The sequence below is a fragment of the Pseudomonas sp. HP_12 genome, from assembly GCF_055283955.1.
This window is the reverse complement of sequence record NZ_JBTOQG010000004.1, coordinates 114,477-171,212: the sequence shown is the minus strand read 5'-3', so window position 1 is coordinate 171,212 and position 56,736 is coordinate 114,477. Positions and strand designations below refer to the sequence as shown.

Below are 56,736 nucleotides of genomic sequence, written 5' to 3'. Positions count from 1 at the left end.
GGTCGGTCTTGGTGTCGAAGATCGGCAGGTGCAGCATGACGTAGGCCACCAGCAGCGTGCCGCACAGGTTACCTACCAGCACCACGGTCCACAGCCGCAACAGGCGGACGACGTTTTTCAGCGTCGGCTTGCTCATCACCGGCAGCACGGCGGTCAGGGTGTTTTCGGTGAACAGTTGCTGACGGGCGAGGATCACCGCCAGAAAGCCTGCGCAGTAGCCGAAGCTGGCGATGACTTTGAAGCCTTCGGCATCGGGCAGGCGAGAGTTCAACAGCCCCATCGCCATCAGCGACAGGCCCATGGTCAGCCCGGCCGCGAGGGCCGACCAGAACAGCGCCGCGACGTTGCGCTCCAGCTCCTGATCGCCCTGCATGCGGATCGTTTCGTGGAGGACGGCGGCGCGGGGCGGCTGGTTTTCATCGATGTCGCGTTCTTCTTCCGCCGTGAGGCCGGGGGTCTTGCCGTCTGGTTCGTGTTCCATGGCGATCCTTTGGATGATTCAGTGCTCTTGGGCAGAGCATTCTGCTTTCGATGTTCGAGGGAGGCGGCGGCTGGCGTGCACGTGCTTGCTGCGCGGCGCTGCTGCTTGAGACACAATCCGTCACCCGTCGTTCGCCAACGGCGCCAGCCTTTTCACTGACCCGGGAGCCCCCCCTTTGAGCCTTCACATCCGCGATGCCACCCGTGACGACGCCGCCGTCATCCTGGGCTTCATCACCGAGCTTGCGATCTACGAAAAAGCCGAGCACGAGGTCAAGGCCAGCGTCGCTGACATTGAGCAAAGTCTGTTCGACGAAGCTTCGCCGGCCAAGGCGCTGATCTGCCTGCTGGACGGCCAGCCCATTGGTTTCGCAGTGTACTTCCTGAGCTATTCCACCTGGCTGGGCCGCAAGGGCCTGTACCTTGAGGATCTGTACGTGTCCGCTGCGCATCGGGGCGCCGGTGCCGGCAAGAAACTGCTGCGCCATCTGGCCCGGATCGCCCATGACAGCGGCTGCGGTCGTCTTGAATGGAGCGTGCTGGACTGGAACCAGCCGGCGATCGACTTCTACAAATCAATCGGCGCCGAGCCCCAGGACGAGTGGGTGCGCTACCGGATGGAGGGGGAAGGGTTGAAACGCTTTGCGTTGGGGCAGGATTGAGGCCTATTGCTGTAGGAGCTGCCTGCGGATGCGGACACCCACAGGTCCTACGAACTGGCCGAAATATAGAGTCAGTCCACTATCCCGTGGGAGTGACCGGGGTGGCGCTCCACCTTGCTCGCGAAGACTGACTTTCAGCCGCCGGAGAAAGTGGCTGAATGTCCCGGCCTCTTCGCGAGCAAGCTCACTCCCACAAGTCCTGCAGCAACCTGAGATTCCGAGGCGCACCACCATCCCGTGGGAGTCGAGCTTGCTCGCGAAGACTGACTTTCAGCCGCCGGAGAAACTGGCTGACCGTCCCGGCCTCTCCGCGAGCAAGCTCACTCCCACAAGTCCTGCAGCAACCTGAGATTCCGAGGCGCACCACTATCCTGTGGGAGTCGAGCTTGCTCGCGAAGACTGACTTTCAGCCGCCAGAGAAAGTGGCTGAATGTCCCGGCCTCTTCGAGAACAACCTCACTCCCACAGGGGGCTGTGTGTTTATTCAGTGAGCTCTGCACTGTCGATCCGGTTGACGCCCGCCAGGGCCATGTCTTTCCAGGCCTGGTCCAGCGAGCCGTTCAGGTCGATGGCCTTGCACGCGTCGGCGATCACCCAGGTGTTGAAACCCGCCGCCCGGGCGTCCAGCGCGGTCCAGGCCACGCAGAAATCCAGGGCCAGACCGACCACGAACACGCTGTCGATACCACGCTCGCTCAGATACCCGGCCAGCCCGGTGCGCGTCGTGCGGTCGGCTTCGACGAACGCGGAATAGCTGTCGATCCCGGCGTTGCAGCCCTTGCGCAGGATCAACTGCGCGTGGGTGATATTCAGGTCCGCGTGCAATGCAGCGCCGTGGCTGCCTTGCACGCAGTGATCGGGCCACAGCGTCTGCGCGCCGTAGGGCAGGGTGATGCTGTCGAACGGCGCCCGCCCGGCATGGCTGGACGCAAACGACACATGCCCGTGCGGGTGCCAGTCCTGGGCCATGACCACATTGCGAAACTGCGCGCCGAGGCGGTTGATCAGCGGCACCAGCGCATCGCCTTCGGCCACGGCCAGCGCGCCGCCGGGCATGAAGTCGTATTGCATGTCGATCACCAGCAACGCGGCGCGGGAGTCGGAGGGCAAGCGGGAAAGCGGCGTGGTCATCATCTGAGCCCTTGATGCAGTGCGTCTTGAGGCTGGGTCTTGAGGCAATGAGTGAAAATCGCGGTCAGGCAAACACGCGGATCGGCGCGCCGGCGTGCCAGGCCTGAATGTCTTCGATCATCTGGCTGAAGAACATCCGGTAGTTGTTCTCGGTCACGTAACCCACGTGAGGCGTGGCGAGCACGTTGGGCAGCGTGCGGAACGGATGATCGGCCGGCAACGGCTCGACGCTGTAAACGTCCAGCGCGGCGCCGGCGATTTTCTTCTGCCTGAGCACCTCAATCAGCGCTTCTTCGTCGACGATCGGCCCGCGCGCGGTATTTACCAGATAGGCCGTTGACTTCATGCGCTTCAGCGAATCGGCATCGACCAGCCCGCGACTGCGCTCGCTGAGCACCAGATTCACCGACACCACGTCCGCTTGCTCGAACAGTGCCTGTTTGCTGACGTACGTCACGCCATGCTCGGCGGCGCGTTCGGCTGTGAGGTTCTCGCTCCAGGCAATGACCTTCATGTCGAAGGCCTTGCCGTAGCGGGCGATCTTCTGGCCGATGCTGCCCAGGCCGACGATGCCCAGGGTCTTGCCGTACAGGTCGCTGCCGATGCCGATCTGCCAGTCGCCCGCGCGCAGGGAATTGGCTTCGTCCACCAGGTTGCGGGTCACGCCCATGATCAGCGCCCAGGTCAGTTCCGGCGCCGCGTACTTGTAGCTGTCGGTGCCGACCACAGTGATGCCCAGGCGTGCGGCGGCCTTCAGGTCCAGCGCCGCGTTGCGCATGCCGCCGGTGACCAGCAGTTTCAGGTGCGGCAGTTGACTGAGCAGGGCGTCATCGAAAATCGTGCGCTCGCGCATCACGCAGAGGATCTGGAAGTCTTTGAGGCGGGCGACCATGGCGTCAGTTTCGGCCGGGTAGTCATGCAGAAAACTGACCTCGCCGATCGGCTTCAATACGGTCCAGTCCACAACGTTTTCAGCGACCGATTGCCAGTCGTCGAGTACGGCAATCTTCAACCCGGAATCCTGAGTCATTGAGCGAGACCTCGTTCAGCAGCGATGTTGGATTTTGTGGCGCTCACAGTACGCCTGCCTGCACGGCTCTGGAAGCCCGAAACCGCTTGGAATGGGCTTCTTTGTGGGAGCGAGCTTGCTCGCGAAGATGCCAGTACCTGCGCTAAATGTCAGTTAAACAACCCGGCCGCGATGTTGATCGAGAAACCCAGAATCGAGGTGTTGAATACAAAGCCGATCAGCGACTGCGCCAGTACCACTTTGCGCAGACCGCGGGTGGCGACGCCGACGTCGGAAGTCTGCACGGCGACGCTCAAGGTGAAGGAGAAATACAGAAAGTCCCAGTAGTCCGGGTTCTCCTCGCCATCGGCAAAGCGCAGCGCCGGCTTGTCGCCCCGCCAGGTGTAGAACACCCGGGCGTAGTGCAGGCTGAAGACCACGCCGATCAGCAGCCATGAGCCAAGGATGGTGAAGCCGGTGAAGGCGTAATGCAGCGCTTTGTCGGCGTCCTTCATGTCCTGAATGCCGGCCAGCTCCAGGATGATCGCCGCCAGGCTGGCAATCGCCGCCACGCAGACGACGAACAGGACCACGCCGGCGTTCTCGTCCTCGATTTCCGCGACCCGGCGCACGTCATCCGCGCTGGATTTGAAAGTGCGGCGCATGATCATCGCCATGTACAGCCAGCCGGCGACGTTCCAGCCGATCAGGCATTTGCTGATCACTGAAATATCCGGGGCGACGAACACGCTGGCGATACCGGCGGCGACGCCGACGAGGGTGGCAATGGTCAGGCGAGGGTGGGTCTTGGCAAGGCGGGACATGGAGGACTTCACGGCAGTGAGATGCGCGAACAGTAGCACGCAGCCGCTATGGGAGATGATGAAGAAAAACGGCGCGCAAGGGGTTACGCGCCGGTCGCCATTTGGCAATTTAGGTGATTCTGTCCGGTCGCCGCTGTTCAGCCGCAGTGGGACCGGCTCGGGTCAGTCGATCAGCGCACCAGACACGGCTGCTTGTTGTTGAACGTCCAGTTCGGCACCAGGAATTGCATCGCGACGCTGTCATCCCGCGCGCCGAGGCCCATGCCTTTGTAGAGCTCGTGGGCCTTGGCGACCTGATCCATGTCGATCTCAACACCCAGTCCCGGCTTCTTCGGCACCTGCACATTGCCGCCGATGATCTGCAGCGGTGCCTTGGTCAGGCGCTGGCCGTCCTGCCAGATCCAGTGGGTGTCGATGGCGGTGATGTTGCCCGGCGCAGCGGCGGCGGCGTGGGTGAACATCGCCAGGGAAATATCGAAGTGGTTATTGGAGTGCGAACCCCAGGTCAGGCCCCACTCGTTGCACATCTGCGCGACGCGCACCGAACCCTGCATGGTCCAGAAATGCGGGTCGGCCAGGGGGATGTCCACCGATTGAAGCTGGATGGCATGACCCATTTCGCGCCAGTCGGTGGCGATCATGTTGGTGGCGGTGCGCAGGCCGGTGGCGCGACGGAATTCAGCCATGACTTCGCGGCCCGAGTAACCGTTCTCGGCGCCACAGGGGTCTTCGGCATAGGCCAGCACCTTGTGCTGATCGCGGCACAGACGCACCGCTTCTTTCAGCGACCAGGCGCCGTTCGGGTCGAGGGTAATGCGCGCTTTCGGGAAGCGTTCGGCCAGTGCCGTGACGGCTTCGATTTCCGCATCGCCGCTGAGCACGCCGCCCTTGAGCTTGAAGTCCTCGAAACCGTATTGCGCATACGCCGCCTCGGCCAGACGCACGACTGCTTCCGGGGTCAGTGCTTCTTCGTGACGAACGCGAAACCACTCGTTGTCCGCGTCGGCTTCGGTGCGATAGGGCAGGTTGGTTTTCGTCTGGTCGCCGACGTAAAACAGGTAGCCCAGCATCTTCACTTCATCACGCTGCTGTCCTTCGCCGAGCAGTGCGGCGACCGGCACTTCAAGGTGCTGACCGAGCAAATCCAGCACCGCCGCTTCGATGCCGGTCACCGCGTGGATGGTGATGCGCAGGTCGAAGGTCTGCAGGCCGCGACCGCCGGCATCGCGCTCGGCAAAGGTGCGGCGCACGTCGTTGAGGATCTTCTGGTAGTTGCCGATGCTGCTGCCGACCACCAGGGACCGGGCGTCTTCGAGGGTCTGGCGGATTTTCTCGCCGCCGGGGATTTCACCCACGCCAGTGTGGCCGGCGTTGTCCTTGAGGATAACGATGTTGCGGGTGAAATACGGGCCGTGGGCGCCGCTGAGGTTGAGCAGCATGTCATCGTGGCCAGCCACCGGAATGACCTGCATGTCGGTGATGACGGGGGTGCTGCCGGAAGTCTGTGTGTTCATCGCTAAATCCTTGGTAATACCGGGCGCGTCGTGGCGCTTTCTTTAAAGGGTTCAGAACGTCGAGTTCAGCGCTTGGAGCGCCTGGCTCAGGTGTGGCTGGGCGTCACGTCGACCTTGGCCACCGGCACCGCGCCGGGCTTGGGCGTCGTGCGCACGGTGAACACCAGAATCGCGGCGATGATCGAGGTGACGGTCAGGCCATACAGGCCGCCCTGGATCGAACCGGTCTGCTGTTCGAGGATGCCGAAGGTGGTCGGTGCAACGAAACCGCCCAGGTTGCCCACGGAGTTGATCAGCGCGATGACCCCCGCGGCGATCCGTGCATCCAGATAGCCCTGGGGGATAGGCCAGAACAGCGATGACGCCGATTTGAAGCCCATCGCCGCGAAGCAGATCGCAACAAAGGCAAACACCGGACCGCCCGTGGTCGACATGAACATCCCCGCTGCCGCGATCAACAACGCGACGGCCACCCACGCTTGCTGGTGCTTCCACTTGGCCGACAGCGAGGCGAAGCCGTACATGCAGACGATGGCGATAAACCACGGGATCGAGTTGAACAGGCCAACCTGGAAGTCAGTGAGGTCGCCCATCTTCTTGATGATGCTCGGCAGCCAGAACGTCGCCGCGTAGATGGTCAGCTGGATGAAGAAGTACATCAGGCAGAACAGGATGATCTGCGGGTCCTTGAGCAGCTTGCCGATGGACAGCTTGACCGGGTTGGCCGCTTCGCGAGCCTTCTGTTCAGCGTCGATGGTGTTGACCAGCGCGTCCTTCTCGGCCTCGGTCAGCCATTTGGCGTCGTGGGGTTTGGAGTCGAGCCAGAACCAGACGAAGAAGCACAGGCCGACGGAGAACATGCCTTCGATGAAGTACATCCACTGCCAGCCGTGGTAGCCCAGCGCGTCGATCTGCAGCAACAGGCCGGAGAGCGGGCCGGAGATCACCGACGCGAAGGCCGAGCCGCTGAGGAAGATGGCGATGGCCTTGCCACGCTCGACGCCGGGCAACCAGCGGGTGAAGTAGTAGATCACGCCCGGGAAGAACCCGGCTTCGGCCACGCCCAGCAGGAAGCGCAGGATGTAGAAGTGGGTTTCGGTCTGAATGAACGCCATGCAGGCGGCGACGATGCCCCAGGTCAGCATGATGCGGGTCAGCCAGATGCGCGCGCCGACTTTCTGCAGGAGGATGTTGGAGGGGACTTCGAACATCGCATACGCGATGAAGAACAGGCCGGCACCGAAGCCGTAGGCCGCCGCGCCGATACCCAGGTCATGTTCCATGTGACTACGCACGAAGCCGATGTTGACCCGGTCGATGTAGTTGACGATGAACATGATGACGAACAGCGGCAGGATGTGTCGTTTGACTTTCGAGACCGCCGATTGCAGGACGGAATCGGAGGCGTCATCCGCCCGTGTTGAGGATGTGTTCACTCTGGTAACTCCCACTGATTATTTTTATGCGGGTGGTCAAGCACGTTGTGTGTGACAAGGTGTGTAAGCCCTGTTGCCAGTCATCATACAAGTAATGATGACCTTGGCAACCGGATTTACGGGGGTTGCGAGAAGTATTTCGTCGGGCTAGGCTCGCCTGTCTGACAAGTGGAATGAGTTGCTGGGCGCTGCTGTTTGGCTCTGTTTTCAAGGGTCCTGACCGTGTCGCGATGAGTTTCCGGCGAGTGGTTGAGTGCGTGCAACGAGCGCGGGTGGTCAGGAAAATACAAGTGGATGGCAGGCCTCGGCGGCTGCCGTTCTTTTCAGTACTTATAGGACGACTTCTTTGAACAGCCCCGGACCCTTGTCACCCAAGCGTCGCCAACACAGCCTGGCGACGGACCTGGTCACCGACCTGAGTCAGCGGATCCTGATGGGCACCATTGCGCCGGGTGCGAAGTTGCCGTCGGAGAGCGAGATCGTCCGCGAGCATGGCGTGAGCCGCACCGTCGTGCGCGAAGCGATTTCCAAATTGCAGGCGTCCGGGCTGGTCGAGACCCATCAGGGCAAAGGCACTTACGTGCTGGCACGTTCGGAGCAGAGCGGGCTGCACCTGAAGGTGGAAACCGCGTTCAGCGTGCGGCACATCATCGAACTGCGCATGGGCCTGGAAACCCAGGCCGTCGCCCTGGCCGCGCAACGCCGCAGTCAATCACAGCTAACGGCGATGCGCGCCGCGCTGGATGATTATCAGGACCTGCTGGCGAAGGAAGACAGTTGCGTCGAAGCGGACCGACGCTTTCATCTGCTGATTGCCGAGGCCACCGGCAATCCGTATTTCGTGGAGATCCTGCAGAACCTCGGCATCGCCGTTATCCCGCGCAGCCGCATCGCCACCAGCGAACGGGCCGGGGCGAGCCTCACCCACAGTGCGTATCTGGCCAACCTCGAACACGAAGCCATCCTCGCCGCCATCCGCCGCCAGGACCCCGACGCCGCCCGCGCCGCGATGTGGACTCACCTGAGCAATAGTCGCGAGCGGCTGGCGCCGGTTGAGTGATGGCGCGCGGTTGATGGGGATGCAGTAAGTGAGAGTGACTGCGGCCAATAGTGGGACCGGCTTTAGCCGGGAAGGCGTCGGGCGTCACACCGCGAAATGTGTGTTGCTCTCACGGGCCTCTTCCCGGCTGAAGCCGGTCCCACTATTTGAACGCGGTCTTCTTGTAGGACTGGTTTTAGCCGGGAAGGCGTCGGGTGTCACACCGCGAAATGTGTGTTGCTCTCACTGGCCTCTTCCCGGCTGAAGCCGGTCCCACTATGGGGACGCCAGAACCTCCATCATCACCCCCGACTGCCACTCGAAATACGGATTGAACGTCAGCCGCGCGAAGGCTTTGCCCGGTTCACGATGGCCCCAATCCGAATACCACACCGGCTCGCCGTTCAGGCATTTCTGCATGTCGGCGGATGACTGACCGTTCCAGCAGATCCGCTGACGGCCATTCACCCCGTACAACGGGTTTGCGGGGGAGAACATCAGCCCCATGTGCGAGAACTGGGCGATGCGGTATTCCGGCAAGAGATCGCTGCGCACCAGCACCTTCGGGTTTTTCTGCGCCGCGGCCGGGTCGTTGCCGTACCAGATCAGTCGGCTGAGCGGGTGGGTGAAGCGCGCGTTGAAGGTGTCCAGCACGTAACCGGTATCGAGCACCGAATCGTGCTCGGTGATGGCGACGAACACCGGCTTGTCGTAGGACCCTTTGTCGAGGTGCTTCTGGGCCAACAGCGCGCTGCGGTAGAACTGGGCGAAACCGTTGGTGGGCACGTTCAGGTAGCGGACCGGCGTCTGCATCGGGCGCACGCCATCATCCGGTTTCGCCAGCCAGGGGCGAAACCATCCGATGTATTGGGTGACCCAGGCGTAGGTGTTCGCCGGTTTGAAGGCCGGCGAAAACAGCACCAGACCGGCGATATTCGGGTGCTCGTACGCGTAATCCAGCACCAGGTTCGCACCGGTCGAAAACCCGCCCAGATACACCGTCGGCACCTCCCGCTCAAGAAGCTGCGTCTGCTCGCGCACCACCTGCTGCCACTGACTGAGCGTCACATCCAGCATGTCCGCCGGCTTGCTGCCATGCCCCGGCAGCAACACCGTGCGCACCAGAAACCCCTGCGCCGCGAGCGCCTCGCCGACGTCATTGAACGACCACGGCGAGTCGCCGAGGCCATGGACCAACAAAATCCCCCGCGTGGCTGGCGCTTTGGGCCGCCATTCCCGAGGTGCATTCCACTCGATCTCGGTAGGGTGATCAGGCGTCTGAAAGGTCCGGTTCTGCTCCATCCAGGCGATGGTCTGCTGGCGATATTCGGCAAAACTCACCTGCCCCAGAGGCACCTCGGTGGAGGCGCAGGCCTGAAGGGTCAGGGCGGAGAGGAGGAGGGTGAGGCGGTGTAGCTTTTTGACGGCGGTTCTCAACATAAGTAGACATTGCTCGAGATGGCCATAAAGGTATGGTCGCACTCTGCCATGGCCTGCCTCTGCTGGATATCAACGCAGCGGGTCTGGCGCGAGAAGTCTTGGGAAAATTCAGGCAGACTCCCACCACCCACAAAAACAAGACCTGATGTGTATGAACCCTCATTCCCTTCGCTGCGCAGACACCCCTCATGTTCGCCCTTGACCACGCCCTGGCCCAGGACATCGTCGACCGGGCGATGGCGATTTTGCCGTGCAACGTCAACGTCATGGATTACCTGGGCATCATTATTGGCAGCGGTGAGGCGGAGCGGTTGTACACCCGGCATGAAGGGGCGCAGCTGGTCCTCGCCAATAGCCGCGTGGTGGAGATCGATTCGCACACCGCCCGACAGCTCGACGGCGTGCGCCCGGGGGTGAATCTGCCGCTCATGCTGGATCAGAAACTGATCGGCGTGCTCGGCATCACCGGCGAGCCCGATGACGTGCGGGTCTACGCGGAGCTGGTGAAAATGACCGCCGAGATGCTCATGGAGCATCGACGCCAGCAGGCCGATCAGCAATGGCGGCATCAGCGCAGTGAAGATTTGCTGTCGCGGATATTGCTCGGCGACAGCGCTGCCCATCTGGTCGCCGAAGCTGAACAGCTGGGTTTGCAGCCGCAGTTGCCGCGCCAGGCCGTGTTGCTCGAACTGCCTGAAGGCGCGACCTATGCCGGTGCGATGAGTGCGTGGCTGATGGGGCGTTACGCCAACAGTTGGTGCCTGCCGTGCGAGCCAGGTTTGATCTACTGGTGCCGCGCGGTGGGCAAGGACCGCGACGACGCCTTGCTGCTGGAGCTTTTCAACGAACAGGGCTGGCCCGTGCAACGCATGGCGACCGTCGAACCCTCGGCGGACCTGGCCTCCCTGCGCGCCGCCTGCACCGCCGCCCGCGACCTGCTCGATTACGCGCGCCACTTGCGGCCGACCGTCAAACTGCTGCGGCTGGCCAGCCATCGCGTCGCGCTGCTGTTCTGGCGCAACCGCCACGACTGGTTGGCCCAAGGCATCGCCGAGCCGATCAAACGCCTGCTCGATAACCCGCAATTGCTCGACACCCTGCGCGCCTGGTTCGACTACAGCGGCGAGAGCCAGGCCTGCGCTGACGCACTGGGCATCCATCGCAACAGCCTGCGCTACCGCCTTGAAAAAATCACCGAACTGACCGGCTGCGATCCCTACCGGACCGAAGACCTGCTGCGCCTGTACCTCGGCGCGCAGATGGTGGTCAGGTAAAGCGCTGTCGCAGCGTTGTTCGTATGAACAACCGAGCGAGCCGCCTGTTGTGCAAGCGTAAGGCGGTAAAGTCGCTTCAGGGTGCGAAGATCGGCCATCAGACAAGGAGAACAACATGAAAATCGTCATCGCCCCGGACTCGTTCAAAGACAGCCTCAGCGCCCAAAGTGTCGCCCACGCCATGGCTGCCGGGCTCATCGACGTCTGGCCTGACGCCGAACTGGTCGAGTGCCCGATGGCTGATGGCGGCGAGGGCACCATCGAAGCGGTCTTGGCGGCGTGCGACGGTGAGTGGATGAGCAATCAGGTCAGCGGACCGCTTGCGCAGCCCGTGCAGGCGCAGTGGGGCTGGCTGGCGGACACGCGTACGGCGATCATCGAAATGGCCATGGCCAGCGGTCTGCAACTGTTAAGCCTGGACCAGCGCGACGCGACCATCACCAGCACGTTTGGCACTGGCGAACTGATCAAGGCCGCGCTGGATGCCGGCGCCGAGCGGGTAATCCTGGCCATCGGCGGCAGCGCGACCAATGATGCCGGCACCGGCATGCTGTCGGCGCTGGGTGCGCGCTTTCTCGATCACGACGATAAACCCCTCGCTCCCGGCGGCCTGGCCCTCGCGCACCTGGCGCGTATCGACCTGACCGGGCTCGACCCGCGCTTGAATAGCGTGCAGTTCGAAGTCGCCGCTGACGTCAACAATCCCCTGTGCGGGGTGCAAGGCGCGTCGCACATCTTCGGCCCGCAGAAGGGCGCCTCCCCTGAGCAGGTACTGGCGCTGGACGCAGCCCTCGGGCATTTCGCCAAGCACTCGGTTCAGGCACTGGGTCGCGACGACAGCGAATACCCCGGCAGCGGTGCGGCAGGTGGCATGGGCTTCGCGGCCAAGGCCTATTTGAACGCGTCGTTCCGCCCCGGTGTGGAGGTGGTCGCCGACCTGACCGGACTGGCCGACGCACTGGATGGCGCCGACCTGGTGATCACCGGCGAAGGCCGTTTCGACGCCCAGACCCTGCGCGGCAAAACCCCCTTCGGCGTCGCCCGGATGGCTCAGCGCAACAACGTGCCGGTCATCGTGCTGGCCGGGACATTAGGGGAAGGCTACGCCGACCTGTATGCCCACGGCATCAGCGCCGCCTTCGCCGTGACCAGCGGGCCGATGACGCTGGAGTTCGCCTGCGCCAACGCGGCGACGTTGCTCCATGACCGCGCGCGGGATATCGCCCGGGTGTGGGCCCTCGCGGCCCGCTAAAGATTCACTGAGCGGTCGCCTCGATCAGGCGGTCTTCAGGTGCATCAGCGGAATGGGCCTGCGCATTAAGGTGCCCACCAGCACCGCGGCCAACAGGGCGATCAAGCCCGCAACCCACAACACCGAGCCGAAGCCCGAGACAAAGGCGTCCCGGGCCAGCGGCTGAATCATTCCCCGCGCGCTGGCGTCGACGGTTTGCAGCGCAGCGTCCATGTCGCCGGCCACCACCCGTGAGGCGATGTGCTCGGCCTGATCGAGAAGGTGGGGCGCGACGGTCGCCAGTGTGTTCTTCAGCGATCCGAGCGTATGGCTGGCGAGCAGCGCGCCATAGACGCCGATCGCCAGCATGATCGCGCTGAACCGCATGGTCGTGCTCATCCCCGACGCCATGCCGGTGCGTTCGCGGGGTACGCAGGCCATGATGTTTTTCTGCGTGTCACCATTGAGCAAGCCCGCGCCCGCACCGGTCACCGCCATCGCTGCGGCGAACGCCGGGTAGCCGCCAATCCCGGTGGCCCAGGCGCACAGCAGGTTGCCGACGCCCACGAGGGTCAGGCCCAGCGCCATCATGGCGGCCGGCGACAGGTGCCGTGACAGCGTCGGCCCGAAGCGCGGCAACAGCAGCATGGTGATCGCGAACGGCAGCATCCCCAGCCCCGAATCAATGGCGCTGAAGCCCAGGCCGTTCTGCAGGTAAAACGGCAGCAACGTCATCATCACCTGGGCGCAGCCGGCGTAGGCGAACATGCCGAGCAGGGCGCCGATGAAGCGCGGGTAGTTGAACAGCTGCAAATCGACCATCGGCCGGCGTTGCAGGCGCTCGGCGATGACGAACAGCACGAGCAGCACCGCCCCCGCTGCCAGGCGCATGGACGTGAGCGGATGGTCCCAGCCGATTCGGTTGGCTTCTATCAGGCCCCAGATCAGGCTCAGCAGGCTGGTGCTGAAAAACAGACTGCCCCAGGGATCGAGACGCGCCGACTGCTCGTTGCGTGACTCTTGGATGTTCCGCATGACCATCAACAATAGCCCAAGACCCACGGGCAGGTTGAGGTAGAAAATCCAGCGCCAGCCGATCAGCTCGGCAATCAACCCGCCGATCGTGGGGGCGGCGGTCATGGCCACACCCATGCACGCGCCCCAGAACGCCCAGGCCTTGGCGCGCTCGGCTTCGTCGTGGAAAACGTGGCCGATGGTCGCCAGCGCCGAGGTCAGCAGCAAAGCCGCGCCGACGCCTTTGATCGCCCGGGCAATGTCAAGGAAAAGAATGTCCGGCGCCGCGCCACAACCCAGCGATGCCAGGATGAACAGCACCAGCCCGGTGATCAGCATGCGCTTGCGCCCAAAGCGATCGGCCAGGCTGCCCGCTGGCAGCAACAGCGCGGCGAAGGCCAGCATGTAGGCGCTGACCACCCACTCGATGTCGGCAAAACCGACGCCCAGATCACGCGCGATGCTCGGCAGGGTCACGGCGACAATGTTGGTGTCGAGCACAATCAGCGCGCACACGCCGCAGGCTGTGAGCAGGGTCATGCGGGGGCTGGGTCGAGACATTTGCGGGGCTCCGGACGCTGTTAGGTGCTGACTAACGCAGGTCGCTATTAAAGGGTTCGTCGCCTGAACAGAGTAAGGGGATATGCCTTATGCTCTGTTACCCGCTCCCCGCTTTTTCATTACCTCTCAGGTAACGCTCCATGGAAATTCGTCACTTTCGCTACTTTCTGGCCGTTGCCCGCCATCGGCATTTCACCCGCGCCGCCGAGCAACTGGGCATCGCGCCGCCCACGCTCACACGGCAGATTCAGGACCTGGAGAACGCGCTGGGCACCCGACTGTTTCTGCGCGAGCAGCGGGAGGTGAGGCTGACGGAAGCGGGGCGCGCGCTGCAGATCGAGGCCGAACTGGCGGTGCGTCAGTTTGAAACCGCGCAGTACAACGTCCAGCGCGCCGGCCGTGGCGAGGCCGGCAGGATCGAGTTGGGCTACGTCGCCTCAGCGGTGTTTTCCGGGGTATTGCAGCGCCACGTCTGCCAGTTTCGTGAGCGCCACGCTGACGTCGAATTCAGCATCAACGAGCACCTGATGCCGACACTGCCGCGGCTCATAGAGGAGGGGCGGCTGGACGTGGGTTTCATCCGCTCTCCCATGCAGTTGCCCGATTCCTTGAGCGCCGTGCAGTTGCTGACGGAGGGTTTTGCCCTGGCGCTGCCGGACAGTTCGTGGCTGTGCAAGCTGAAGGTCATCCATGGGGTGAACCTGCAGAACGAGACGTTCATCCTGCCTGAGCAGATTTCCGGCACCCTGGAGGTGGCCGCCCATGGCGGTTTCGCGCCGACCCTGGGTCCGCAGCCGGGCGGGCTGGTGTCGGTGATTGCGCTGGTGAGTCTCGGTCAGGGTGTGGCGGTGGTGCCGGAGTCGGTGGTGGATCACATTCGTCTGCCGAATGTGGTGTATCGGCGGATTGAGGATTGCCAGCCGAGCTCGTCGTTGTCGCTGATCCACCGACGCCACGAAAAGGCCCCGGCGGTGATCAGGTTTGTTGAGTACGTCAAAGCTGCCGGCGCGTCGTAAAGTCAATCTCGCCCGATTGCGCGGTGCTGCTTAGAGAAGATCAAGGGCGTCTGCCTGGGGGCAGACTGTTTCGCCTTCGGCGAGTTACTTGGAAAAGCACCCCAAGTAACCAAGGGTGCTTGCTCCTGGTTAGGCCCTTCCTTCGTCAGGGTTCCTTCACTCCGGTCTCGCTCCGTGGGCCCGCCGCCATCCGCCATCCATGGCGGGGGGCGGCTCTCGCGGCATCCATGCCGCTCGGCCCACGCAGCGAGACCTGCGTTCAGCCTGCACCCAAGTCGCGGATTGTGTCGTCTGAACTATCTGCGCAAGAAGATCAAAAGCAAAATCGAGGGCAAAAGCAAAGGCTTCCCGGCTGAAGCCGGTCCTACAGTCGAGGTCGCCGCCGCTGTTTCTGATCGTTCCCACGCTCCGCGTGGTAACGACGCGCCGGACGCTCTGCGTCCCTTAGAGGACGTGCATTCGGGCCTGGGGAAATGACGCGGAGCGTCACGGGATGCATTCCCACGCGGAGCGTGGGAACGATCAAACGGCGGGTACTCGTAGGACCGGCTTTAGCCGGGAAGCTCTTGATCTGCTTCTGATCTGCTTCTGATCTGCTTCTGATCTGCTTCTGATCTGCTTCTGATCTGCTTCTGATCTGCTCTTGCTCTTCATACGCAAAAGCCCAGACACCACAAATCGCGACTTGGGTGCAGGCTGAACGCAGGTCTCGTGGAGTGGGCCGAGCGGCATGGATGCCGCGAGAGCCGCCCCCCGCCATGGATGGCGGATGGCGGCGGGCCCACGGAGCGAGGCCGGAGTGAAGGAACCCCGAGGAACGAGGGGCCAAACCAGGAGCAAGCACCCTTGGTTACTTGGGGTGCTTTTCCAAGTAACTCGGCGAAGCCGAAACAGTCTGCCCCTAGGCAGACGCTCTTGATTTTGACCTTCGTACGCAACACCGGGGGTCTAGCGGTGGACCTGCGAAACGCCTAAATCTTGGCTGCTTCAGGCACCCGCCCATACACATCCGTAAACCGCACGATATCGTCCTCTCCCAAATACTCCCCGCTCTGCACCTCGATCATCACCAGATCAATCACCCCCGGATTGACCAGCCGATGAGTGTGCCCGGGCTGGATGAAGGTCGATTCATTGGTGTCAAGCATGAACTCCTTCTCCCCATTGGTAACCCTCGCCATGCCGCTGACCACAATCCAGTGCTCGCTGCGGTGGTGATGCATCTGCAACGACAACGACGCCTGCGGCTTGACCACAATGCGCTTGATCTTGAAACGCTTGCCTTCCTCCAGCACCGTGTAAGTCCCCCACGGCCGGGTCACGGTGTTGTGCAGCAAGTACGCCGGATGCCCCTGACGCTTGAGCGCCTGCGCGATAACCTTGACCTCCTGACTGCGATCGGCGTCGGCAATCAGCAACGCATCCGGCGTGTCGATGATGATCAGGTTATCCAGACCCACCGCACCCACCAGCCGCTTCTTCGAGTCGATGTAGCAGTTGGTCACGTCGTGCAGCACCACCTCGCCGTTGCATCGGTTGCCATGTTCATCGGCCGGACTCAGCTCGCGAATGGCCTGCCACGAACCGATGTCGCTCCAGCCCATCTCGCACGGCACCACCGCCACCTTCTGCGAATGCTCCATCAATGCGTAATCGATGGAAATGTCCGGCGCCAGGGCGAAGGTCGTGCTGTCCAGCTCGATCTGCAACTCGTTGCGGCCTTCCTTGCTGTTGCACTGCGCCAGGCAATGGCGCACGGCGGTCAGCACGTCGGGCGAGTGAACTTCCAGCTCTGCGAGCAGCACATCGACGCGCATGCAGAACATCCCGGCGTTCCACAAATGCAGACCGCCCGCGAGATAGTCCTCGGCGGTCACGGCATCGGGTTTCTCGACGAAGCGCGCGACCTGATAAGCCTCGCTGCTGAGGGCCTGGCCTTTCTCGATGTAGCCAAAACCGGTTTCGGCGCGGGAGGGGATCAGACCGAACGTCACCAGCCAGCCCTCGTCGGCCAGTTTGCGTGCGCTCTGCACGGCGGCCTCGAACGCGGCAACGTCAGTGATCAACTGGTCCGCCGGCAGAATCAACAGCTGCGCGTCGTCGCCATAGCGCTCCTGAACGTGCAGCGCCGCGGCGGCGATGGCCGGTGCGGTGTTGCGGCCGAACGGCTCGAGCAGAAACTCGAGCGCCAACTGGTGCTTGTTCAGCAGCCGGTAGTCATCGACGGTGCGGAAATACACTTCCCGATTGGTGACGGTGAGGACGCTTTCGACGCCGTCCAGCTGGCTAGCGCGATTGAAGGTCTTCTGCAGCAGGCTTTCGCCGTCCGGCAGGCGCATGAAGGGTTTGGGCATTGCCTCCCGTGAAACAGGCCACAGCCGGGTGCCGGCGCCGCCAGCGATAATGCAGGGAATCAGTTGCATGGGGTTCTCGCCTCTTCGATCCATGAATCAATGACTGGGGCTGCACTCCCGATCATTCCGAAGAAAGTCAATTTAATGACTTTATCGTAGCATTCGGGCGAATTAGCCAATTATTTGTCGATTAGGCGCTTTCCGCCCGCGCATTTCAAGGGGTTGTAACGCGGAATTAACGCCTCTCGTCCCCTATTTACGGGGCGTAAACCCCCGGCAACTCGGCGTTGCCCGTAGGTGAACCCAGAGCGGTGGCAAGGCCGGCGCGCGTAAGTCTCTGCCATTTAAGGCTTTTTGCCATCACTGAGCGGGCTGGCATCCAACTTCAGCCGTGTCCGGATGAATGCCAAAGCGTTTCCTGTCGAGGACGCCGGGTTAAAAGATTTTTCATCCACCGGGCTTTTTTTGCAGCACGCGCGGTCAACACATCACGCATCAACTCGAACACGCAAAAGGAAGGGACATGGCAGCGCGCAGGGCATTACTGATTCTTCACGGCAAGCAGGCGCTCAATGAGGATGTCCGCGAGGCGGTGGCGCGCAAGCGCAAACACGGCTGGGACCTGGACGTGCGCGTGACCTGGGAAGCGGGCGATGCCCAGCGCCTGGTACGTGAGGGTCTGGAGGCCGGTCATCGGCAGATCATCGCCGGTGGCGGCGATGGCACATTGCGCGACGTGGCGGAGGCGCTGGCGCTGTCTGAAGTCGACGCCAGTCTGGTGATCATGCCCCTGGGCACGGCCAATGATTTCGCCCGTTCGGCGGGTGTGCCGCTGGAACCCGACCAGGCCCTCGACCTGCTGGATGTCCCGGCGCGTGCGGTTGATATGGGTGCGGTGGGCGGTCAGCTGTTCCTCAACATGGCCACCGGCGGGTTTGGCAGCCAGGTCACCGCCAACACCTCCGAAGACCTGAAAAAGATCCTCGGTGGTGCGGCCTATCTGTTCACCGGCCTTACGCGTTTCAGCGAGTTGAAAGCGGCCTACGGCGAATTCACCGGCCCGGACTTTCACTGGAAGGGCGAGATGCTGGCGCTGGGGATCGGCAACGGTCGTCAGGCGGGCGGCGGCCATCCGTTGTGCCCGGAAGCTCTCGCCGATGACGGCCTGCTGGACATCAGTATTCTGCCAGCGCCCCAGGAGGTGGTGAGCACGCTGAAGAGCCTGCTCGAAGGCGGTCTGGGCCTCGATAACATGTTCGTCCGCGCGCGGCTGCCATGGGTCGAGCTCAAGTCGGCGCAGGGGCTGAATATCAATCTCGACGGCGAACCGCTGAGCGGCGAAGCAACCCGTTTCGAGGCGCGAGCAGGCGCGTTGCGCGTGCACCTGCCGTCGCATTCGCCCTTGCTGGGGCAGACGCGACAACTCGCCTGAGCATCAACAACCGTCAGGTGAGCCGCGACCGCACGCTCATCTGACGCCATCAGTCATCCAGGCTGATGATTCTCTCCCTCACACAGAACAGCACCAGCCCAGGCACGTCGTAGATGTGCAGCCGTTTCATGATCTGCGCGCGATGGGTTTCCACCGTTTTGACGCTCAGACCGAGGCCGCCGGCGATCTCGCGGGTTGAGGTGCCCCTTACCACCAGCCGCAGGATTTCCAGCTGGCGGGCGGTGAGGTTATGACCTTCCGCAGGTTCGACGGGCGTCATCTGGCTGCTGACCAATGCCTGGCTGATCACCGTGTGAGCGACGGCCGGGCTCAGGTAGCGTTCGCCATCGCGCAGGGCGTTCAGCGCGTGTTCGATCTCGCTGGCGGTTGCATCTTTAAGTAGGTAACCGTGGGCGCCGCACGCCAGCGCGCGCATGATCAGGCATGGCTCGGTGTGCATCGACAGAATCAGCACCTTGCTGTCCGGCAGCGTCTGACGCAGGCGTTGCAAGGCGTCCAGCCCGTCGCTGTCGCCCATGGAGATGTCGAGCAGAATGATGTCGGGTTCCAGCTGCAGGCTCATTTCCAGCAATTGATGGCCATTGCTGGCCTCGCCGATAACAGCGTAACCCGGGATGTCCGACACCAGCGCGCGGACACCGGCGCGGATCAGCGCGTGATCATCCACCAGCAGTACGTTGCAGACACTCACGGCTTGCTGCCTTCAGCGCGTCCGCGGACACGCGGCGCCCACGGAAACAACGCCTGAATGCAGGTGCCTTGCCCGGGCTCGCTGGCGACGTTCAATTCACCGCCCAACAGGCTCGCGCGCTCGGCCATGCCCGCCATACCGCGCTGCCCCTGACCGGCGGGGCTCCGCGCAGGAGCGAATCCCTGACCATCATCGCGAATGTTCAGCCACAACCCTTCCGGTCGGCGCTGCAGTTGCACGCGCAGGTTTTGCGCCTGGGCGTGGCGCAGCATATTGGTCACGGCTTCCTGGGTAATGCGGAATGCCGCCACCGCGATCTCTTCGGGAATACCGTCCAGGCGCTGCTGGCATTCCAGGCTCCACTGCACGGAAGTGGCTGACAGCGTGCGCAGCAGATGCGCGCGCAGGCTGGCTTCCAGTCCCAGGCTGGTGAGCTGTCGGGGGTTGAGAATGGCGGACAGGTCGCGAACCTTCGCCAGGGTTTCATCAAGGGTGTTGATGAGCATCGTGCACTGCGCGTGCAGCTCCTGCGGGGCGCGGCGCTGCAGCCAGTCGCTCTGCATTTTTGCTGCCGTGAGCATCTGGCCGATGTCGTCGTGCAGCTCGCGGCTCAGGCGATGACGTTCGGTTTCCTGAACCTGCAGCATGTGATCGGCGAGTTCCTTGGGCTGGAACTGAATGGTCCGGTTCGGGCGGGTCATGCTGTAACAGAGGCCTGCAAATGCCAGCCCGTTGACGATGGCCAGCTCCAGCGGCAGGGTGCCGCTCGCCAGGTACGCGATCACATTGCAGCCCGTGGTCCCCAGGCACAGCAGGGCTGCCCAGCGAATGGTGCTGCCGGGGTTCATTCGCAGAAAGCCAGGGAATTTGCTGCTGCCATGCATAGCGGATGAAGCCATCGATAATGGATGTCTACACCTGACGGATCTGCCAGGCCATTTGAAAGGGCATTGCGAAGAACACAGTGCTGTACTTCCTCTGTATGGGTACAGCGTGTTCGAACGACTCGTCGAATGGACAGAAAAAGTGCTGCTTGAAGCGCTCTTTCGAGCGCGCCGATAGTACCTTAATTGTCGGCGTTATTAAGGGCTGAGGTTGAAACCCGACTCACATCAACAACAGAGCCGGTTGTCCGTTCAGTCAGCTTTCAAGTCCGGAAGTCGAGTGCGTGTTCAGGAAATCAGCAGCCATTCATCGCGTTTCACTGTGATCGGCGTGCTTGGCGGCGAGCACGTCGCGCTGCCCGGGATTGACCGACCAGCCGGGATTGGCGGCGACGTTATTGTCCGGGCTGCCCACCCCGCACTGGCTGGCGAATGCGTCCAGCAAACCGCGCTGCTCGCTGTCGTCCAGCGTCAGCGATCCGGTGTGAGGGTCGATGAGTTCAAGCTGCCAGGCCATCAGCTCAAAGCAGCGCTTGAGCGTGGGCAATGCCTCTGGCTGCAAGTGGCCGCCCGCGCTGGCGAAGTAAAGGAGATAACGCAACTGCCGGGCGAAACCGCAGACCGCTTCCACGCGATGGGTGTCTGCCTTGCCGGCAAGGTGGTGCAATGTGGTGAGCAGGCATTCCATCGCGTCACCATCATCGCTGATCAATTCCAGATGACTGAGGCATTCATCGGCGCGGCACATGAGTGTCTGGGTATCGCTGAGAAACTCTGCGTGCAACTGCTGCCATTCATTGCCGTTCAGCATGTGCAATCTCCACTCTTCACAAATGGCGACGTCAGGTCGCGTGGGGCGAGTGGCCCAAAGTTAATGTTGAGGGCACTGGAAAGTCTGTAGGGCGTTTCTGATTGTTGCGAATGGTCGGGCAGGGTGGCGTGATCAGCATGAGCGCGTGAAACGATCATCTGTACACAGGCCTCAAGAGAAGGGTCCTTCGCAAGGGTTCCGGCGAGTAGTGGGGAAACTTCCGCGAGCGCAACCGCATGCCTGACTCCATTCATTTACGAGAAGGGCGTCACAGTAATGACTATTGGAAAAGCCGAATATCAGGTTCGCCCCGATTGCCCTTAGGGGTTACCCCTACTCGCGGTGGCAGGTTGCACTGGCTGGTCATCGGGCCGCGCATCTGAAAGCCGCGCCGTTCGCCGTTCTGCCAGTGCTCGGGTCTGTCGATGGGGTTGCGGTGATGTTATTGTGATATCAAGTGCGCGGCGCGCGTTTCTATCCCGATTAAGGTCTGTCATGGGGCTGCCGATACAGGGTAGGCGGACTTACTTGAACCCTGCTCCAGGAGCAACAGATGGCTGGCATTCTCGACACAGTAGACCAACGTACACAGCTGGTAGGTGAGAACCGCCTGGAAATCCTTATGTTCCGCCTGGCCGGCCGACAGTTGTTCGCGATCAACGTATTCAAGGTGCAGGAAGTCCTGCAATTGCCCAAGCTGACACTGATGCCCCAGCGTCATCCGTTCGTGTGCGGCGTGGTCAACCTGCGCGGGCAGACCCTGCCGGTGATCGACCTGTCCCAGGCCATCGGCATGCGCCCGCTTGTGCCAGGGCCTTCGAGCACGATCATCGTCACCGAATACAACCGCTCGGTTCAGGCGTTTCTGGTGGGCGGCGTCGACCGTATCGTCAACATGAACTGGGAGGCGATTCTGCCGCCACCGACCAGCGCCGGGCGTCAGCATTACCTGACCGCCATCAGCAAGGTCGATGACCAGCTGGTGGAGATCATCGACGTGGAGAAAGTCCTCGCCGAGATCGTGCCGTACAGTGCCAAGGTCTCCCGCGACAAGCTGGAAGATCCGGTCCTCGCCCGGGCCATTGGCCGCGAAGTGCTGTTGGTAGACGATTCCAATGTGGCGCTCTCGCAGTTGCGTGACACCCTGGGTCAGCTCGGCGTGAAGATGCACGTTGCCCGTGACGGGTTGAAAGCCCTGAACATGCTCAAGGGCTGGGCGGACACCGGCGAAGTCATGACCGACAAGCTGTTGATGGTCTTCACCGACGCCGAAATGCCGGAAATGGACGGCTACCGCCTGACCACGGAAATCCGTAACGACCCACGCTTGCGCGGCCTCTATGTCGTGCTGCACACCTCGCTGTCCGGGAGCTTCAACGAGTCCATGGTCAAGAAGGTTGGATGCGATAACTTCCTCTCCAAATTCCAGCCGGACAAGCTGGTCGACGTGGTCCGCGAGCGGCTCATGCTCGACAACTGATCCGTTTCTGTTTCAAGCCCCTTGCTGTATGGAGGGGCTTTTTTGCATCTGTACCGCTTGGTTTTCCGGCGTCTCGTATAGAGTGGTGGCTTTCCGCTCTGGCATAAGGACGCGTACATGTTTCACCTCAGCGCACTGTATCGGTACCCCCTCAAATCCTGCATGGCCGAGACGTTGCAGCAGGCCCGTTTCGATGAGTTGGGCATGAGTGGCGATCGTCGCTGGATGCTGGTGGATGAAGCCAGTGGGCGCTTTTACAGCCAGCGCGCGCTGCCGCAGATGTCGCAGCTCTCGGTGCTGTGGAAGGGCGATGGGGTGACGCTGTCGGCGCCGGGCCTGGGCAGTCTGGATGTGCCGGTGCCGGTCGATGAAGAAGCCAATCTGCGCGGCATCACGATCTGGCGCGACACTTTTCGGGTGCCGGACGCGGGCGAGGACGCGGCGCGTTGGGTCAGCGCCTTGGTGGGCAAGCCGACGCGGCTGGTGCACGTGCCGAAAGAGCGCGCTCGCTGGCTGCCTTCAGGCTACGGGACGGTGGAAGACAGGGTCGGGTTCGCTGACGGTTTTCCGCTGTTGCTGATCGGGCAGTCTTCACTGGACGATTTGTCGCAGAAGGTGGGTCGCCCGCTGGAAATGTTGCGCTTTCGTCCGAATCTGGTGGTGTCTGGCGCCGAGCCGTTCGCGGAGGATGGCTGGAAGCGGATTCGGATTGGCGGCGTTGAACTGCGGGTGCTAAAGCCGTGCTCGCGGTGCATCCTGACGACGGTCGACCCGGCAACCGGTGAGCGCAGCGCGGATCGCGAACCGATGACCACACTGAAGACCTATCGAGAGCGGGAAGGGGAGATCTGGTTTGGCCAGAACCTGGTGAGCGATGGCCCAGGGCTGGTCGAGGTCGGAATGGAGGTTGAAGTGCTCGAGTAGTCGGGCGCTTGCCAGTACGTCTTCCCGGATCCCTTGAAAATGAAACCGCCGCTGATTTTTCCGCCGTCAGATGAATTGTGGGAGTGAGCTTGCTCGCGAAGAGGCCGTTGCATCCGCTAAATTTCCAGCGGCTGGAATGCCGTCTTCGTGAGCAAGCTCACTCCCACAGGGGTTGTGATTGCTGCGCGAAATCATAACTGCCAGACGAATGCTGGGAATCCTACCGCTCCATTCGGCCTAGACCGTTGACAGCTGACGACCGGATCCGGCCCTCACAAATCATCAAAGAACCGTTCATGCCAGTCCACCAGCGGCTGCGGGGAATTGAGCTTCTGGCCGTAGATCACCGCGTACGACAGCACGTTCTGCACGTATTGGCGGGTCTCGTCGAACGGAATGCTCTCGACCCAGACGTCGAAGGCCAGATGGTTGGCGCCCCTCAACCACTGACGCACACGTCCCGGACCTGCGTTGTACGCCGCCGAAGCCAGTACCCGGTTGCCGTTGAACTGCGCATGGACCTGACTCAGATAAGCGGCGCCGAGCTGAATGTTCTTGTCCGGATCGAGCACCTGGGCCGGCGAGGCCAGGGGAATGCTGAATTTGCGCGCGGTCTCTTTGGCGGTCGCAGGCATCAGTTGCATCAGACCTGCGGCACCGACGCCAGAGCGGGCGTCATCCATGAACGCGCTTTCCTGACGGGTGATCGCAAACACCCAGCTTGAATGCAGCCCGCGAACCTGCGCTTCACGCACCAGGGTGTCGCGGTGGGCCATCGGGAAGCGGATGTCGAGATCGTCCCAGTACTGCGCCTGACTGATGGTGCGAATGGCCGGGAAATACCAGTGCATGTCGTACGCCAGTTTGGCCTGGGCGACCATTTCGTCCCGGCTGAAACGACGGGTGACGTGGTACCACTCGCGGCGGCCGTCGACGATCTGCCCCCGATCATAGAACTCCAGCGCGCGGCGCACGCCCGGTGTGTTGCGCACCTTGGTCATGAGCGCCTGGCTCATCACCAGCGGCTTGTTGTTGAGCATGTACGGCGTCTGGGTGCGGTCGGCGGCAAGGAAGCCGTAGAAATCACGCTCCTTAGCGACCGCCTTGTACAGCCCCGGAAGCAACGGGCTGTTGGGCTGAGCAAGCTCGAGAGAGCGGGCCTGCCAGTAACGCCAGCGGTTCGTGGTCGCGAGGTCTTGCGGCAAGCGACGGGTCAGCTCGTACGCATCGCTCCAGCGACCGAGCCGCAGCAACAGGCGCAGGCGCCATTCGGTGACGGTGTTGTCGCGCAGGTCCGGGTCGTACTTGGTCATGACCTCAAGGGCCCGACCGTCGTAGCTGCGAGCCAGGGTCAGGCCGATTTCCTTGGCGATCTGCACCTGTTCTTCGTGTGAGAAATGCAGCACCGGCGCGTAGCTGTCGAGCAGCTCCATGGCCCGCTGCGGGTCCTGCTTGGCCAGGCGACGCAGCCCCAGCCCGACCACATCGGACATCGCCTCGTCGGCCGGCATGAACTGGCCCTGGTTGTTGACCATTTCCGGCTTCTGCGCGACAGCAATCAGCAAACGGCCCTGGGGCGCGAGGGTGGTCATGCTGTTGACCAGTTGATTGGCCAGCGCGTAGTTGCGCACTTGCGCGGCGAGCTTGGCGCGCTGCCAGCGTTTCTGCTCGGTCAACTGACCTTCGACCGCCCACTGGGTGAAGAACGTATCGCAGGCTGCCGGCAGCGTCTTGCCGGTCATCCAGGTCTTCTCGGCGTTGGCATAGCCTTCCGAGCGCTGGTTGTGGCTGAGCTGATACGAGCCATACAAACAGTCGAGCTCTACGAAATTCAGCTTGGGGTCGTAATACTTGACGAAGGGCTGCCAGTCACCGCGCGAAGCCAGCAGCCGCAGCCAGCGCAGCTTCATGTAGTTGGCTTGCGGCAGGTCGCCGTGCTCGGCGAAGAACTTCTCGATTTCCTCGTTGCTCGCGCTGTTCAGGCGGGCGGTGAGTTCGTCGTAGGCCAGGTAGGGTTCGAGGGGGTAATCCGCCAACGCAGCGGCATAGGTGCGATAAGGGCCGCCGTCGCCCTTGGCCAAAGCCCGCTTGGCTTCATCGTAATACTGGCGTTGGGTGGTGAGATCGACCGCTTGGACGGACTGGGCAGCAGTGGCCGACAGAAGCAGGCAGGACAAAAGGCTGAAGAAACGACTGCGCATGAGACTTCCGTGCAGATGCATCGTGAAAAGTGCGGCTAGCTTAGCCTGTTGCCCGCGCGGGTTGAAGCGCTGCCTCGTCCGTCGTGATGGATAGAAACAAACCCCGGCCAGCAATCGGCCGACCACCGGGTCCGGACGACGTCCTGTCATCGATTAGCCGCCCATCTGCCGGGTTATCTCAGGTAGAATGCGCGCCCGGTTTTTGGAGAAGCTCATGACCCTGCTCAAATTCAGCGATGTGTCCCTTGCGTTCGGCGCCATGCCGTTGTTGGACAAGGTGTCCTGGCAGATCGCCCGTGGTGAGCGGGTCTGCATCATCGGCCGCAACGGCACCGGCAAGTCCAGCATGTTGAAGCTCGTCAAGGGCATTCAGATGCCCGACGACGGCAATGTCTGGCGCGCGCCGGGCCTTAAGATCGGCGAGCTGCCCCAGGAGTTGCCGGTCGCTGACGGCCGTACCGTATTTGACGTGGTTGCCGAAGGCCTCGATGGTGTCGGCGAGTTGCTCGCCCAGTATCACCACCTCAGCCAGAACATCGTCACCGCCGAAGACCTCGACAAGCTGATGCACGTGCAGTCGGACCTCGAAGCCCGTGACGGCTGGCGCCTGCAGCAGTTGGTGGACAGCACCCTCAGCCGTCTGCAACTGCCGGCCGACAAGACCCTCGCCGAACTGTCCGGTGGTTGGCGTCGTCGCGTGTTGCTGGCCCAGGCGCTGGTCTCCGAGCCTGATCTGCTCATGCTCGACGAACCGACCAACCACCTGGACATCGGCGCGATCGCCTGGCTTGAAGAAGCACTGAAGGAATTCCAGGGCGCGGTGTTGTTCATCACCCACGACCGGTCCTTCCTGCAAAACCTTGCCACGCGCATTCTTGAACTCGACCGTGGCGGCCTGATCGACTGGGACGGCGACTACGCCAGCTTCCTGGTGCACAAGGAAGCCATGCTCGCGGCGGAAGAAACCGCCAACGCGCTGTTCGACAAGCGCCTGGCCCAGGAAGAAGTATGGATCCGTCAGGGCATCAAGGCCCGTCGTACTCGTAACGAAGGCCGCGTACGCGCCCTGAAGGCATTGCGCGTTGAGCGCAGCGACCGTCGCGAACGCACCGGCAAGGCCAACATCCAGCTCGACACGGCAGACAAATCCGGCAAGCAGGTGATGGTGCTCGACAACGTCAGCTTCGCTCACCCGGGTGGCCCGATGCTGATCAAGGACTTCTCCATGGTCCTGCAGCGCGAAGACCGCATCGGTCTGCTCGGCGCCAACGGTACCGGCAAGACGACGCTGCTCAAGCTGATGCTCGACAACCTCCAGCCCACCAGCGGCAAAGTGGAAGTCGGCACCCGTCTGGACGTCGCCTACTTCGACCAGTTGCGTCACCAGCTCGATCTGGAAAAAACCGTGATCGACAACGTGGCCGAAGGCCGCGACTTCATCGACATCGACGGTCAGAGCCGCCACGTCCTCAGCTACCTGGGCGATTTCCTGTTCAGCCCGCAGCGGGCGCGGACGCCGGTCAAGGCGTTGTCGGGCGGTGAGCGCGCGCGTCTGCTGCTCGCCAAACTGTTCAGCAAACCGGCCAACCTGCTGGTCCTCGACGAACCGACCAACGATCTGGACGTCGAGACCCTCGAGCTCCTTGAAGAAGTGCTGTTGACCTTCAAGGGCACCGTGCTGATGGTCAGCCACGACCGGGCATTCCTCGACAACGTCGTCACCAGCACCCTGGTGTTCGAAGGCGAGGGCAAGGTCCGCGAATTCGTCGGTGGCTATCAGGACTGGATTCGCCAGGGCGGCTCGCCGCGTCTGCTGGGCGTCACCGACAGCAAGTCCGGCAAGTCCGAGCTGGCCACTGCCGTGGTTCAGGCAGCACCCGTCGCGGCGGCCGAAATGCCGGTCGCCAAAAAGAAGCTCAGCTATAAACTGCAACGCGAGCTGGAAGCGTTGCCTGCGCAAATTGACGCTGTAGAAGCGCAAATGGCTGCGCTCAGTGCCGAGATGGCCGAGGCCGGTTTCTATCAGCGTCCTGCGGAGCAAACCACAGCCGTGATGGCGCAGCTGGAAAGCCTGCAAGGCGAACTGGACGGACTGCTTGAGCGTTGGGCCGAGCTGGACGAGTGATCGGTAAAAGGCGGCAATAAAAAAGCCCGGCCCTTCTTCAAGGGCCGGGCTTTTGCATTGTCGCGCTTATTTCTCCGGGCGCTTGATCAGGCGCACTGCCAGCACGTCACACGGCGCGCCGTGCAGCACGTCGTTGGCAGTAGAACCGAGCAGCAGGGACAGGCCATGACGGCCGTGGCTGCCGACAACGATCAGATCAACGTGGTGTTCCTTCGCCAGGTTGTGGATTTCCTGACGCGGCTGGCCGTAGGTCAAATGGCTGTCGCCGGTCTTTACGTCGGGGTATTTGCGTTTCAGCGCTTCCAGCTTTTCCTTGGCCTGATCGAACTGCTGTTGCTGCAGCTGCGACAGGTCCATCGGGACATCGCCACCGAACGCCATGGCCATAGGTTCGACGATGTGCACCAGCGAAAGCTTGGAGTGGCCGGCCAACGCCAGCGCCATGGCTTTTTTGATAACCGGATCGCACTCTTCAGTGAGGTCCACGGCTACCAGGATGTGTTCATAGGACATGGGGTGTTCCTTCTGAGGTTTGCGATGGTTTTGATTATGGCTCTTTTCACGCGCCTCTGGCACGCCGATGTGGTTCGCCAGCAGCTAGCCGCCGCGGGGGGCGTACAAATATGACGGTGTGGATCATCCTGTCAATCATTGCGGTGGTTTTAAGTCCGCTGGTCTGGCTGCGCCCCTCGCGCTCGCAGAGCGGCAGAATGGCCATGCGCATGCAGGCGCGGCGAATGGGGCTGGCGATGCAGCTGATCCCCCAGGAGTGGCCGCATTGGTTGCCGACCGAGCCGCCGAGTCCGTGCCCGCAGTATCACCGGCCACGTACCGCGCGGGCGCCCGATGTCTGGGTGTACTGGCAGATGGAGCCGGGCGTGTGGGTCAACCAGTGGCGCGAGCCGTGTGAAGATCCGCGCCTGCTCGAGCCGTTCAAGACGCTGCCGGCGGACGTCTACAAAGTGGAGGCGGGCAAGCAGCTGATTGCCCTGTATTGGGCCGAGCGCGGCGAGCCCGAAGTATTGCAGCACATTGCAGCGGTGCTGAAGGCCTTGGCGTAAGCCGTCCTGATGCCCGAATCGCGGGCATTAAAAAGCCCGATAACAACATCGGGCCGGGGTTGGCCAGGCAGGCCGTAATTCTTGTGCGGTGCGGTGCAATGCCGCTCGCCGGGTCACACATCACTTGCTGACGACGCTCAAATGACCCGTCTTGATGCGCAGTGCGCTGAATGTAGACCTTAATGGTGCGTTTGTCTGCTGCCTCACCGTTTATTTCATGCTGCATTCCGAGCCACTGCCCGCCGCCACGCCCCATCTTCTTCAGTTTCATGCCCCCGCGATCATGCGCCTGAATAGCCTTCTATCAGGCGCACGTTTTACCTGCGATTTGCCGGTTTTGCCCGCTGTCTGCTGAATTGACAATTGCTGGAATATGGCAGAAGGTAGCCGCACCCAAATCAAACGGGCGTATGAATTGAGCGTTTGCCGTAGGAATGCTCTGACAGACGCTCGAATCGCGTCGACGGGGTGACTGGCGTTTGGTGTTTCGCCTCGACGGCAACGTCGTGCATAGCGCCGGATCTCAGCGTCTGATGCGTATTGTTCAGCTTCCATATCGTGGAGATCAGTTGATGATTTACGAAGGTAAAGCCATCACGGTTAAGGCTCTTGAAAGTGGCATCGTCGAACTGCAGTTCGACCTCAAGGGTGAGTCCGTCAACAAGTTCAACCGCCTCACCCTCAACGACCTCAGTCAGGCCATCGAAGCCATCAAGGCCGACAGCTCGATCAAGGGCGTCATCGTCACCAGCGGCAAGGACGTGTTCATCGTCGGCGCCGACATCACCGAATTCGTCGATAACTTCAAGCTGCCGGACGCTGAACTCGTCGCCGGCAACCTTGAAGCCAACAAAATCTTCAGCGCCTTTGAAGACCTCAACGTACCGACCCTTGCTGCCATCAACGGCATCGCCCTGGGCGGCGGTCTGGAAATGTGCCTGGCCGCTGACTTCCGCGTCATGTCCGCCACCGCCAAGGTTGGCCTGCCTGAAGTCAAACTCGGTATCTATCCGGGCTTCGGCGGCACAGTCCGTCTGCCACGCCTGATCGGTGTGGACAACGCAGTCGAGTGGATCGCGTCCGGCAAAGACAACAGCGCTGAAGACGCACTGAAAGTGGGCGCCGTCGATGCTGTCGTGGCCCCAGGCAAACTGCAGGAAGCCGCACTGGACCTGATCAAGCGCGCCATCTCCGGCGAGTTCGACTTCAAGGCGAAGCGTCAGCCGAAGCTCGACAAGCTCAAGCTCAACGCCATCGAGCAGATGATGGCCTTCGAAACCGCCAAGGGGTTCGTGGCAGGCCAGGCCGGCCCGAACTACCCGGCGCCGGTCGAAGCGATCAAGACCATTCAGAAAGCCGCCAATTTCGGTCGCGACAAAGCGCTGGAAGTGGAAGCAGCCGGTTTCGTGAAGATGGCCAAGACCTCGGCCGCTGCGAGCCTGATCGGTCTGTTCCTGAACGATCAGGAGCTGAAAAAGAAGGCCAAGGTCTACGACGAAGTCGCCAAGGACGTGAAGCAGGCCGCTGTATTGGGCGCCGGCATCATGGGTGGCGGCATCGCCTATCAGTCGGCTGTCAAAGGCACGCCGATCCTGATGAAGGACATCCGTGAAGAAGCCATCGCGCTGGGCCTGGGCGAAGCATCGAAGCTGCTGGGCAAGCGCGTCGAAAAAGGCCGCCTGACCACCGCGAAGATGGCTGAAGCGCTCAATGCGATTCGTCCTACGCTGTCCTACGGCGATTTCGGCACCGTCGACCTCGTCGTCGAAGCCGTGGTCGAGAACCCGAAGGTCAAACAAGCCGTATTGGCCGAAGTGGAAGGGCAGGTGGGTGAAAACACCATTCTCGCTTCCAACACCTCGACGATCTCCATCAGCTTGCTGGCCAAGGCCCTCAAGCGCCCGGAAAACTTCGTCGGCATGCACTTCTTCAACCCGGTGCACATGATGCCCCTGGTTGAAGTCATCCGTGGCGAGAAGTCCAGCGAAGTCGCCGTGGCGACCACCGTGGCTTACGCCAAGAAGATGGGCAAGAACCCGATCGTGGTCAACGACTGCCCGGGCTTCCTGGTCAACCGCATCCTGTTCCCGTACTTCGGCGGCTTCGCCAAGCTGGTCAGCGCCGGTGTGGATTTCGTGCGCATCGACAAGGTCATGGAAAAATTCGGCTGGCCAATGGGCCCGGCGTACCTGATGGACGTGGTCGGCATCGACACCGGGCACCACGGTCGCGACGTCATGGCCGAAGGCTTCCCGGACCGCATGAAGGACGATCGCCGCACGGCCGTTGACGCCTTGTACGACGCCAATCGCCTCGGCCAGAAGAACGGCAAGGGCTTCTACGTCTACGAGACCGACAAGCAGGGCAAACCGAAGAAAGTGGTCGACGCTTCCGTGCTGGAAGTGCTCAAGCCGGTGATCTACGAGCAGCGTGAAGTCAGCGACGAAGACATCATCAACTGGATGATGATCCCGCTGTGCCTCGAAACCGTGCGTTGCCTGGAAGACGGCATCGTCGACACGGCTGCCGAAGCCGACATGGGCCTGATATACGGCATCGGCTTCCCTCCGTTCCGCGGTGGCGCGCTGCGCTACATCGACTCGATCGGTGTCGCTGAATTCGTGGCCCTGGCTGACCAATACGCTGATCTGGGCGCTCTGTACCACCCCACTGCGAAGCTGCGTGAAATGGCCAAGACCGGCCAACGCTTCTTCGGCTAAGTGCCCAACGAACAGGTGAAGATATGAGCTTGAATCCGAGAGACGTCGTGATTGTCGACTTCGGTCGCACACCGATGGGCCGCTCCAAGGGTGGCATGCACCGCAATACCCGCGCCGAAGACATGTCGGCGCACCTGATCAGCAAATTGCTGGAACGCAACGACAAGGTTGACCCTGCCGAAGTCGAGGACGTGATCTGGGGCTGCGTCAACCAGACCCTGGAGCAGGGCTGGAACATCGCGCGCATGGCGTCGCTGATGACCCAGATTCCGCACACCTCCGCCGCGCAGACGGTCAGCCGCCTGTGTGGATCGTCGATGAGCGCGTTGCACACGGCGGCTCAGGCGATCATGAGCAACAACGGTGACGTCTTCGTCATCGGCGGTGTCGAGCACATGGGCCACGTTGGCATGATGCACGGTGTCGATCCGAACCCGCACATGTCGCTGTACGCCGCCAAAGCCTCCGGCATGATGGGCCTGACCGCCGAAATGCTGGGCAAGATGCACGGCATCACCCGTGAAGCGCAGGATGCGTTCGGTGTGCGCTCCCATCGGCTTGCGCAGAAGGCCACGCTGGAAGGGAAGTTCAAGGACGAAATCATCCCGATGCAGGGCTACGACGAGAACGGTTTCCTGAAGATGTTCGACTTCGACGAGACCATTCGTCCGGAGACGACGCTGGAAAGCCTGGCTGCCCTCAAGCCTGCGTTCAACCCGAAAGGCGGTACGGTCACGGCCGGCACCTCGTCGCAGATCACTGACGGTGCTTCGTGCATGATCGTCATGTCCGGTCAGCGCGCCATGGACCTCGGCATCCAGCCCCTGGCGGTGATCCGCTCCATGGCCGTGGCCGGTGTCGACCCTGCAATCATGGGTTACGGACCGGTTCCGGCGACCCAGAAAGCGCTTAAGCGTGCAGGGCTGAGCATCGCCGATATCGACTACTTCGAGCTCAACGAAGCTTTCGCTGCACAGGCCCTGCCGGTGCTGAAAGATTTGAAAGTGCTCGACAAGATGGACGAGAAGGTTAACCTGCACGGCGGCGCCATCGCCTTGGGTCACCCGTTCGGTTGCTCGGGGGCGCGGATTTCCGGCACCTTGCTCAACGTGATGAAGCAGAATGGCGGCACCCTGGGTGTTGCCACCATGTGCATCGGTCTGGGTCAGGGCATTACCACCGTATTCGAACGCGTCTAAACGGTGTGAGTGTGCAAGCCGGGGCCTGGTGCCCCGGCTTTTGTTTTTTCCGAAAATGTATTTTCGCCACTTTTTTTCCTGTCACACCCGAGGTCCCCCGCATGCCGCTACAACCAGGTCTCTACCGTCACTACAAAGGGCCCGAATACCGTGTTATCGGTGTCGCGCGGCATTCGGAGACCGAAGAAGAAGTGGTGTGCTATCAAGCGCTGTACGGCGAATACGGCCTGTGGGTACGCCCTTTGAGCATGTTTCTGCAGTCAGTTGAGGTTGACGGCGAGCAAGTGCCGCGCTTTGCTTTGGTTCAGGCCGAACCGGATCTTTTTCCACGGCCCTGAGGCATGACGTTGCAGCAGCCATTGCTTGACCTCACCTTTCAGCCACTATATATAGCGGGGCCTCGACGGCTCTGACGTCTTTTTTCTCGCATTAGGAATTTTCCGATCCATGGGCAAATCGCTGGTCATTGTGGAATCCCCGGCTAAGGCCAAGACCATCAACAAGTACCTGGGCAACCAGTACGTGGTGAAGTCGAGTATCGGCCATATCCGAGACCTGCCCACCAGCGGTTCGGCTAGCGCCTCCAAAGAGCCTGCTGCCAAGCGCGGCAAGGCCGTGGCCGAAGCGCCCGCTCTGTCGCCCAAGGAAAAGGCCAAGCGCCAGCTCGTGGCGCGCATGGGTGTCGATCCGGAACACGGCTGGAAAGCCAAGTACGAAATCCTTCCCGGCAAAGAGAAGGTGATCGACGAGTTGCGCCGCCTGGCCAAAGACGCCGACACCATCTATCTCGCGACGGACTTGGACCGCGAAGGGGAAGCCATTGCCTGGCACCTGCGCGAAGCCATTGGTGGCGACGATGCGCGCTACAAGCGCGTGGTCTTCAACGAGATCACCAAGAAAGCCATCCAGGAAGCCTTCTCCAAACCGGGCGAGCTCGACATCGACCGCGTGAATGCCCAGCAGGCACGCCGGTTCCTCGACCGCGTTGTCGGCTACATGGTGTCGCCGCTGCTGTGGCAGAAGATCGCTCGCGGTCTTTCGGCCGGCCGTGTGCAGTCCGTCGCCGTGAAGCTGGTGGTGGAGCGCGAGCGTGAAATCCGCGCGTTCATCCCGGAAGAGTACTGGGAGATTCATGCGGACCTCGGCACTGCGAAGGGCGCCAACGTTCGCTTCGAAGTTGCCCGGGAAAAAGGCGAAGCCTTCAAACCGCTGAACGAAGCGACCGCCATGGCGGCGCTGGAGAAGCTCAAGGCCTCGGCCTACAGCATCAGCAAGCGTGAAGACAAACCGACCAGCAGCAAACCGTCGGCACCTTTCATCACGTCCACGCTGCAACAGGCCGCGAGCAATCGCCTGGGCTACGGCGTGAAGAAAACCATGATGATGGCCCAGCGTCTGTACGAAGCCGGTTACATCACCTACATGCGTACGGACTCGACCAACCTGTCGGCCGACGCAGTGGCCATGGCCCGCACCTACATCGAAACCGAGTTCGGCAAGAAGTACCTGCCGGAATCGCCGATCGTCTACAGCAGCAAGGAAGGCGCGCAAGAGGCTCACGAAGCGATTCGTCCCTCCGACGTCAACACGCACCCGAGCAAGCTGACCGGCATGGAGCGTGACGCCGAGCGTCTGTACGAGCTGATCTGGCGCCAGTTCGTGGCCTGCCAGATGCCTCCTGCGCAATACCTGTCGACCACCGTCAGCGTCGCGGCCGGTGATTTCGAACTGCGCGCCAAGGGCCGCATCCTGAAGTTCGACGGCTACACCCGTGTGCTGCCGCAAATGAGCAAGCCGGGCGATGACGACGTACTGCCGGACATGGCCCAGGGCGACAAGCTGAAGCTGATCAAGCTCGACCCGAGCCAGCACTTCACCAAGCCGCCTGCACGTTATTCGGAAGCCAGCCTGGTCAAGGAGATGGAAAAACGCGGCATCGGCCGTCCATCGACCTATGCCGCGATCATTTCGACGATCCAGGACCGTGGCTACGTGGCCCTGCACAACCGTCGTTTCTATTCGGAAAAGATGGGCGACATCGTCACTGAACGTTTGTCCGAAAGCTTCTCGAACCTCATGGACTACGGCTTCACCGCCGGCATGGAAGAGAACCTCGACGACGTGGCCCAGGGCCAACGCGACTGGAAGAATGTCCTCGACGAGTTCTATGGCGATTTCAAGAAGAAACTCGAAGTAGCCGAAGCACCCGACAGCGGCATGCGCGCCAACCAGCCGGTGATGACTGACATCCCGTGCAAGGTCTGCGGCCGCCCGATGCAGATTCGTACCGCGTCCACCGGCGTGTTCCTCGGCTGCTCGGGCTACAGCCTGCCGCCGAAAGAGCGCTGCAAGGCCACCGTCAACCTCACGCCGGGCGACGAAATTGCCGACGACGATGAGGGCGAGTCCGAATCCCGCGTGCTGCGTGGCAAGCACCGTTGCCCGATCTGCAGCACCGCGATGGATGCCTACCTGCTGGATGAGAAGCACAAGCTGCACATCTGCGGTAACAACCCGGATTGCTCGGGTTACGAGATCGAAGAGGGCACCTACCGCATCAAGGGCTATGAAGGCCCGAGCGTCGAGTGCGACAAGTGCGGCGGCGAAATGCAGCTCAAGACCGGCCGTTTCGGCAAGTTCTTCGGCTGCACTAACTGCAAGAACACCCGCAAGCTGCTGAAAAGCGGCGAAGCGGCGCCGCCGAAGATGGACCCGGTGAAGATGCCGGAGCTCAAGTGCGAGAAGGTCGACGACACCTACATCCTGCGCGATGGTGCTTCGGGGTTGTTCCTGGCGGCCAGCCAGTTCCCGAAAAACCGCGAGACCCGTGCACCGTTGGTGATGGAGATTGCACCGCACAAGGACGAGATCGATCCTAAGTATCACTTCCTGTGTGAAGCGCCGAAGAAGGACCCCGACGGTCGCCCGGCGGTGATCCGCTACAGTCGCAAGTCCAAGGAGCAATACGTGCAGACCGAAGTGGACGGCAAGCCGACTGGCTGGCGTGCGTTCTACGACGGCGGCAAGTGGAAGGTCGAGGACAAGCGTTGATCGTTTGATCACGATCCGACTGGTCAGCCCCGACGCTTTGCGTTAAAAGAATCCCTCGACGTGCTTACGCATTTCGAGGGATTTTTTTGTCTGCGGCTGAACGGGTGCAGGCAGTCAGACTGGCGATTCACTCATCTCTACAGAGACCACCGTTATGGCTCACGAACTTTATACCCGCACCAACCAGAAGCTGTTCTTCGCAGGCCTGGCACTGGAGGCGATGGGGAAGGCCAGGGACAGCCGCGCGATGAACGCCCAAGGGCTTGAGCAGGCGGAGCGTGAGTCGGCGATCTTTCATCTCTATGGCGCGTTGCTCGGGCTGTGCCACGAGATTGCCGGATTCTACCGACTGCCACAGGCCAGCACCCCGCGTGCCGAGGATCTGCTGTCGCCGAAGGTGCTGGAAGCTATCGCCATCCCGGAAATGGGCGAATTGGTCGAGCTCGCCCACAACCGCGAAACGTGGCTGGCGCAATTACTGGCCTCCTACCAGGCGTTGTTCATGCCGCCGAGGGCGCCGCGCAAACCCAAGGGTGACGTCACTCAGCCACTTATCATCGCAGTGGGGGCGGAAGAAGAGCCCGAGCAGGCGTTGACGCGCGAGGAGATGGAAAGCTGGCGTCAGCAGCTCAAAGGCCTCGCAATCCGGTTCAGAGAAGGCCTGAGCGAGTGCTGAGTCGGAGTGATCGATGGGCTAGGGACTCAGTCATCTGGCTGTTACAATGCGAGCCTTTCGTGGAGAACTGCCCTGATGCCAACTTCGTTTCTGGAAATTGTTGAACTGCCTGACGGTCGCATCGAGCTGCGCCGCGCCGAAGATGAAGGATCGCTGGTCACCCTGAATTTTTCGGAAGACGCCAAGGCGTTCTTGCAGGGTCAGCACGTTGAAGTCGCCAAGGCGATGCTCAGCGTCGGTGTGCAGATGGCAGGCCGTCTCGCCGAAGGCGAATTGACCAAGGATGAAGAAGGGCCGCGCGTGCTGCACTGATCCTCAGGATTCGCAGCTCGCCCGCACGCCGTTCCGCTTCTCGATTCGCAAGAAGCGCCTACACGCTCCAAATACCCTGAATCGTTCTGCCGACGTGCTTAGCCCAGACGAATGTTGAGGCTCTGCGCATCGCCGATACGTGCTGCGCTGGCCAGTTGTTGGCGCGCACTGCCTGAGATGGGATTGATCCAGCTGACCACCGTATGACTGCGGCCCAGGCGCAACACCTCACGGGTCAGTTCCAGCGCACTCTGCGTCCCGCGCGGGTGCATCAGAATAATGCGTTCCCGATTCAGGCCCGCGTCACGCAGCCACGCCTGAGTCACGCTGGCGGGTGGTGCAACCAGTGTCAGCCAGCGGTCGTTGGTGTCCTCACTCAACTCACGCAGGATCGGGGCCAACAGGTTGAGGCAGTTCCCGGCAGCGCCGCGCAATGACACTTCACTAAAGGCTTCCGGTTCGTTGCTCCAGGGCGACTCGGCAATCTCTGCCAGGGTCGGGACCTGCAACAGCGGAACGTCGAGCATGGGCACGCCGGGTGCCATGAATGCTTCGAACAGGGGCAGTTGTGCATGTTGTTGCGGTGTCTGTGGGAACTGCATCTACGTTCTCCTTATCGACGAATCACGCCGACGCTCAAGCCTTCAATGACAAGATCCTGATCTTTGAGATTCACTTCGATCGGTGCGAAGTCGGCGTTTTCGGCCAGCAGCCAGACCTTGTTGCCTTCGCGTTTGAAGCGTTTAACTGTCACTTCATCACCGATTCGCGCCACAACGATCTGGCCGTTGCGTGCTTCGCGGGTGGTATGGACGGCCAGCAGGTCGCCGTCGAGAATTCCGACGTCTTTCATACTCATGCCGTGGACGCGCAGCAGGTAATCCGCGCTGGGGTGGAAGAAGGCCGGGTTGATGGCGAGGGATTCTTCGATGTGCTGCTGGGCCAGGATCGGCGCGCCGGCTGCGACGCGACCAATGATCGGCAGGCCGCTGTCATCGGGTTTGGCTTCGAAACCGGGGATACGAATGCCGCGGGAGGCGCCCGGAGTCATTTCGATGGCGCCTTTGCGGGCGAGTGCTTTCAAGTGTTCTTCGGCAGCATTGGGCGATTTGAAGCCCAGCTCCTGAGCGATTTCAGCGCGAGTCGGCGGGTAGCCGTTGTCTTCGAGGCAGCGCTTGATGAAGTCCAGAATCTCGGCTTGGCGTGACGTCAGTTTGATCATGTGCATCGCTCTGGCTTTTTATACAGTGACTGGGATTATATACAGTGCTTGGGTCTTGGCAATGGTCCTTTTTGCCACGCCTGCAGCGAGCCCCCTTCATGAGTGGCTACAGGCCCCGGTTTGTATGGTTAAATGCCCGTGACCGCATGGACAGAAAGCGGACGCTCAGGGTTGACAGTGCTGTGTATGAAACGTATGTTTCAAACACGTGTTTGTCAGGCGTTGAACCATGGCTCAGTCGGAAACAGTTGAACGAATTCTCGATGCAGCGGAGCAGCTATTTGCCGAGAAGGGTTTTGCCGAAACCTCGTTGCGGCTGATCACCAGCAAGGCGTCAGTCAATCTGGCAGCGGTGAATTACCACTTCGGTTCCAAGAAGGCCCTCATTCAGGCGGTGTTCTCCCGCTTCCTCGGGCCGTTCTGCGTCAGTCTCGACCGCGAGCTGGAGCGCCGCCAGGCCAAGCCTGAACACAAGCCGACCCTTGAAGAGCTTCTTGAAATCCTCGTCGAACAGGCGCTGGTGGTTCAGCCGCGCAGCAACAATGACCTGTCCATCTTCATGCGCCTGCTGGGCCTCGCGTTCAGTCAGAGCCAGGGCCACTTGCGGCGTTATCTCGAAGACATGTACGGCAAGGTGTTCCGCCGTTACATGCTGCTGGTCAACGAAGCAGCGCCGCGCATTCCCCCTATCGAGCTGTTCTGGCGGGTCCACTTCATGTTGGGTGCTGCAGCCTTCAGCATGTCCGGCATCAAGGCGCTGCGCGCCATTGCGGAGACCGATTTCGGGGTCAACACGTCTATCGAGCAGGTCATGCGCCTGATGGTGCCGTTTCTGGCGGCCGGCATGCGCGCCGAAACGGGCGTCACCGACACGGCCATGCTCACCGCGCAACTTCGGCCCCGTACCAAAACCTCGACACCGGCACCTGCCAAGGTCTGAGGCGCGCCACCGACTGGCGGTGGCGTAATTTGCATCACATCCTTCGATCCCGCACCATGCCGGCCTGAGCATTGGTTGTTGAAGGATCTTCCTATGAGTTCTGGCCTGCAAGGCTCCCTGATGGTGGACGTCGCCGGTACCTGGCTGACCTCCGAAGACCGTCAGTTTCTGCGTCAGCCCGAAGTGGGCGGCCTGATTATTTTCGCGCGCAACATTGAGAGCCCACGGCAAGTGCGTGAGCTCTGCGCATCCATCCGCTCCATTCGTCCCGAGTTGCTGCTCGCCGTCGATCAAGAGGGTGGACGTGTCCAGCGCCTGCGCCAAGGCTTTGTGCGGTTGCCGCCGATGCGCGCCATTGCCGGCCATCCGAATGCAGAAAGCCTCGCCGAGCATTGCGGCTGGCTGATGGCAACCGAAGTGCTGGCGGTGGGGCTGGACCTCAGCTTTGCGCCGGTGCTGGATCTGGATTATCAGCGCAGCGCGGTCGTCGGCACCCGGTCGTTCGAAGGCGACCCCGAGCGGGCGGCGCTGCTGGCCGGCGCTTTTATCCGTGGCATGAATGCGGCGGGCATGGCGGCGACCGGCAAGCATTTCCCCGGGCACGGTTGGGCCGAGGCCGACTCCCACGTGGCCATCCCCAATGACGAGCGCAGTCTTGAAACGATCCGTGCCAATGACCTGGTGCCTTTTCAGCGCTTGAGCAAACACCTCGCAGCGGTCATGCCCGCCCACGTGATCTACCCCCAGGTCGATTCGCAGCCGGCGGGTTTTTCCCGTCGCTGGCTGCAGGACATCCTGCGCGGTGAGCTGGGTTTCGATGGCGTGATTTTCAGCGATGACCTGTCGATGGCTGGCGCCCATGTCGTGGGTGACGCCGCCAGTCGCATTGAGGCGGCGCTTACGGCCGGCTGTGACATGGGCCTGGTGTGCAACGACCGCGCGGCGGCTGAGTTGGCGTTGAGCGCGGCGCAGCGCTTGAAGGTCTCGCCGCCGGTGGCGCGGCTTCACAGAATGCGCGGGCAGGGCATGGCGTCCACCGAATACCGGCAGCATCCCCGCTGGCTGGCGGCGCTGACCGCCCTGCGCGCCGCTCAACTGATCGAATAAGGAACTCCCATGACTGTTTACGCGATTATCGGCGGCACCGGCCTGACCCAGCTCGAGGGACTGACGATCCGTCAGTCCCTGTCAGTGAATACCCCATACGGCGCGCCGTCAGGCGATATCCATCTCGGCGAATACGCCGGCCGCGAGGTGATGTTCCTGGCTCGTCACGGGCACCCGCACCGCTTTCCGCCGCACAAGGTCAACTACCGCGCCAACATCTGGGCCCTGAAGCAGGCCGGCGCCGAAGCGATCCTGGCGGTCAACGCCGTGGGCGGGATTCACCCTGACATGGGCACCGGTCATTTCTGCGTGCCCCATGATCTGGTGGACTACACCAGCGGCCGCGAGCACACGTTCTTTGCCGATGACCTGGAGCACGTGACCCACATCGATTTCAGCTTCCCCTACAACGCGCCATTGCGGGCCCGACTGATTGCCGCGCTGGCGGCCGAAGGCTGCGCCCACAGCGATTTCGGCGTGTATGCCTGCACCCAGGGACCCCGGCTGGAAACAGTGGCCGAGATTGCGCGGCTCGAGCGAGACGGCTGCGACATCGTTGGCATGACCGGCATGCCGGAAGCTGCACTGGCGCGTGAGCTTGAGCTGGAATATGCCTGCCTGGCGCTGGTGGTGAATCCGGCCGCAGGCAAGTCGGCGGCGGTCATCACGATGGCGGAAATCGAGCAGGCTTTGCACGATGGCATCGGCAAGGTCAAGGCGACACTGGCGCGAGTGCTCAGCGCCGCTTGAGGCCTGAAATCGTGGGTTTGGAGGGCTTTCTCTCAACGCTAGCTAGGCCGGAAAGGGCAACAAAGTCAACGCTATATCGTTGAAATAGTTGTCCACGGAAAGCGTGAATATCTCTGTGGATAAGTTTCTGTAAGCCAGTGATTGCAAGGCGTTAGCGGCAATGGTCGTTTAATGATCAGGTTTGCCAATGGCGTCGATGAAGCGAGTTAATGGTCAGAATTCCCTTCAGATCAAGCTTCAAAAGGGCGGGGTTAAGCGAGGGGGGGGCAGACATTGGACTGCCCGCCAGCGCGCCGAGGATGACGCGCCGCCGAGGCAGATTTCCGCAGGGGAAAGTCAGGTGGAAGGTCAGCGAAAACTCAGAGGAGAAGAAGCCCTGGTGGGTTGATCAGGATTCAGCCCACTCAACATCGGTCAAGCCCAGTTGCTCAGCTTTTGGCTTGGTCACTTTCGGCACCCGGTCGGAGCGGTATTTGGGAATCTGACCAAACCCGGCATCCACCGACGCCCAGTGCCAGGCAGATGCGTTATCCATGGCTTCAGCGCTGATGTAGAAGCTTTTGTAGCTGCCATGCAGCAGGTAATCGATTCTGAAATGCTTGTACTGTGCCACGCTTGCAAACCTCCCTATCAGTCACTCTCTTTGTAACTGAGTCGTCACCGTCAGGAAAATTCACTCGAAATCACCGTTCTAAGCCAAATGGTTAGCTTTAGTACAGAACGATGATCCCAAGGTCTTTAACCCTCACAAATGAATGGCACACCCGGTTTTGAGCGGTTTCAGTGACGGTATGGCGGCTTGAAGCAGTGGCCGGTGCGACAGAAGCGACGTTTGAAGTCGCCCTGCCGCGTCGGTTTTACACTCAAACGATCACTTGGTCAGGAATTTGAACACAGTGGTCTGGGTGTAAGCCTTGCCAGGGTCCAGACGCGTGGAAGGGAAGGCCGGCTGGTTAGGCGAGTCCGGATAGTGCTGGGTTTCCAGCGTGAACGCGCCCCAATGCGGATAGATCTTGCCGGCCTTGCCCTTGACGGTGCCGTCGAGGAAGTTGCCCGTGTACAGCTGAACCCCAGGCTCGGTGGTAAACAGCTGCAGACGGCGACCCGACTTCGGATCGACCACGTCCGCTGCCAGATTCGACAGCTTGCCCTTGTTATCGAGCACCCAGTTGTGGTCGTAGCCGCCCTGGGTCGCTTCAGCGAACTTGAGCTGCTGGTTGTCTTCACGGATGCGCTTGCCGAAGGCGACGGGCTTGAGGAAGTCAAACGGTGTGCCGGCCACTGGCGGCAGCTCGCCGGTCGGGATCAGTGTCTCGTTGACCGGCGTGTAATGCGCAGCATGCACCACCGCCACTTGATCCAGGATGTCGCCGTTACCCGCGCCGGCCAGGTTGAAGTAGCTGTGGTTGGTGAGGTTGAGGACGGTCGGTTTGTCCGTCGTCGCGTGGTACTGGATGCGCAGCTCGTTCTTGTCGTTCAGGCTATAGGTGACTTCGGTCTTCAGCGTACCGGGGAAGCCCATCTCGCCATCGACCGAGACGTACGTCAGCTTGACCCCGACCGAGCCTTTGTCCTTGACCTCCTCAGCCTTCCAGATCTGCTTGTCGAAGCCTTTCGGGCCGCCGTGCAGGGAGTTGGTCTTATCGTTCAGCGGCACCTGATAGCTCTTGCCATCCAGAGAGAACTTGCCGCCTGCCAGACGATTGCCGAAGCGGCCAATGGTAGCGCCGAAAAATGCGGTGCCTTTGACGTAGCCGTCCACGTCATCGAAGCCCAGTACCACATCCTCAGCCTTGCCGTGCTTGTCCGGGACCAGCAGCGATTGCAGCGTGCCGCCGTAGGTGATCACCGTGGCCTGCATGCCTTTGCTGTTGCGCAGGGTGTATTTCTCGACCGGGGTGCCGTCGGCGAGTTTGCCGAAGGCGCCGTGTTCAGTAGACAGTCCGGCGGCGTGCACTTGAAGGGCGGCGGCCATCAGCGACAGGCCCAGGGCAGGGATAAGCGTCTTTCTCATTGCGTCGATCCTTTTGTTTTTATAGGCGTGTTGATGTGAGTATTTCGGGGGTGTTGCCCGAAGGCATCAGCCTCACTACTCGAAGCGCTACCGCCAAGCAGTACGTCAATGGCCTGGATTTAGCGATTGGTCATACTATTCAGCTTGGAAGGCCCCGATATTTCGAGTTATAGATCAAAAGCACTCGATTTAAAAATAAATTGTAATACTATTTGGCGGAAGGCAGTGTCCGTCCCGATGCGGGAAGGTCTAGCCCAGGAATGGCCTTCTGTATAGGTGATTGACGCCTAATCGTATGATCATTAGCCTCGATTTGCGGAACACACCGCGAACAGGGGCGGATCAATGAGCAGCAGTTTTCACGCGTCGACGGTAGACCGCCTGGGAGCCTGGATTGCTCAAGGCAATGTGATGCCGGGACAGTCGCTGAAGGTTGAAGCGGCGTTGGGTGAAGAATTCGGGGTCAGCCGGACGGTGATTCGCGAAGCCATCAAGACCTTGGTGGCCAAAGGGTTGCTGGAAGTCGGACCCAAGGTGGGCACGCGGGTATTGCCGGTGCGCAGCTGGAATCTGTTTGACCCGCAGGTCGTGGGATGGCTGGCGGCGAAAGGCCTGCCGGAGAGTTTTGTGCTGGACCTGCTGGATTTGAGGCGCGCCATTGAACCGATGGCCGTGCGTTGGGCCTGTGAAAGGGCGACACCGGAGCAGATTGCCGGGATTCAGGCAGCTTATGTTCGGCTGGCGGCCAGCGTCTCTGACCCGGGTGATTACAACGCTGCGGATCAGCGCTTCCATGAAGCGGTGCTCGCGGCGAGTCATAACCAGTTCATCGAGCAGATGTTGCCGGCGCTGGGCGCGTTGCTGGCCATTTCGTTCGAAGTGTCGTCGGCGGTCCCCGGAGAGCTCGGCAGGACCTTGCCGTTGCACAAAGATCTGGCGGACGCCATCGCCAACCGGGATTCGGCGCGCGGTGTCTGGGCTTGCATGAGTCTGATCGAAAACGCCGGTGAAGTGATCGCGCGTTCTCGGGAACAACCGCTGTCGCGCTATTCCTGAGCAGGCACGTTTGACGTTTTACAGGTGAGCTTTTTGAGTGGCTCACGGACCTACAATAATAAGCAGGAAATTTTCCATGAAATGGCTGCCGGTCTGCGACCAGCGTTTCAAATTGGCCGAAGGGCCGTTCTGGGACCACGCCCACCAAGCGTTGTACTGGGTCGACATTGCCGGCTTCCGCGCGTTGCGCCTGCACGCTGGTGAGGTGTCGCACTGGCAGTTCAGCGAGCCGGTCTCCGCCTTCATACCCACCACGGCAGGCGACGCATTGGTCACCCTGGCCAGCGGCGTCCATCGTCTCGACCTTGATTCCCCGTCCGACAAACCGGTTACTTCCTTGCTGTGCGCCGCCGATCCCGTGCCCGGCAACCGTGCCAACGAAGCCCGTTGCGACCGGCACGGCCGTCTCTGGCTGGGGACCATGCAGAACAACTTGGACGAGGAGGGCGGTGACTTGCCGATCGAGCGTCGATCTGGCGGGCTTTACCGCGTCGACGGTGATGCCTCAGTCGCGCCTCTGCTCAGTGGGCAAGGCATCGTCAACACGCTGGTCTGGCCGGACAACGATTCTGCCGTACTGACCGCCGATACTCTGGACGCCGTGATCTATCGTTACCCGATCAACGACGATCACTCTTTGGGTGACCGCGAGGTCTGGGCCCATGAGCATTCTCGCGGTGCACCCGATGGCTCGGCGATGGACGAAGACGGTTTTGTCTGGAACGCCCGCTGGGGTGGCGGCTGCCTGATCCGTTTTGCCCCCGATGGCAGCGTTGACCGGATCATCGAGCTGCCGGTCAGTCATCCGACCAGCTGCGTTTTCGGCGGGCCGGACATGACCACGTTGTTTGTGACCAGCGCGCGGCCTGCAGAAGGCGCGCTGGCGCTGGATGGAGCTGTGATTCAGATGGAAATTGGCATCAAGGGCATGGCCTCGCACCGCTTTGCGGGGTGAGCCAAACCCTGCGTCGTCGAGGTGTGACACTCGGTTACATAGGCTTCATTGATAATATGATATGACTGTTTTCAGTCGATCGGCGCGCGGTGTTTTCTGCTGCATGCCGCTCTGACACTCACTGCTGAACGCTGTAGCTAGTCAATAAAAATAAGGAGTTAGCTATGTTGAGTCGCCACGGGATTCGTTCCCTGTGCTGTGCTGCTGTTGCCACCGCCATTCTGGGCATGAGCGCCGGTGTATCCGCCGCTGACGTCGAAAAGGTCAAGATCGGTTTTCTGGTCAAGCAGGCTGAAGAGCCCTGGTTCCAGACCGAATGGCAGTTTGCCGAAAAGGCCGGTAAAGACCACGGTTTCGAAGTCATCAAAATCGCCGTTCCCGACGGTGAAAAAACCCTTTCTGCCATCGACAGCCTCGCCGCCAACGGCGCCAAAGGTTTTGTCATCTGCCCGCCTGATGTTTCCCTCGGCCCGTCCATCGTCGCCAAAGCAAAGGCCAACGATTTGAAAGTCATGGCTGTCGATGACCGTTTCGTCGACGCCAAAGGCAAGTTTATGGAAGACGTGCCGTATCTGGGGATGGCCGCGTTCGAAGTCGGCCAGAAACAGGGCGCGGCCATGGCCGACGAAGCGAAGAACCGCAAGTGGGACTGGAAAGAAACCTACGCGATCATCAACACCTACAACGAGCTGGACACCGGCAAGAAGCGCACCGACGGCTCGGTGGACGCCTTGAAGAAAGCCGGTCTGCCTGAGGATCACATCCTCTTCGCGCCGCAAAAGACCCTCGACGTGCCAGGCAGCATGGACTCCACCGGTGCGGCCCTGCCCAAACTGCCAAGCGGGGCGAAAAACCTCATCATCGGCGGCATGAACGACAACACCGTTCTGGGCGGCGTGCGCGCCACAGCGGGTGCTGGCTTCACCGCGGCCAACGTGATCGGCATCGGCATCAACGGCACTGACGCCATCGATGAGCTGAAGAAGAAGGAAAGCGGCTTCTTCGGGTCGATGCTGCCCAGCCCCGACAAAGAAGGCTACAACACCGCCCTGCAGATGTATGAGTGGGTCACCACCGGCAAAGAACCTGCGAAATACACCGCGATGGACGACGTGACGCTGATCACCCGCGCCAACTTCAAGGACGTGCTGACCAAGATCGGTCTGTACAAGTAAGCGCGGCAGTCGAGTCGGGACGCCTGAAAATCAGGCGGATATCTGCGAGGCCCCGTCCCACCCGGCAAGGGTGGGGCGGGGTGGAGGTGGTTCATGCAACAGGCATCGGTTCAGCAACAGGTTCAGCACGGCGGCAGCCTGCGTTTCAACGGGATCGGTAAAACCTTCCCCGGTGTGAAGGCACTGTCGGACATCAATTTCGAAGCTCGGCCAGGCAGCGTTCATGCGCTGATGGGCGAGAACGGCGCAGGTAAATCGACGCTGCTGAAGATTCTCGGCGGCTCGTACCAGCCCAACAGCGGCGATCTGCAGATCGGCGATCAGCATCTGGCGTTCAAATCCACCGCAGACAGCATCGCGGCCGGCGTCGCGGTGATTCACCAGGAACTGCACCTGGTTCCGGAAATGTCGGTGGCGGAAAACCTGCTGCTCGGTCACATGCCCAATCGCTGGGGCATGATCAACCGTCGGGCCATGGTCCGGCGCGCGCGGGAGTTGCTCAAAGGCCTGGCCGACGAGATCGACCCGAACACGCGCCTGGGTGATCTCTCTCTGGGGCAGCGGCAACTGGTGGAAATCGCCAAGGCCATGTCGCGCAATGCCCACGTCATCGCCTTCGACGAGCCCACCAGCAGCCTCTCGGCGCGGGAGATCGATCGGCTGATGGCGATCATCACCCGGCTGCGGGACGAAGGTCGGGTCATTCTCTATGTCTCTCACCGCATGGAAGAAATCTTCCGCGTCTGTGACGCCGTGACAGTGTTCAAGGACGGCCGCTTCGTCCGCACCTTCGAGGACATGGCCGATCTGGACCATGACCGCCTCGTCACCTGCATGGTCGGGCGCGACATCCAGGACATCTACAACTACCGCACGCGCCAGCATCAGGGACCGAGCCTGCGAGTGACCGGCCTGATGGGCCCGGGCCTGCAGGAGCCCGCCAGTTTTGCGGTGGAGAAGGGCGAGATCCTCGGCTTCTTTGGCCTGGTCGGTGCCGGTCGAACGGAGATGTTTCGCATGCTTTCGGGGCTGACGCGCAGTCAGGCCGGAACCTTGCAGCTGGAAGGCAAACCGCTGAACCTGCGTTCGCCCCGGGACGCCATCGACGCCGGCATTCTGTTGTGTCCGGAAGACCGCAAGAAAGAAGGCATCGTGCCGCTGTCCAGCGTCGCCGAAAACATCAACATCGGCGCGCGGCCTCGGCACGTCAGCCTGGGTTGCCTGATCCAGGGGCGCTGGGAGCGTGACAACGCCCGGCATCAGATCAAGTCGATGAACGTCAAGACGCCTTCGCCTGAGCAGCAGATGCTGTTTCTGTCAGGTGGCAATCAGCAGAAGGCGATTCTGGGGCGCTGGCTGTCGATGCCGATGAAAGTGCTGTTGCTGGACGAGCCTACCCGTGGCATCGACATCGGCGCGAAATCCGAGATCTATCAGATCATCCATAACCTCGCCGCCGATGGCATCGCGGTCATCGTGGTGTCCAGCGACCTGATGGAGGTCATGGGGATTTCCGATCGGATTCTGGTCATGAGTGAAGGCGCCATTACCGGCGAACTGTCCCGCGAAGAGGCTAATGAACAGCGTCTTCTGCAACTGGCATTGCCGCGTACCCGCGGTTGAACCTGGCTATGAAAACTGGCTATGAAAAATAAGAACGAGGTGCGTATGTCTACCGAATCCAGCCTGACGGCTCCCCGCCAAGGCATGAACTTGCGTCGATTCGTCGACGACTGGGCCATGCTCATGGCCGCCCTGGGCATTTTTGTGCTCTGTGCGCTGCTGATCGACAACTTCATGTCGCCACTGAACATGCGCGGCCTGGGCCTGGCGATTTCCACGGTCGGCATCGCCGCCTGCACCATGCTCTACTGCCTGGCCTCCGGGCATTTCGACCTGTCGGTCGGCTCGGTACTCGCGTGCTCAGGCGTCATTGCCGGGATCGTCATTCGCGACACTGACAGCGTGTTTCTGGGCGTATCGGCGGCGCTGGCCATGGGCTTGCTGGTCGGGCTGATCAACGGCATCGTCATCGCCAAGCTGCGCATCAACGCGCTGATCACCACGCTGGCGACGATGCAGATCGTCCGGGGCCTGGCCTACATCTTCTCCAACGGTAAAGCGGTGGGCGTTGGCGACGAGGCCTTTTTCGTGTTCGGTAACGGTCAGCTGTTCGGTGTGCCGGTGCCGATCCTGATCACTATTGTCTGCTTTGTATTCTTCGGCTGGCTCCTGAATTACACCACCTATGGCCGCAATACCCTGGCCATCGGCGGCAATCAGGAAGCGGCGTTGCTGGCAGGCGTCCACGTTGACCGGACCAAGATCATCATCTTTGCCGTCCACGGCTTGATCGGCGCGCTGGCCGGCGTGGTGCTGGCCTCGCGCATGACCTCGGGCCAGCCCATGATCGGCCAGGGCTTCGAGCTGACGGTGATTTCCGCGTGCGTACTGGGCGGGGTGTCTCTGAGCGGCGGCATCGGCATGATTCGCCATGTTATCGCCGGGGTGTTGATTCTGGCGATCATCGAGAACGCCATGAACCTCAAGAACATTGACACGTTTTACCAGTATGTGATTCGCGGCTCGATCCTGTTGCTCGCGGTGATCATCGACCGGTTGAAGCGTCGCTGATTCGAAGTCCTCAGTCGTTCGCTGTGTGGGAAGGCGTCCCCCCACACAGCCTCATCTCCTGCGAAGCCGCCCTATACCAGCTTCGAGGTCTCGAAGATCAACTTCATCGTGGCCTGGGCCAGCGACTGCGCTTCAACCCGGATCGTCTCCAGCTGCACCTTTGCCTCGCTGAACCGGGCGTCGTGGTTGCGCACTTCGATGAGTTGCGTCAGCTGCAGCGATGCCTCAATGAGTCCGTATAAATTACGGTGCAGCTGATGGGTGACTTTGGTTAGATGGGGATAGACATCCGGCCTTTCCTCAGGATCGATCACCAGTGATCTGTTTACTGCGTCCGGCGATGCTCTGTTGCCACTCATGACGTAGTTCAGGTCGACACCGGCCTCGGCGATGCGTAGCAGATAATCGGCTTTCGGCGACCGGGTGCCATTCTCGTAATTGCCCTGCGCGTTGGTCTCGACGCCTCCGATTGCGCCCAATGCGCTCTGTGACAGCTTCAGTCTGTTGCGTTCCTGCCTGAGTCTCAGGCCAATGCCTTTCATGTGCTCAACTCCATTTGACGATCCCTGACATTAAGCTGCTGGTTGCGACTTCCTGGATCGACTCGACAGGAGCATGAGCAGATCAACGCAAACGGGTGCAGCTTAGGCGGTTTTATCTATTCACTCCGAACAATACTGCCATCCGGTGGGAAAGAGGATCCAAACATACCGGCTTGTAGGAGTTTTCTCAAACAGTTGTATGATAACTATCCGAATGAAGACTTTTTGATGTCACTTGCGGGCGTTTTTGAATAGTGTCCTGAGAAAAGGGCGGGTCGGCGAACGGCCGGGGGCTTGGAGCCCCGGCTTTTTCGATGTCAGGACGGGCAGCGGGCGTCGGATTGGCGTGCCCATTGTGTGGCGGTGCGGGCGATGGTATCGGCCAACGTCGAGACAGCCTTCTGGTGCGCGACCACCAGACTTTCCATGCCGGTGCCCGCCGGTTGCCGAATGACGCTGCTGCAGGTGAGGGTCTGCCGCTTGCTACCGGGACCGGCACCGCTGCCGCGCAGGCTCAGGTTCCAGACCACGTCGATCAGTGCGTATTGGTCCAGTACCGATTCAAAGCGCCGTACGTCAGTGCGAACCGACAGCACTGGCTGGTCACTTTGTTTGGGCAAGCCCGCCAGGTCTCGGGACCCGAAGCGGCGTTCGAGCTGGCCGGTCAACGCGTCATGGAACTCATCGCCCAACGGCGCGCCCCAGCGCTCATTCTCCAGAATCGCCAGACTGCCGTTGCCCTGGCGGATGACCAGCGGCGGCTGATCGACCTGCACCGCCATGAGCACCGCCTGCATTTCAAACTGGAAGGGCGCCGGACTTGCATTCCCCGGAGCCTGGGTCGCGGGCGCGATCAACGTGTAGTAATGGGTTGGCGTGGAAGCACAGGCTGTCACCCCCAGCACGCAGGCCAGGGCAAGAAGAGAGTTACGCAAGGTCATTGAGCAGGCTCCGGAGCGATTTCGCGGGAAGAGGAAGATCCTTTGTACGAGCCGGGCGCCGCATCGCCGGTGCGACCGCGAATCAGGGATTCGGGATGGCGGCTGAGGAAGTCGGTCAACACGCGAACCGAGCGCGCCGTGCGCTGGACTTCGTCCATGGCCTGACCCAGTTGCTGACGTGCTGGCGAGTCATCCGACAGCGCTTCGTTGGCCGTGCCCAGGGTTTTCTGCGCTTGCTGCAAGGCGCCGCGCATCTGAGGCAAGACGTCGCTGTTGACCTGCTTCATGGTTTTCTGAAGTTCGATCAGGCTGCCGTTGAGGTTCTTCGCCAGGTCGTCGAGGGGGATTTTGCCGAGCTTGTCGACGAACGCCTGCAACTGCTCCTGCAGTTTGTCGAAGCTGCCGGGCACGGTCGGGATTTCCAGTGGCCGTGCCTTGGCGTTGTAGGCAATCTTCGCCGCTTTCGGATCGAAATCCATCGCGACGTAAAGCTGGCCGGTCAGCAGGTTGCCGGTGCGCACCTGCGCCCGCAGTCCGCGCTCAACGAACTGGCCGAGGATCCTGGAGGTCTGTTCTTCGTCATCGCCACCGCCGGCTTGCTGCTTCAGCTTGTCATTGGCTGCGCCCAGACGTTGCGGATAGATCACCGCGCCAACGATGCCGGGGAACGTGCCCGTCGCCGGGTCGTAATCGAGGTCCACCGACACGACGCGGCCCACGTTGACGCCGAGGAAGTCCACCGGCGCATTGACCACCAGGCCGCGCAGCGACTGGTTGAAGCGCATGCGGATGTATTTGGGTTCGCCATCGGGCGGCGCCAGTGCAGTGGCCTGGTCTTCGAACAGTTTGAATTCGGCGTTGCCGTTTGCCGGCTTGGCATCCGGGCTGTATTTGGGTTCGCGGAAGGCGATACCGCCGGAGAGGATCGAGGCCATGGACTGGGTCGACACTTTCAGGCCCGAAGCACCGAGGGTGACGTCTACCCCGCTGGCGTTCCAGAAGCGTGAATCGTCGAGGACGAACTGATCGTTTGGCGCACCGACGAAGATTTCGACATCGACGCCCTTGCCGTCCTTCGCCAGTTCGTAGGCCACCACCTGACCCACCTGAATGCGGCGGAAGTACACCGGCGAGCCGATGTCCAGAGAGCCAAGGTCGTCGGTGTGCAGAATGAAGCGCTTGCCTTTCTCGCCGAAGGTCACGGCCGGCGGGGTTTCCAGACCGGTGAAGTCTTTTTTGGTTTCTTCCGAGCTGCCGGCGTCAGCGCCGATGAAAGCACCCGACAACAGGGTGTCGACGCCGGTGACGCCGTGGGCGCCGATGCGCGGACGCACCACCCAGTACTGCGTGTCGGCGCGGGTGAAGGGCGCGGCCGACTGGTTCAGGTCGATGCTCGCCAGCACGTGGGTGCGGTCATCGCTGAGTTCGATGTCGGTGACCATGCCGATGACCACGTTCTTGTACTTGACCTGGGTTTTCTTGGCTTCCAGACCCTCGGCCGTGAGGAAGCTCACCACCACTTTGGGGCCGACGTTGAGGAAGTCATGAACCACCATCGACAGGCCGATCAGGGCAGCGACGATCGGCACCAGCCAGACCAGCGAAACGCGCACCTTGCGGGCCTTGACCTGCGGTCGGGTCGGCGGGGAGGGGGGTAGGGTGTTATCGGACATCTTCAACCTCTGCGTCCCAGATTAGCCGGGGATCGAACGTCATGGCGGCAAGCATGGTCATCACCACCACCAAACCAAAAAACAGAATGCCAAGGCGCGGCTCGATGGTGCTGAGCCCGCGAAACTGCACCAGCGCGGCCACCAGCGCCACCACCAGCACATCGAGCATGGACCAGTAGCCGATCAGTTCAATGAAGCGGAACAACCGCGAACGCTCGCGCATCGCCCAGGTGCTGCGGCGCTGGCACGTGATCAGTAACAGCCCCAGCACCAGAAACTTGATGCAGGGCACGACCACACTGGCGATGAAAATCAGAATGGCGATGTCCCACGAGCCGCCTTCGGCGAACTCGATGACCCCGCTCATGATGGTGTTCTCGCTGCTGCTGCCGAGCATGGTCGTGTACATCACCGGCAACAGGTTGGCCGGGAGGTAGAAGATCAGTCCCGCAATCAGAAAGGCCCAGGTCCGCGTCAGGCTGTTGGGCTTGCGCCGATGCACCGGTGAATCGCAGCGCGGGCATTCATGGGCGTCTTCCGGGCAGACGCAACTGCAGATGTGACACAGGGTGACGTTGTACTCGCGGGCGTAGGGAATGCCGTTCATTCAGGTCCGACTCCCAATTCGTCCCACAGACGGCGGATGTCTTTGCCGGCGATCAGTACGATCAGCACCATCAGCATCGCCATGGCCCAGAGGCCGACGCCCGCGTGCACGTCCAGCATGCCCGCCAGTTTGACGATGGCCACCAGAATCCCCAGCAGGCACACCTCCAGCATGCTCCAGGGCCGCAAATGTTCGAGGGTGCGCATGCACATTTTGAAGCCGGGGGCGATCTCGCCGCGATGGGCGTGGGCGAGTACCCAGAACAGCAAGGCGATCTGCAGCGCTGGCGCGAGAATGATGGCCAGTCCCGCGACCAGCGCGATCAGTGTGATCTGCCCCTGGGCCAGCGCCTGAACCGAACCCCACAGCGTCACCTCGTTGTGCAGGCCCTGCATGCTGATGCTGATGACCGGGAATACGTTGGCGAAGATGAACAGGACGCAGGCGGCGATGGTCAGGGCGAGCAGTTGCTCGACGGTCATCCGGTGACTGCGGCGAAGAATCGCAGCGCAGCGCAGGCAGTAGGCAGCCTCGCCTTTGTTCAGGGGCAGGGCCTCATAGACCGAGTCGCAATGCTCACAGATGATCCACTGATCGGCGCGGGTCTGCGCCTCGGCGATCGCTGGAGCGGGCGGCTGCCCGAATGCGTGAGCCTGGCGGTGAGAGGTGTCAGTCATCGGCGCGGGCGTCGCGGGAGTTATGGGTGTGTTCACGATAGATCGGCTTTCGTGGATTGCGCGCCTGGGTGGCGGGCTGGCAACGATACACTGTCGGCGAAGCGCAGGCTCGCATTAGCTGAAGTGAACGCCATGAAAGGTACGCCTGGGAAATGACTTGAGAGATTGACCACAGTGCCATCATCGGGTTCGGTTATTTGTGGAGCGGGCAGCAAACTTTTCAGGGCTTTGTGAGCGGGGAGGCTTGAATGCGGGTCCATTGCTGTAGGCCGGCGGTGTAGCGTCGGGCCGTTACAACTCCCGCCTGTCTGCGGTGATAGACTCCCGCCACTTCAAACGAGGAGCGACAGACGTGCGCAAGATGGCAATGATGGTGGCGGTGTTGATGCTGGCGGGTTGTGATGGCGGCAAGCCGGCGACGCCCGCCCAGGTTCCGAGCACTGATTCGACCGCGGAAGCACCGACGCCGGCTTCGCAGCAATGGACCATTCGCGTCCATTTGAAAGAAGCGCTGAGCGACATGACCTACTGGCTGGTCGAGCACCATTACCCGTCTTACGTGGTGAAGGTCGATGGCAGGGAAGTGGTGATGATCGGACCGTTCGAGTCTCAGGCGGATGCCGAGAAGGCCAAGACAGAGATCGATGCCGCGATGGTCAAAGGCCATCGCCTGTCACAGCTGGAAGTGATCGCGCCGAGGTCTTGAGGGTTTGAAGCCGGTGGCATCACACGATGCCCCGGCCAAATTCAATCTTGCTACCAGGTCAGACGTCGTTAATCAACGACGGCCCAGCAACAGACCCACTACCAGACCAAAGCCTGCCGAGACTGCCACGGTCTGCCATGGGTGGCCGCCGATGTAGTTTTCGGTGGCATCAACGGCTGGCTTGGCGCGTTCGCGTACGCTGCCCACGGATTCCAGCGCCTGCTTGAGTTTCTGGCTCAGTTGCGCACGCACGGTATCGGCTTCTTCGCCGACCAGAGAGGCGCTGTCTTTGAGCAGTTTGTCGGACTCTTCAATGAGGGCGGCCAGTTCGCTGAACGCTTGATCCTTGATCTGTTCGACAGCGGCGTTTTGGGCAGCAGTTTTACGAGCCATGGCAAATTTCCTTTCAGTGGTTATGGCAGTGTGCAATGGAGTTTTGAGTGCCTGAAAAGTTGCAGCGCATTTCTCCCAGCGGGCAAAAAGTACGCGTAATGGGGTCGGGATTCACGGTCGGCGGGTGTAAGATGCTGACGTTTTTCGAGCCCGTCACCGGCTCCGTTTATGCGTTTCGTTTTGACCACCGAGGTACATACCATGAGCTACAACCTGGCCAATAAAACCCTTCCGGAACGTGCCGCGATCGAGGACGAAAAGTCCCGCCTGTTCGATCTGTGGCAGAGCAATCTGGGCAAGGCCAAAGGTGACGCCGCCCGGCTGATGGGCGAACGGGCCAAGCGCAAGGGCAAATGGTCGGAGTGGGTACGCGGTGAGCTCGACGCCATGTCGCCGCCGGAGTACGCCAACATGGTGCGCGCCGAGGTCAATCGACTGGTGGCAGCGGCGCGGGGGTAGGTTTCGGTTTAGCCCGTCGGACGCCTTCCCGGCTGAAGCCGGTTCCACTAAAACCGTAAAGCCGGTCCCACTGACAGCGTACGGCTACGGCCTGGCCGCTGCGCTCACGTCAATGCGTTTGGGCAGCAAATGGTTTTCGAAGAACAGATCGGCCGTCTGCTGCTGCGCCGCAATGATCTGCGGGGTGATCGGCAGGATCGGCGAGGCAGGGCGGTTGTCCATGTAGCGGGCTATCACCGCGTGCGGCAGCCCCATCGAACGGGTCAGCACCTCCAGGCTCAGCTGCCGCTGGCTGCGGGTCAGCGCTTCGGCAATCGTCAGCTGTTCAAGCAATGCGTTGATGAACGCCCCATGCCCAATGGCGTACGAACGTCTGGCCGTGTAGATCGGCCCGGACAATCCCAGGTCGGTGCCGTCCGCCAACAGCCGGGCGCGACCGCCGCTGAGGGCCAGCGACGAAAACGGTTCCCAGATCGCCCAGGCATCGACGCTGCCTTGTTCGAACGCCGCGCGGGCGTCGGCCGGGCTGAGGTAGACCGGCTGAATGTCCGTGTACTTCAACCCGGCCTGGTTCAGGGCGCGGAGGATCAGGTTGTGCGAGCTCGAGCCTTTCTGGAACGCCACTTTCTTGCCCTTCAAATCCGCCACCTGATGCAGCGGGCTGTCGGCCGCGACCAGCAGGGTTTCCGCCTGCGGCTTGGCGGGCTCGGCGCCGATGTAGAGCAGATCGGCGCCGGCGGCCTGGGCGAACAGCGGCGGAATGTCGCCGGTGGAGCCCACGTCCAACGCACCGATATTCAACGCCTCCAGCATCTGCGGCCCGGCCGGGAATTCGATCCACTTCACGTGGGTATTCGGGAAGCGCTTATCCAGCAGCCCCTGTTCCTTGGCCAGCACCAACGCAATCGAGCCCTTCTGATACCCGATGCGCAACTCGGCCGGGTCGGATGAATCGGCTGCGGCCGCGACGTTCGCGCAGGCCAGGTTGATCCCGATCACGGCCAGCAATGCGCTGCCCAATGTGCGCAAAGTCTTCATCCTTTCAAACCCTCTTGGTTTCTGTGTGCAGGGCGATGGCCTGGCGGCGCGCTGAAGCGGTTGGCCGGACGCGGCAAACCCAGGTGCTCGCGCAAGGTGCTGCCGGTGTAGTCCCGGCGGAACAAGCCGCGCCGCTGCAGCTCCGGGATCACCTTGCGCGCGACGTCTTCCAGCCCGCCCGGTAAGTGCGGCACCAGCACGTTGAAGCCGTCGGCCGCGCCCTGCTCGAACCATATCTGCCACTGATCGGCGATCTGACTCGGGGTGCCGACCACACTGAAGTGGCCTCGACCGCCGGCGATTTTTCGTCCCAGCTGCGCCAGCGTCAGGTTCTCGTCCTGCGCCAGTTGCGAGAGCAGGGCCTGGCGGCTTTGCTGGCCGCTCCGGGTCAATGGCAGCGCGGGCAAGGGTTCGTCCAGCGGGTAACCCGAGAGGTCGAAATTGCCGAGCATTCTTCCCAGTAACGCGACACCCACGCGGGGCTCAACCAGCGCCTGGAATGCCTCGAATTTGTCCCGGGCCTGGGCCTCGCTGTCACCGACCACCACGAACATGCCGGGCATGATCTTGAGCGTGTCGGGGCCTCGGCCGAATCTGGCGGCGCGGGACTTCAGGTCCTGATAGAACGCCTGGGCAGCGGCCAGCGAAGGCTGGGCGGTGAACACCACTTCGGCAGTCTGCGCCGCCAGCGTGCGACCGGCCTCCGATGAGCCCGCCTGAACCACCACCGGCTGACCCTGGGGCGAGCGGGCCACATTGAGCGGGCCTTTGACCTTGAAGTGCTCACCCTGATGATCCAGCACGTGGAGGCCGTCAGGGCGATAATACGCGCCACTGGCCTTGTCCCGTAAAAAAGCGTCGTCGTCCCAGCTGTCCCACAACCCCGTCACTACCTGATGAAACTCCCGGGCGCGGCTGTAGCGCTCGGCGTGGTCGATGTGCTCGTCGCGGCCGAAATTCAGGGCTTCGGCGGCGGCATCCGACGTCACCAGGTTCCAGCCCGCACGGCCTCCGGACAGGTGATCCAAGGAGGCGAATTTACGGGCGATGTGAAAGGGCTCGTTGTAGCTGGTGGTGGCGGTGACGATCAGGCCGATGCGCTCGGTGACGGCACTTAGCGCCGAAACCAGCGTCAGGGGTTCGAAGTGGTCCGAACGCGCCATGGAGCTGGCGGCGTCTCCCGTCGCGGCCGCCACGCTGTCGGCGATGAACAGCGTGTCGAACTTCGCTGCTTCGGCCACCTGCGCCAGGTGTTTGTAGTGCTTGAAGTCCAG

The 56,736-nt window shown here is 61.6% G+C and carries 52 protein-coding genes (2 of these 52 running past the window's edge); 26 read left to right on the top strand and 26 right to left on the bottom strand.

Translation table 11 applies throughout. From position 1 onward, the window contains the following. Nucleotides 1–481 carry the 5' portion of a formate/nitrite transporter family protein gene (locus ACYASU_RS05305; protein ID WP_192172341.1) on the bottom strand. Its footprint begins 443 nt before the window's first position, so the window shows 481 of its 924 coding nt (coding positions 1–481); it begins with the start codon at nt 479–481; its stop codon lies beyond the left edge, outside the window. Nucleotides 482–656: 175 nt separating this feature from the next. On the opposite strand from ACYASU_RS05305, the gene ACYASU_RS05300 reads away from it, so the two are divergent. Further along, nucleotides 657–1,142 carry a GNAT family N-acetyltransferase gene (locus ACYASU_RS05300; protein ID WP_463582161.1) on the top strand — a complete coding sequence of 162 codons (486 nt, stop codon included), beginning with the start codon at nt 657–659 and terminating at the stop codon, nt 1,140–1,142. 480 nt (nt 1,143–1,622) lie between these two features. Here the strand turns inward: ACYASU_RS05300 and pncA are convergent, their stop codons facing one another. The 5 genes from pncA to ACYASU_RS05275 form a co-directional block, all read right to left on the bottom strand. Next, on the bottom strand, nt 1,623–2,273 hold the full coding sequence (gene pncA, locus ACYASU_RS05295) for a bifunctional nicotinamidase/pyrazinamidase (RefSeq protein ID WP_463582160.1): 651 nt from the start codon (nt 2,271–2,273) through the stop codon (nt 1,623–1,625). 64 nt (nt 2,274–2,337) lie between these two features. Beyond that, entirely contained in the window at nt 2,338–3,303 is a 966-nt protein-coding gene (locus tag ACYASU_RS05290; protein WP_463582159.1) for a D-2-hydroxyacid dehydrogenase family protein, read from the bottom strand. 149 nt (nt 3,304–3,452) lie between these two features. Further along, a complete protein-coding gene (locus ACYASU_RS05285) occupies nt 3,453–4,106 on the bottom strand; it encodes a DUF1345 domain-containing protein (RefSeq protein WP_423573946.1) in 654 nt (217 codons plus the stop codon). A gap of 170 nt (nt 4,107–4,276) precedes the next feature. Next, nucleotides 4,277–5,620 (bottom strand): glucarate dehydratase, encoded by a 1,344-nt coding sequence (gene gudD / locus ACYASU_RS05280; protein WP_346627834.1) that lies wholly within the window; start codon nt 5,618–5,620, stop codon nt 4,277–4,279. A gap of 86 nt (nt 5,621–5,706) precedes the next feature. Continuing rightward, on the bottom strand, nt 5,707–7,056 hold the full coding sequence (locus ACYASU_RS05275; RefSeq protein WP_192172347.1) for an MFS transporter: 1,350 nt from the start codon (nt 7,054–7,056) through the stop codon (nt 5,707–5,709). 346 nt (nt 7,057–7,402) lie between these two features. On the opposite strand from ACYASU_RS05275, the gene ACYASU_RS05270 reads away from it, so the two are divergent. Further along, nucleotides 7,403–8,116: a FadR/GntR family transcriptional regulator gene (locus ACYASU_RS05270; RefSeq protein ID WP_463582158.1), complete on the top strand. Its 714-nt coding sequence runs from the start codon at nt 7,403–7,405 to the stop codon at nt 8,114–8,116. A gap of 255 nt (nt 8,117–8,371) precedes the next feature. Here ACYASU_RS05270 and ACYASU_RS05265 read toward each other — a convergent pair whose 3' ends face one another. Continuing rightward, complete coding sequence (locus ACYASU_RS05265; RefSeq protein WP_463582157.1) at nt 8,372–9,535, bottom strand: alpha/beta hydrolase; 1,164 nt, start codon at nt 9,533–9,535, stop codon at nt 8,372–8,374. Nucleotides 9,536–9,723: 188 nt separating this feature from the next. On the opposite strand from ACYASU_RS05265, the gene ACYASU_RS05260 reads away from it, so the two are divergent. Then, the gene (locus ACYASU_RS05260) at nt 9,724–10,809 is read left to right on the top strand and encodes a CdaR family transcriptional regulator (protein WP_463582156.1); all 1,086 of its coding nucleotides are present in this window, start codon (nt 9,724–9,726) and stop codon (nt 10,807–10,809) included. Nucleotides 10,810–10,924: 115 nt separating this feature from the next. After that, nucleotides 10,925–12,061: a glycerate kinase gene (locus ACYASU_RS05255; protein WP_463582155.1), complete on the top strand. Its 1,137-nt coding sequence runs from the start codon at nt 10,925–10,927 to the stop codon at nt 12,059–12,061. A 24-nt stretch (nt 12,062–12,085) separates the two neighbouring features. Here the strand turns inward: ACYASU_RS05255 and ACYASU_RS05250 are convergent, their stop codons facing one another. Next, nucleotides 12,086–13,615: an MFS transporter gene (locus ACYASU_RS05250; RefSeq protein WP_463582154.1), complete on the bottom strand. Its 1,530-nt coding sequence runs from the start codon at nt 13,613–13,615 to the stop codon at nt 12,086–12,088. Between the two features lie 140 nt (nt 13,616–13,755). Here ACYASU_RS05250 and ACYASU_RS05245 point away from each other — a divergent pair, with 140 nt between their 5' ends. Then, the gene (locus tag ACYASU_RS05245; protein ID WP_463582153.1) at nt 13,756–14,631 is read left to right on the top strand and encodes a LysR family transcriptional regulator; all 876 of its coding nucleotides are present in this window, start codon (nt 13,756–13,758) and stop codon (nt 14,629–14,631) included. A gap of 971 nt (nt 14,632–15,602) precedes the next feature. Here the strand turns inward: ACYASU_RS05245 and ACYASU_RS05240 are convergent. Further along, nucleotides 15,603–17,054, bottom strand: coding sequence for a mannose-1-phosphate guanylyltransferase/mannose-6-phosphate isomerase (locus ACYASU_RS05240; RefSeq protein WP_463582152.1), 1,452 nt, complete (start codon nt 17,052–17,054; stop codon nt 15,603–15,605). Nucleotides 17,055–17,508: 454 nt separating this feature from the next. Here ACYASU_RS05240 and yegS point away from each other — a divergent pair, with 454 nt between their 5' ends. After that, nucleotides 17,509–18,417 (top strand): lipid kinase YegS, encoded by a 909-nt coding sequence (gene yegS, locus ACYASU_RS05235; protein WP_463582151.1) that lies wholly within the window; start codon nt 17,509–17,511, stop codon nt 18,415–18,417. 49 nt (nt 18,418–18,466) lie between these two features. Here yegS and ACYASU_RS05230 read toward each other — a convergent pair whose 3' ends face one another. The 3 genes from ACYASU_RS05230 to ACYASU_RS05220 form a co-directional block, all read right to left on the bottom strand. Then, a complete protein-coding gene (locus ACYASU_RS05230; RefSeq protein WP_463582150.1) occupies nt 18,467–19,129 on the bottom strand; it encodes a response regulator in 663 nt (220 codons plus the stop codon). Continuing rightward, nucleotides 19,126–19,977 carry a sensor histidine kinase gene (locus ACYASU_RS05225; protein ID WP_463582149.1) on the bottom strand — a complete coding sequence of 284 codons (852 nt, stop codon included), beginning with the start codon at nt 19,975–19,977 and terminating at the stop codon, nt 19,126–19,128. Before ACYASU_RS05225 ends, ACYASU_RS05230 begins: the two co-directional genes overlap by 4 nt. 343 nt (nt 19,978–20,320) lie before the next feature. Further along, nucleotides 20,321–20,824, bottom strand: a complete 504-nt coding sequence (locus ACYASU_RS05220; RefSeq protein WP_463582148.1) for a hypothetical protein — start codon at nt 20,822–20,824, stop codon at nt 20,321–20,323. A gap of 553 nt (nt 20,825–21,377) precedes the next feature. Here ACYASU_RS05220 and ACYASU_RS05215 point away from each other — a divergent pair. Continuing rightward, nucleotides 21,378–22,304: a chemotaxis protein CheV gene (locus ACYASU_RS05215; protein WP_192172359.1), complete on the top strand. Its 927-nt coding sequence runs from the start codon at nt 21,378–21,380 to the stop codon at nt 22,302–22,304. A gap of 117 nt (nt 22,305–22,421) precedes the next feature. Further along, nucleotides 22,422–23,228 carry an MOSC domain-containing protein gene (locus ACYASU_RS05210; RefSeq protein WP_463582147.1) on the top strand — a complete coding sequence of 269 codons (807 nt, stop codon included), beginning with the start codon at nt 22,422–22,424 and terminating at the stop codon, nt 23,226–23,228. A gap of 272 nt (nt 23,229–23,500) precedes the next feature. Here the strand turns inward: ACYASU_RS05210 and ACYASU_RS05205 are convergent, their stop codons facing one another. Then, complete coding sequence (locus tag ACYASU_RS05205; protein WP_192172361.1) at nt 23,501–25,429, bottom strand: transglycosylase SLT domain-containing protein; 1,929 nt, start codon at nt 25,427–25,429, stop codon at nt 23,501–23,503. 214 nt (nt 25,430–25,643) lie between these two features. Here ACYASU_RS05205 and ACYASU_RS05200 point away from each other — a divergent pair, with 214 nt between their 5' ends. Next, the gene (locus ACYASU_RS05200) at nt 25,644–27,554 is read left to right on the top strand and encodes an ATP-binding cassette domain-containing protein (RefSeq protein WP_122534495.1); all 1,911 of its coding nucleotides are present in this window, start codon (nt 25,644–25,646) and stop codon (nt 27,552–27,554) included. A 66-nt stretch (nt 27,555–27,620) separates the two neighbouring features. Here the strand turns inward: ACYASU_RS05200 and ACYASU_RS05195 are convergent, their stop codons facing one another. Next, nucleotides 27,621–28,067, bottom strand: coding sequence for a universal stress protein (locus ACYASU_RS05195; protein ID WP_192172363.1), 447 nt, complete (start codon nt 28,065–28,067; stop codon nt 27,621–27,623). Nucleotides 28,068–28,177: 110 nt separating this feature from the next. On the opposite strand from ACYASU_RS05195, the gene ACYASU_RS05190 reads away from it, so the two are divergent. The 7 genes from ACYASU_RS05190 (at nt 28,178) to ACYASU_RS05160 (ending at nt 36,573) form a co-directional block, all read left to right on the top strand. After that, the gene (locus ACYASU_RS05190) at nt 28,178–28,615 is read left to right on the top strand and encodes a hypothetical protein (protein WP_346627820.1); all 438 of its coding nucleotides are present in this window, start codon (nt 28,178–28,180) and stop codon (nt 28,613–28,615) included. Between the two features lie 572 nt (nt 28,616–29,187). Next, entirely contained in the window at nt 29,188–31,335 is a 2,148-nt protein-coding gene (gene fadB, locus ACYASU_RS05185) for a fatty acid oxidation complex subunit alpha FadB (RefSeq protein ID WP_463582146.1), read from the top strand. 23 nt (nt 31,336–31,358) lie between these two features. After that, on the top strand, nt 31,359–32,534 hold the full coding sequence (gene fadA, locus ACYASU_RS05180) for an acetyl-CoA C-acyltransferase FadA (RefSeq protein WP_172612705.1): 1,176 nt from the start codon (nt 31,359–31,361) through the stop codon (nt 32,532–32,534). Nucleotides 32,535–32,635: 101 nt separating this feature from the next. Beyond that, nucleotides 32,636–32,872: a DUF1653 domain-containing protein gene (locus ACYASU_RS05175; protein ID WP_065988576.1), complete on the top strand. Its 237-nt coding sequence runs from the start codon at nt 32,636–32,638 to the stop codon at nt 32,870–32,872. A 109-nt stretch (nt 32,873–32,981) separates the two neighbouring features. Next, nucleotides 32,982–35,585, top strand: a complete 2,604-nt coding sequence (gene topA, locus ACYASU_RS05170; protein WP_282371902.1) for a type I DNA topoisomerase — start codon at nt 32,982–32,984, stop codon at nt 35,583–35,585. Between the two features lie 154 nt (nt 35,586–35,739). After that, nucleotides 35,740–36,261 carry a DUF6586 family protein gene (locus ACYASU_RS05165; RefSeq protein WP_463582145.1) on the top strand — a complete coding sequence of 174 codons (522 nt, stop codon included), beginning with the start codon at nt 35,740–35,742 and terminating at the stop codon, nt 36,259–36,261. Nucleotides 36,262–36,336: 75 nt separating this feature from the next. Beyond that, a complete protein-coding gene (locus ACYASU_RS05160) occupies nt 36,337–36,573 on the top strand; it encodes a hypothetical protein (RefSeq protein WP_037011193.1) in 237 nt (78 codons plus the stop codon). Nucleotides 36,574–36,671: 98 nt separating this feature from the next. On the opposite strand, the gene sulA is transcribed toward ACYASU_RS05160, so the two are convergent. Next, the gene (gene sulA / locus ACYASU_RS05155; RefSeq protein WP_192172370.1) at nt 36,672–37,175 is read right to left on the bottom strand and encodes an SOS-induced cell division inhibitor SulA; all 504 of its coding nucleotides are present in this window, start codon (nt 37,173–37,175) and stop codon (nt 36,672–36,674) included. 11 nt (nt 37,176–37,186) lie between these two features. Then, the gene (gene lexA, locus ACYASU_RS05150) at nt 37,187–37,795 is read right to left on the bottom strand and encodes a transcriptional repressor LexA (protein WP_065988571.1); all 609 of its coding nucleotides are present in this window, start codon (nt 37,793–37,795) and stop codon (nt 37,187–37,189) included. Nucleotides 37,796–38,024: 229 nt separating this feature from the next. Between lexA and psrA the strand changes: the two genes are divergently transcribed. The 3 genes from psrA (at nt 38,025) to ACYASU_RS05135 (ending at nt 40,592) form a co-directional block, all read left to right on the top strand. Then, entirely contained in the window at nt 38,025–38,735 is a 711-nt protein-coding gene (psrA, locus tag ACYASU_RS05145; protein ID WP_192172371.1) for a transcriptional regulator PsrA, read from the top strand. A 105-nt stretch (nt 38,736–38,840) separates the two neighbouring features. Beyond that, nucleotides 38,841–39,842 (top strand): beta-N-acetylhexosaminidase, encoded by a 1,002-nt coding sequence (gene nagZ, locus ACYASU_RS05140; RefSeq protein ID WP_463582176.1) that lies wholly within the window; start codon nt 38,841–38,843, stop codon nt 39,840–39,842. A gap of 9 nt (nt 39,843–39,851) precedes the next feature. Continuing rightward, nucleotides 39,852–40,592 carry an S-methyl-5'-thioinosine phosphorylase gene (locus tag ACYASU_RS05135; protein ID WP_463582144.1) on the top strand — a complete coding sequence of 247 codons (741 nt, stop codon included), beginning with the start codon at nt 39,852–39,854 and terminating at the stop codon, nt 40,590–40,592. A gap of 388 nt (nt 40,593–40,980) precedes the next feature. Here the strand turns inward: ACYASU_RS05135 and ACYASU_RS05130 are convergent, their stop codons facing one another. Then, nucleotides 40,981–41,205, bottom strand: a complete 225-nt coding sequence (locus ACYASU_RS05130) for a DUF6555 family protein (RefSeq protein WP_037011182.1) — start codon at nt 41,203–41,205, stop codon at nt 40,981–40,983. A gap of 258 nt (nt 41,206–41,463) precedes the next feature. After that, entirely contained in the window at nt 41,464–42,606 is a 1,143-nt protein-coding gene (locus ACYASU_RS05125) for an aldose epimerase family protein (protein WP_192172373.1), read from the bottom strand. A gap of 345 nt (nt 42,607–42,951) precedes the next feature. Here ACYASU_RS05125 and ACYASU_RS05120 point away from each other — a divergent pair, with 345 nt between their 5' ends. The 5 genes from ACYASU_RS05120 to araH all read left to right on the top strand — a co-directional run bounded on the left by ACYASU_RS05120 (nt 42,952) and on the right by araH (nt 48,426). Further along, nucleotides 42,952–43,662, top strand: a complete 711-nt coding sequence (locus tag ACYASU_RS05120) for a FadR/GntR family transcriptional regulator (RefSeq protein WP_463582143.1) — start codon at nt 42,952–42,954, stop codon at nt 43,660–43,662. A gap of 76 nt (nt 43,663–43,738) precedes the next feature. Further along, nucleotides 43,739–44,617, top strand: a complete 879-nt coding sequence (locus tag ACYASU_RS05115) for an SMP-30/gluconolactonase/LRE family protein (protein ID WP_463582142.1) — start codon at nt 43,739–43,741, stop codon at nt 44,615–44,617. 164 nt (nt 44,618–44,781) lie between these two features. After that, nucleotides 44,782–45,792 carry a substrate-binding domain-containing protein gene (locus ACYASU_RS05110; protein WP_282371908.1) on the top strand — a complete coding sequence of 337 codons (1,011 nt, stop codon included), beginning with the start codon at nt 44,782–44,784 and terminating at the stop codon, nt 45,790–45,792. Between the two features lie 93 nt (nt 45,793–45,885). Beyond that, nucleotides 45,886–47,415: an L-arabinose ABC transporter ATP-binding protein AraG gene (araG, locus tag ACYASU_RS05105; RefSeq protein ID WP_346627813.1), complete on the top strand. Its 1,530-nt coding sequence runs from the start codon at nt 45,886–45,888 to the stop codon at nt 47,413–47,415. Nucleotides 47,416–47,460: 45 nt separating this feature from the next. Next, complete coding sequence (araH, locus tag ACYASU_RS05100) at nt 47,461–48,426, top strand: L-arabinose ABC transporter permease AraH (RefSeq protein ID WP_463582141.1); 966 nt, start codon at nt 47,461–47,463, stop codon at nt 48,424–48,426. Between the two features lie 71 nt (nt 48,427–48,497). Here the strand turns inward: araH and ACYASU_RS05095 are convergent, their stop codons facing one another. The 5 genes from ACYASU_RS05095 to ACYASU_RS05075 form a co-directional block, all read right to left on the bottom strand. After that, nucleotides 48,498–48,968, bottom strand: a complete 471-nt coding sequence (locus tag ACYASU_RS05095) for a helix-turn-helix domain-containing protein (protein WP_192172378.1) — start codon at nt 48,966–48,968, stop codon at nt 48,498–48,500. Between the two features lie 317 nt (nt 48,969–49,285). Further along, nucleotides 49,286–49,909: a PqiC family protein gene (locus tag ACYASU_RS05090; protein ID WP_282371910.1), complete on the bottom strand. Its 624-nt coding sequence runs from the start codon at nt 49,907–49,909 to the stop codon at nt 49,286–49,288. Then, the gene (locus tag ACYASU_RS05085; RefSeq protein ID WP_192172380.1) at nt 49,906–51,582 is read right to left on the bottom strand and encodes a PqiB family protein; all 1,677 of its coding nucleotides are present in this window, start codon (nt 51,580–51,582) and stop codon (nt 49,906–49,908) included. The genes ACYASU_RS05090 and ACYASU_RS05085 overlap by 4 nt, the downstream gene beginning before the upstream one ends. After that, nucleotides 51,572–52,189 (bottom strand): paraquat-inducible protein A, encoded by a 618-nt coding sequence (locus ACYASU_RS05080; RefSeq protein WP_463582140.1) that lies wholly within the window; start codon nt 52,187–52,189, stop codon nt 51,572–51,574. Before ACYASU_RS05080 ends, ACYASU_RS05085 begins: the two co-directional genes overlap by 11 nt. Continuing rightward, nucleotides 52,186–52,866 (bottom strand): paraquat-inducible protein A, encoded by a 681-nt coding sequence (locus tag ACYASU_RS05075; protein ID WP_463582139.1) that lies wholly within the window; start codon nt 52,864–52,866, stop codon nt 52,186–52,188. The genes ACYASU_RS05080 and ACYASU_RS05075 overlap by 4 nt, the downstream gene beginning before the upstream one ends. 352 nt (nt 52,867–53,218) lie before the next feature. On the opposite strand from ACYASU_RS05075, the gene ACYASU_RS05070 reads away from it, so the two are divergent. Continuing rightward, nucleotides 53,219–53,572 carry an SPOR domain-containing protein gene (locus tag ACYASU_RS05070; protein ID WP_192172382.1) on the top strand — a complete coding sequence of 118 codons (354 nt, stop codon included), beginning with the start codon at nt 53,219–53,221 and terminating at the stop codon, nt 53,570–53,572. Between the two features lie 72 nt (nt 53,573–53,644). Here the strand turns inward: ACYASU_RS05070 and ACYASU_RS05065 are convergent, their stop codons facing one another. Continuing rightward, nucleotides 53,645–53,965 (bottom strand): ElaB/YgaM/YqjD family protein, encoded by a 321-nt coding sequence (locus tag ACYASU_RS05065; protein WP_192172383.1) that lies wholly within the window; start codon nt 53,963–53,965, stop codon nt 53,645–53,647. 201 nt (nt 53,966–54,166) lie between these two features. On the opposite strand from ACYASU_RS05065, the gene ACYASU_RS05060 reads away from it, so the two are divergent. Next, nucleotides 54,167–54,424 (top strand): hypothetical protein, encoded by a 258-nt coding sequence (locus tag ACYASU_RS05060; protein ID WP_122534790.1) that lies wholly within the window; start codon nt 54,167–54,169, stop codon nt 54,422–54,424. An 84-nt stretch (nt 54,425–54,508) separates the two neighbouring features. On the opposite strand, the gene ACYASU_RS05055 is transcribed toward ACYASU_RS05060, so the two are convergent. Both ACYASU_RS05055 and ACYASU_RS05050 read right to left on the bottom strand, forming a co-directional pair. Then, entirely contained in the window at nt 54,509–55,462 is a 954-nt protein-coding gene (locus ACYASU_RS05055; protein WP_463582138.1) for an aliphatic sulfonate ABC transporter substrate-binding protein, read from the bottom strand. Then, nucleotides 55,459–56,736, bottom strand: partial view of an LLM class flavin-dependent oxidoreductase gene (locus ACYASU_RS05050; protein ID WP_463582137.1) — the 3' portion only. The gene runs 123 nt beyond the window's last position; only the last 1,278 of its 1,401 coding nucleotides appear in the window; its start codon lies off the right edge, out of view; the stop codon is at nt 55,459–55,461. Before ACYASU_RS05050 ends, ACYASU_RS05055 begins: the two co-directional genes overlap by 4 nt.

Excerpts from the sequence above, each read along its gene's own strand:
- pncA (WP_463582160.1), bottom strand. The coding sequence starts at position 2,273 with ATGACCACGCCGCTTTCCCGCTTGCCCTCCGACTCCCGCGCCGCGTTG.
- ACYASU_RS05290 (WP_463582159.1), bottom strand. The coding sequence starts at position 3,303 with ATGACTCAGGATTCCGGGTTGAAGATTGCCGTACTCGACGACTGGCAA.
- ACYASU_RS05285 (WP_423573946.1), bottom strand. The coding sequence starts at position 4,106 with ATGTCCCGCCTTGCCAAGACCCACCCTCGCCTGACCATTGCCACCCTC.
- gudD (WP_346627834.1), bottom strand. The coding sequence starts at position 5,620 with ATGAACACACAGACTTCCGGCAGCACCCCCGTCATCACCGACATGCAG.
- ACYASU_RS05265 (WP_463582157.1), bottom strand. The coding sequence starts at position 9,535 with ATGTTGAGAACCGCCGTCAAAAAGCTACACCGCCTCACCCTCCTCCTC.
- ACYASU_RS05260 (WP_463582156.1), top strand. The coding sequence starts at position 9,724 with ATGTTCGCCCTTGACCACGCCCTGGCCCAGGACATCGTCGACCGGGCG.
- ACYASU_RS05255 (WP_463582155.1), top strand. The coding sequence starts at position 10,925 with ATGAAAATCGTCATCGCCCCGGACTCGTTCAAAGACAGCCTCAGCGCC.
- ACYASU_RS05250 (WP_463582154.1), bottom strand. The coding sequence starts at position 13,615 with ATGTCTCGACCCAGCCCCCGCATGACCCTGCTCACAGCCTGCGGCGTG.
- ACYASU_RS05245 (WP_463582153.1), top strand. The coding sequence starts at position 13,756 with ATGGAAATTCGTCACTTTCGCTACTTTCTGGCCGTTGCCCGCCATCGG.
- ACYASU_RS05240 (WP_463582152.1), bottom strand. The coding sequence starts at position 17,054 with ATGCAACTGATTCCCTGCATTATCGCTGGCGGCGCCGGCACCCGGCTG.
- yegS (WP_463582151.1), top strand. The coding sequence starts at position 17,509 with ATGGCAGCGCGCAGGGCATTACTGATTCTTCACGGCAAGCAGGCGCTC.
- ACYASU_RS05225 (WP_463582149.1), bottom strand. The coding sequence starts at position 19,977 with ATGAACCCCGGCAGCACCATTCGCTGGGCAGCCCTGCTGTGCCTGGGG.
- ACYASU_RS05220 (WP_463582148.1), bottom strand. The coding sequence starts at position 20,824 with ATGCTGAACGGCAATGAATGGCAGCAGTTGCACGCAGAGTTTCTCAGC.
- ACYASU_RS05215 (WP_192172359.1), top strand. The coding sequence starts at position 21,378 with ATGGCTGGCATTCTCGACACAGTAGACCAACGTACACAGCTGGTAGGT.
- ACYASU_RS05210 (WP_463582147.1), top strand. The coding sequence starts at position 22,422 with ATGTTTCACCTCAGCGCACTGTATCGGTACCCCCTCAAATCCTGCATG.
- ACYASU_RS05205 (WP_192172361.1), bottom strand. The coding sequence starts at position 25,429 with ATGCGCAGTCGTTTCTTCAGCCTTTTGTCCTGCCTGCTTCTGTCGGCC.
- ACYASU_RS05200 (WP_122534495.1), top strand. The coding sequence starts at position 25,644 with ATGACCCTGCTCAAATTCAGCGATGTGTCCCTTGCGTTCGGCGCCATG.
- ACYASU_RS05195 (WP_192172363.1), bottom strand. The coding sequence starts at position 28,067 with ATGTCCTATGAACACATCCTGGTAGCCGTGGACCTCACTGAAGAGTGC.
- ACYASU_RS05190 (WP_346627820.1), top strand. The coding sequence starts at position 28,178 with ATGACGGTGTGGATCATCCTGTCAATCATTGCGGTGGTTTTAAGTCCG.
- fadB (WP_463582146.1), top strand. The coding sequence starts at position 29,188 with ATGATTTACGAAGGTAAAGCCATCACGGTTAAGGCTCTTGAAAGTGGC.
- fadA (WP_172612705.1), top strand. The coding sequence starts at position 31,359 with ATGAGCTTGAATCCGAGAGACGTCGTGATTGTCGACTTCGGTCGCACA.
- ACYASU_RS05175 (WP_065988576.1), top strand. The coding sequence starts at position 32,636 with ATGCCGCTACAACCAGGTCTCTACCGTCACTACAAAGGGCCCGAATAC.
- topA (WP_282371902.1), top strand. The coding sequence starts at position 32,982 with ATGGGCAAATCGCTGGTCATTGTGGAATCCCCGGCTAAGGCCAAGACC.
- ACYASU_RS05165 (WP_463582145.1), top strand. The coding sequence starts at position 35,740 with ATGGCTCACGAACTTTATACCCGCACCAACCAGAAGCTGTTCTTCGCA.
- ACYASU_RS05160 (WP_037011193.1), top strand. The coding sequence starts at position 36,337 with ATGCCAACTTCGTTTCTGGAAATTGTTGAACTGCCTGACGGTCGCATC.
- sulA (WP_192172370.1), bottom strand. The coding sequence starts at position 37,175 with ATGCAGTTCCCACAGACACCGCAACAACATGCACAACTGCCCCTGTTC.
- lexA (WP_065988571.1), bottom strand. The coding sequence starts at position 37,795 with ATGATCAAACTGACGTCACGCCAAGCCGAGATTCTGGACTTCATCAAG.
- psrA (WP_192172371.1), top strand. The coding sequence starts at position 38,025 with ATGGCTCAGTCGGAAACAGTTGAACGAATTCTCGATGCAGCGGAGCAG.
- ACYASU_RS05135 (WP_463582144.1), top strand. The coding sequence starts at position 39,852 with ATGACTGTTTACGCGATTATCGGCGGCACCGGCCTGACCCAGCTCGAG.
- ACYASU_RS05125 (WP_192172373.1), bottom strand. The coding sequence starts at position 42,606 with ATGAGAAAGACGCTTATCCCTGCCCTGGGCCTGTCGCTGATGGCCGCC.
- ACYASU_RS05120 (WP_463582143.1), top strand. The coding sequence starts at position 42,952 with ATGAGCAGCAGTTTTCACGCGTCGACGGTAGACCGCCTGGGAGCCTGG.
- ACYASU_RS05115 (WP_463582142.1), top strand. The coding sequence starts at position 43,739 with ATGAAATGGCTGCCGGTCTGCGACCAGCGTTTCAAATTGGCCGAAGGG.
- ACYASU_RS05110 (WP_282371908.1), top strand. The coding sequence starts at position 44,782 with ATGTTGAGTCGCCACGGGATTCGTTCCCTGTGCTGTGCTGCTGTTGCC.
- araG (WP_346627813.1), top strand. The coding sequence starts at position 45,886 with ATGCAACAGGCATCGGTTCAGCAACAGGTTCAGCACGGCGGCAGCCTG.
- araH (WP_463582141.1), top strand. The coding sequence starts at position 47,461 with ATGTCTACCGAATCCAGCCTGACGGCTCCCCGCCAAGGCATGAACTTG.
- ACYASU_RS05095 (WP_192172378.1), bottom strand. The coding sequence starts at position 48,968 with ATGAAAGGCATTGGCCTGAGACTCAGGCAGGAACGCAACAGACTGAAG.
- ACYASU_RS05090 (WP_282371910.1), bottom strand. The coding sequence starts at position 49,909 with ATGACCTTGCGTAACTCTCTTCTTGCCCTGGCCTGCGTGCTGGGGGTG.
- ACYASU_RS05085 (WP_192172380.1), bottom strand. The coding sequence starts at position 51,582 with ATGTCCGATAACACCCTACCCCCCTCCCCGCCGACCCGACCGCAGGTC.
- ACYASU_RS05080 (WP_463582140.1), bottom strand. The coding sequence starts at position 52,189 with ATGAACGGCATTCCCTACGCCCGCGAGTACAACGTCACCCTGTGTCAC.
- ACYASU_RS05075 (WP_463582139.1), bottom strand. The coding sequence starts at position 52,866 with ATGACTGACACCTCTCACCGCCAGGCTCACGCATTCGGGCAGCCGCCC.
- ACYASU_RS05065 (WP_192172383.1), bottom strand. The coding sequence starts at position 53,965 with ATGGCTCGTAAAACTGCTGCCCAAAACGCCGCTGTCGAACAGATCAAG.
- ACYASU_RS05060 (WP_122534790.1), top strand. The coding sequence starts at position 54,167 with ATGAGCTACAACCTGGCCAATAAAACCCTTCCGGAACGTGCCGCGATC.
- ACYASU_RS05055 (WP_463582138.1), bottom strand. The coding sequence starts at position 55,462 with ATGAAGACTTTGCGCACATTGGGCAGCGCATTGCTGGCCGTGATCGGG.